General features: G+C 72.8%; 40 protein-coding genes, 1 tRNA gene and 1 pseudogene (2 of these 42 cut by a window edge). 15 read left to right on the forward strand and 27 right to left on the reverse strand.

All coding sequences use genetic code 11. The features are described 5' to 3' along the window. The 10 genes from AB0A97_RS04760 to AB0A97_RS04805 all read left to right on the forward strand — a co-directional run. A protein-coding gene (locus AB0A97_RS04760; protein ID WP_361144379.1) for a carbohydrate ABC transporter permease crosses the window boundary here: on the forward strand, window positions 1–345 show its 3' portion. Its footprint begins 564 nt before the window's first position; the window shows 345 of its 909 coding nt (coding positions 565–909); its start codon lies off the left edge, out of view; its stop codon occupies window positions 343–345. Window positions 346–352: 7 nt separating this feature from the next. Continuing rightward, window positions 353–1645 carry a 6-phospho-beta-glucosidase gene (locus AB0A97_RS04765; protein ID WP_361144382.1) on the forward strand — a complete coding sequence of 431 codons (1293 nt, stop codon included), beginning with the start codon at window positions 353–355 and terminating at the stop codon, window positions 1643–1645. Window positions 1646–1764: 119 nt separating this feature from the next. Beyond that, window positions 1765–2748, forward strand: coding sequence for a BadF/BadG/BcrA/BcrD ATPase family protein (locus AB0A97_RS04770; RefSeq protein ID WP_361145282.1), 984 nt, complete (start codon window positions 1765–1767; stop codon window positions 2746–2748). A 388-nt stretch (window positions 2749–3136) separates the two neighbouring features. Continuing rightward, on the forward strand, window positions 3137–4627 hold the full coding sequence (locus tag AB0A97_RS04775) for a hypothetical protein (protein WP_361144384.1): 1491 nt from the start codon (window positions 3137–3139) through the stop codon (window positions 4625–4627). Between the two features lie 20 nt (window positions 4628–4647). Continuing rightward, the gene (locus AB0A97_RS04780; protein ID WP_361144387.1) at window positions 4648–5637 is read left to right on the forward strand and encodes a glutamate ABC transporter substrate-binding protein; all 990 of its coding nucleotides are present in this window, start codon (window positions 4648–4650) and stop codon (window positions 5635–5637) included. A gap of 462 nt (window positions 5638–6099) precedes the next feature. Then, complete coding sequence (locus tag AB0A97_RS04785) at window positions 6100–7449, forward strand: hypothetical protein (protein ID WP_361144390.1); 1350 nt, start codon at window positions 6100–6102, stop codon at window positions 7447–7449. Then, the gene (locus tag AB0A97_RS04790; protein WP_361144393.1) at window positions 7446–10532 is read left to right on the forward strand and encodes a tetratricopeptide repeat protein; all 3087 of its coding nucleotides are present in this window, start codon (window positions 7446–7448) and stop codon (window positions 10530–10532) included. The genes AB0A97_RS04785 and AB0A97_RS04790 overlap by 4 nt, the downstream gene beginning before the upstream one ends. Window positions 10533–11169: 637 nt before the next feature. Further along, window positions 11170–12444 carry a PP2C family serine/threonine-protein phosphatase gene (locus AB0A97_RS04795; protein WP_361144396.1) on the forward strand — a complete coding sequence of 425 codons (1275 nt, stop codon included), beginning with the start codon at window positions 11170–11172 and terminating at the stop codon, window positions 12442–12444. 204 nt (window positions 12445–12648) lie between these two features. Continuing rightward, window positions 12649–14049 (forward strand): VWA domain-containing protein, encoded by a 1401-nt coding sequence (locus AB0A97_RS04800; RefSeq protein ID WP_361144399.1) that lies wholly within the window; start codon window positions 12649–12651, stop codon window positions 14047–14049. A 50-nt stretch (window positions 14050–14099) separates the two neighbouring features. After that, window positions 14100–16049: an FHA domain-containing protein gene (locus tag AB0A97_RS04805; RefSeq protein ID WP_361144402.1), complete on the forward strand. Its 1950-nt coding sequence runs from the start codon at window positions 14100–14102 to the stop codon at window positions 16047–16049. Between the two features lie 135 nt (window positions 16050–16184). On the opposite strand, the gene AB0A97_RS04810 is transcribed toward AB0A97_RS04805, so the two are convergent. Continuing rightward, complete coding sequence (locus AB0A97_RS04810; protein WP_361144405.1) at window positions 16185–17294, reverse strand: methyltransferase domain-containing protein; 1110 nt, start codon at window positions 17292–17294, stop codon at window positions 16185–16187. A gap of 74 nt (window positions 17295–17368) precedes the next feature. Here AB0A97_RS04810 and AB0A97_RS04815 point away from each other — a divergent pair, with 74 nt between their 5' ends. Next, window positions 17369–17773 (forward strand): globin, encoded by a 405-nt coding sequence (locus tag AB0A97_RS04815; protein WP_030018984.1) that lies wholly within the window; start codon window positions 17369–17371, stop codon window positions 17771–17773. 136 nt (window positions 17774–17909) lie between these two features. Here the strand turns inward: AB0A97_RS04815 and AB0A97_RS04820 are convergent, their stop codons facing one another. The 7 genes from AB0A97_RS04820 to AB0A97_RS04850 all read right to left on the reverse strand — a co-directional run bounded on the left by AB0A97_RS04820 (window position 17910) and on the right by AB0A97_RS04850 (window position 28436). Next, window positions 17910–18734 (reverse strand): hypothetical protein, encoded by an 825-nt coding sequence (locus AB0A97_RS04820; protein WP_361144409.1) that lies wholly within the window; start codon window positions 18732–18734, stop codon window positions 17910–17912. Then, window positions 18731–19192, reverse strand: a complete 462-nt coding sequence (locus AB0A97_RS04825; RefSeq protein WP_361144412.1) for a thioesterase family protein — start codon at window positions 19190–19192, stop codon at window positions 18731–18733. Before AB0A97_RS04825 ends, AB0A97_RS04820 begins: the two co-directional genes overlap by 4 nt. A gap of 5 nt (window positions 19193–19197) precedes the next feature. Next, window positions 19198–20862, reverse strand: a complete 1665-nt coding sequence (ettA, locus tag AB0A97_RS04830) for an energy-dependent translational throttle protein EttA (RefSeq protein WP_361144415.1) — start codon at window positions 20860–20862, stop codon at window positions 19198–19200. A gap of 601 nt (window positions 20863–21463) precedes the next feature. After that, complete coding sequence (locus AB0A97_RS04835) at window positions 21464–22870, reverse strand: Cys-Gln thioester bond-forming surface protein (RefSeq protein WP_361144419.1); 1407 nt, start codon at window positions 22868–22870, stop codon at window positions 21464–21466. A gap of 290 nt (window positions 22871–23160) precedes the next feature. Beyond that, on the reverse strand, window positions 23161–23814 hold the full coding sequence (locus AB0A97_RS04840; RefSeq protein WP_361145285.1) for a single-stranded DNA-binding protein: 654 nt from the start codon (window positions 23812–23814) through the stop codon (window positions 23161–23163). Window positions 23815–24057: 243 nt separating this feature from the next. After that, the gene (locus AB0A97_RS04845) at window positions 24058–26577 is read right to left on the reverse strand and encodes a YfjP family GTPase (protein ID WP_361144422.1); all 2520 of its coding nucleotides are present in this window, start codon (window positions 26575–26577) and stop codon (window positions 24058–24060) included. A gap of 128 nt (window positions 26578–26705) precedes the next feature. Further along, window positions 26706–28436 carry a dynamin family protein gene (locus tag AB0A97_RS04850; protein WP_361145287.1) on the reverse strand — a complete coding sequence of 577 codons (1731 nt, stop codon included), beginning with the start codon at window positions 28434–28436 and terminating at the stop codon, window positions 26706–26708. Between the two features lie 314 nt (window positions 28437–28750). On the opposite strand from AB0A97_RS04850, the gene AB0A97_RS04855 reads away from it, so the two are divergent. After that, window positions 28751–28826, forward strand: a tRNA-Arg gene (locus AB0A97_RS04855). A 70-nt stretch (window positions 28827–28896) separates the two neighbouring features. Here AB0A97_RS04855 and AB0A97_RS04860 read toward each other — a convergent pair. Next, window positions 28897–29499: a DUF1707 domain-containing protein gene (locus AB0A97_RS04860; protein WP_361144425.1), complete on the reverse strand. Its 603-nt coding sequence runs from the start codon at window positions 29497–29499 to the stop codon at window positions 28897–28899. Between the two features lie 392 nt (window positions 29500–29891). On the opposite strand from AB0A97_RS04860, the gene AB0A97_RS04865 reads away from it, so the two are divergent. Beyond that, window positions 29892–31130 carry an acyltransferase family protein gene (locus AB0A97_RS04865; protein WP_361144428.1) on the forward strand — a complete coding sequence of 413 codons (1239 nt, stop codon included), beginning with the start codon at window positions 29892–29894 and terminating at the stop codon, window positions 31128–31130. A 121-nt stretch (window positions 31131–31251) separates the two neighbouring features. Here the strand turns inward: AB0A97_RS04865 and AB0A97_RS04870 are convergent, their stop codons facing one another. From AB0A97_RS04870 to AB0A97_RS04915, 10 genes and pseudogenes are all read right to left on the reverse strand, one after another. Beyond that, entirely contained in the window at window positions 31252–31461 is a 210-nt protein-coding gene (locus tag AB0A97_RS04870) for an MbtH family protein (RefSeq protein WP_030018958.1), read from the reverse strand. Between the two features lie 360 nt (window positions 31462–31821). Beyond that, window positions 31822–34548 (reverse strand): FtsX-like permease family protein, encoded by a 2727-nt coding sequence (locus AB0A97_RS04875; RefSeq protein WP_361144431.1) that lies wholly within the window; start codon window positions 34546–34548, stop codon window positions 31822–31824. After that, window positions 34545–35366 carry an ABC transporter ATP-binding protein gene (locus AB0A97_RS04880; protein WP_361144434.1) on the reverse strand — a complete coding sequence of 274 codons (822 nt, stop codon included), beginning with the start codon at window positions 35364–35366 and terminating at the stop codon, window positions 34545–34547. Before AB0A97_RS04880 ends, AB0A97_RS04875 begins: the two co-directional genes overlap by 4 nt. Window positions 35367–35721: 355 nt before the next feature. After that, window positions 35722–36345, reverse strand: a complete 624-nt coding sequence (locus AB0A97_RS04885; RefSeq protein WP_361144437.1) for an ATP/GTP-binding protein — start codon at window positions 36343–36345, stop codon at window positions 35722–35724. Beyond that, window positions 36326–36688 (reverse strand): DUF742 domain-containing protein, encoded by a 363-nt coding sequence (locus AB0A97_RS04890; protein WP_031004537.1) that lies wholly within the window; start codon window positions 36686–36688, stop codon window positions 36326–36328. Before AB0A97_RS04890 ends, AB0A97_RS04885 begins: the two co-directional genes overlap by 20 nt. Window positions 36689–36761: 73 nt before the next feature. Then, on the reverse strand, window positions 36762–37169 hold the full coding sequence (locus AB0A97_RS04895; RefSeq protein WP_030018953.1) for a roadblock/LC7 domain-containing protein: 408 nt from the start codon (window positions 37167–37169) through the stop codon (window positions 36762–36764). A 431-nt stretch (window positions 37170–37600) separates the two neighbouring features. Continuing rightward, window positions 37601–39190, reverse strand: a pseudogene (locus tag AB0A97_RS04900) (ATP-binding protein); the annotation flags it as partial. 459 nt (window positions 39191–39649) lie between these two features. Continuing rightward, a complete protein-coding gene (locus AB0A97_RS04905; RefSeq protein WP_361144440.1) occupies window positions 39650–40192 on the reverse strand; it encodes a DUF4288 domain-containing protein in 543 nt (180 codons plus the stop codon). Between the two features lie 213 nt (window positions 40193–40405). Next, complete coding sequence (locus tag AB0A97_RS04910; RefSeq protein ID WP_361144443.1) at window positions 40406–41485, reverse strand: rod shape-determining protein; 1080 nt, start codon at window positions 41483–41485, stop codon at window positions 40406–40408. Window positions 41486–41781: 296 nt separating this feature from the next. Next, entirely contained in the window at window positions 41782–44010 is a 2229-nt protein-coding gene (locus AB0A97_RS04915; protein ID WP_361144446.1) for an FUSC family protein, read from the reverse strand. Window positions 44011–44494: 484 nt separating this feature from the next. On the opposite strand from AB0A97_RS04915, the gene AB0A97_RS04920 reads away from it, so the two are divergent. Further along, a complete protein-coding gene (locus tag AB0A97_RS04920; RefSeq protein ID WP_361144449.1) occupies window positions 44495–45514 on the forward strand; it encodes an alpha/beta hydrolase-fold protein in 1020 nt (339 codons plus the stop codon). A gap of 141 nt (window positions 45515–45655) precedes the next feature. Here AB0A97_RS04920 and AB0A97_RS04925 read toward each other — a convergent pair whose 3' ends face one another. The 3 genes from AB0A97_RS04925 to AB0A97_RS04935 form a co-directional block, all read right to left on the reverse strand. Then, the gene (locus tag AB0A97_RS04925; RefSeq protein ID WP_361144451.1) at window positions 45656–46093 is read right to left on the reverse strand and encodes a hypothetical protein; all 438 of its coding nucleotides are present in this window, start codon (window positions 46091–46093) and stop codon (window positions 45656–45658) included. Window positions 46094–46342: 249 nt separating this feature from the next. Next, complete coding sequence (locus AB0A97_RS04930; RefSeq protein WP_361145290.1) at window positions 46343–47128, reverse strand: ABC transporter permease; 786 nt, start codon at window positions 47126–47128, stop codon at window positions 46343–46345. A 167-nt stretch (window positions 47129–47295) separates the two neighbouring features. Continuing rightward, window positions 47296–50214, reverse strand: coding sequence for an alpha/beta fold hydrolase (locus AB0A97_RS04935; RefSeq protein ID WP_361144454.1), 2919 nt, complete (start codon window positions 50212–50214; stop codon window positions 47296–47298). 211 nt (window positions 50215–50425) lie between these two features. On the opposite strand from AB0A97_RS04935, the gene AB0A97_RS04940 reads away from it, so the two are divergent. Beyond that, window positions 50426–51667, forward strand: coding sequence for a styrene monooxygenase/indole monooxygenase family protein (locus tag AB0A97_RS04940; protein WP_361144456.1), 1242 nt, complete (start codon window positions 50426–50428; stop codon window positions 51665–51667). A 28-nt stretch (window positions 51668–51695) separates the two neighbouring features. Here AB0A97_RS04940 and AB0A97_RS04945 read toward each other — a convergent pair whose 3' ends face one another. The 5 genes from AB0A97_RS04945 to AB0A97_RS04965 form a co-directional block, all read right to left on the reverse strand. Then, window positions 51696–52175: a GNAT family N-acetyltransferase gene (locus AB0A97_RS04945; protein ID WP_361144459.1), complete on the reverse strand. Its 480-nt coding sequence runs from the start codon at window positions 52173–52175 to the stop codon at window positions 51696–51698. Between the two features lie 248 nt (window positions 52176–52423). Beyond that, window positions 52424–53917 carry a CoA-acylating methylmalonate-semialdehyde dehydrogenase gene (locus AB0A97_RS04950; RefSeq protein WP_361144462.1) on the reverse strand — a complete coding sequence of 498 codons (1494 nt, stop codon included), beginning with the start codon at window positions 53915–53917 and terminating at the stop codon, window positions 52424–52426. 130 nt (window positions 53918–54047) lie between these two features. After that, window positions 54048–55958 carry a 3D-(3,5/4)-trihydroxycyclohexane-1,2-dione acylhydrolase (decyclizing) gene (gene iolD / locus AB0A97_RS04955; RefSeq protein WP_361144464.1) on the reverse strand — a complete coding sequence of 637 codons (1911 nt, stop codon included), beginning with the start codon at window positions 55956–55958 and terminating at the stop codon, window positions 54048–54050. Beyond that, complete coding sequence (gene iolB, locus AB0A97_RS04960; protein WP_361144467.1) at window positions 55955–56944, reverse strand: 5-deoxy-glucuronate isomerase; 990 nt, start codon at window positions 56942–56944, stop codon at window positions 55955–55957. Before iolB ends, iolD begins: the two co-directional genes overlap by 4 nt. 121 nt (window positions 56945–57065) lie before the next feature. Beyond that, window positions 57066–57671, reverse strand: partial view of a deoxyribose-phosphate aldolase gene (locus tag AB0A97_RS04965; protein ID WP_361144470.1) — the 3' portion only. Its footprint extends 288 nt past the window's final position; 606 of the gene's 894 nt are visible here — the last part of the coding sequence; the start codon falls outside the window, past its right edge; it ends in the stop codon at window positions 57066–57068.

The raw sequence follows: 57671 nt of genomic DNA on the forward strand, positions 1-57671 counted from the left end.
ATTCCGCAGGAGTATCTGGAGTCGGCGAAGGTGGACGGCTGCGGCGAGGTCCGCACCCTCCTGCGCATCGTCGTGCCGATGGCGAAGCCGGGGATCGCCGCGGTCGCACTGTTCCAGTTCTTCTACTGCTGGAACGACTATTTCGGCCCGCAGATCTACGCCGCACAGAATCCCGCCGCCTGGACGTTGAGTTACGGACTCGAATCGTTCAAGAGCGCGCACAGCGTCAACTGGAACCTGACCATGGCCGCGACCCTGCTCGTCATGGCTCCCGTCATCATCGTCTTCTTCTTCGCCCAGAAGGCTTTTGTCGAAGGCGTCACGCTCACCGGAGTGAAGGGCTGATCGATTCATGCTGTCGTCCGCCGGGGGAACGCCCCCGCACCCCCATCTCAAGATCGCCGTGGTCGGTGGAGGATCGACCTACACCCCCGAACTCATCGACGGGTTCGCCCGGCTGCGGGACGCGCTGCCGCTGGCGGAACTGGTCCTGATCGACCCGGCCGCCGACCGGCTGGACCTGGTCGGCGGCCTGGCCCGGCGGATCTTCGCCCGGCAGGGGCACCCGGGCCGGATCTCGTGGACGTCCGACGTCGACGCCGGCGTGGACGGCGCCGACGCCGTCCTGCTCCAACTGCGCGTGGGCGGGCAGGCCGCCCGCAACCAGGACGAGACCTGGCCGCTGGAGTGCGGCTGTGTCGGGCAGGAGACGACCGGCGCGGGCGGGCTGGCCAAGGCGCTGCGCACCGTCCCGGTCGTCCTGGACATCGCGGAGCGCATCCGCCGCCGCAACCCCGACGCGTGGATCGTGGACTTCACCAACCCCGTCGGCATCGTCACCCGGGCCCTGCTGTCGCACGGCCACAAGGCCGTCGGCCTGTGCAACGTGGCCATCGGCTTCCAGCGGAAGTTCGCGCGGCTGCTCGGCATCGCCCCGGAGCGGGTCGAGCTGGAACACGTCGGGCTGAACCACCTGACGTGGGAACGGTCCGTGAAGGTGGACGGCGAGGACGTGCTGCCCCGGCTGATCGCCGAGCACGGCACGGCCATCGCCGAGGACCTGCACATGCCGCGATCCCTCGTGGACCGGCTCGGCGTCGTGCCGTCGTACTACCTGCGCTACTACTACCAGCACGACGAGGTCGTGGAGGAGCTGCGCAGCAAGCCGTCGCGCGCGGCGGAGGTCGCGGCCATCGAGAAGCAGTTGCTGGACATGTACGGCGACCCGACGCTGGACGAGAAGCCGGAACTCCTGGGCAAGCGCGGCGGCGCGTTCTACTCGGAGGCGGCCGTGGCACTGACCTCCGCGCTGCTCAGCGACACCGGGGACGTGCAGATCGTCAACACGTTCAACAACGGCACGCTGCCGTTCCTGCCCGACGACGCGGTGATCGAGGTACCGGCGACGGTGGACGCGTCCGGGGCGAAGCCGCTGCCCGTACGACCGCTGGAACCGCTGTACTCCGGGCTGATCGCCAACGTCACCGCGTACGAGCACCTGGCGCTGGAAGCGGCCCTCAAGGGCGGCCGGGACCGGATCTTCGAGGCGCTGCTCGCCCACCCGCTCATCGGCCGGATCGCGTACGCGGACCGGCTGACCGACGAACTGATCGCGCACAACCGGGAGCACCTCACGTGGCTCTGAGCGAAGCCGAGGGGGGCGGGGTGGTGGCCGGGGAGGGCCGGGCGGTGGCCGGGGGCGCGTGCACGTCGTCCTCCGCCGGTCCGGGCGCCGACGCTCCGGCGCGTGCCGCCGATGCTCCGGTGCGCGCCGCCGACGGCCTGGCGCTCGCCGTCGACGCGGGCAACAGCAAGACCGACGTGGCGCTGGTCGGCGCGGACGGGACGGTGCTGGCGACGGCCCGCGGCGGCGGCTTCCAGCCGCCCGTGGTCGGCGTGGCGCGGGCCGTCGGCGACCTGGCCGTACTGGTGGACGCGGTACGGGAACGGGCCGGCGTGACCGGCCCGGTGGGCCAGGTGTCGGCCTACCTGGCCAACGCCGACCTCCCCGCCGAGGAGACCGAACTGGCCGCGGAGATCACCTCGTACGGCTGGGCCCCTACGGTCACGGTCGCCAACGACACCTTCGCGCTGCTGCGCGCCGGGCTCCCGGATCGCGTCGAACCGGTCGGCGTCGCCGTGGTGTGCGGCGCCGGGATCAACTGCGCGGGGCTGGGACACGGCGGCCGTACCGCGCGGTTCCCGTCCATCGGGCGGATCTCCGGCGACTGGGGCGGCGGCGGGCACCTGGCCGAAGAGGCCCTGTGGTGGGCCGCACGGGCCGACGACGGACGCGGCGAACCGAGCGCGCTCGCCCGCGAGGTGCCCGCCTACTTCGGGCTGGCGACCATGCCGGAACTGATCGAGGCGCTGCACCTGGGCCGCATCCCGCGTGAGCGCCGTTACGGGCTGACGCCGCTGCTGTTCGCGGTGGCCGCCGCCGGCGACGCGGTCGCGCAGGCCCTGGTGACACGGCAGGCGGAGGAGATCGCGCTGCTGGCGTCGGTCGCGCTGGACCGGCTTGGCCTGCTGGACGAGCGGACGCCGGTGATCCTGGGCGGCGGTGTCCTGGCCGCACGGCACCCGCTCCTGCACGACCAGGTGACCCGGCTGCTGGCAGCGCGCGCTCCGAAGGCGGAGCCCCGTGTGGTCACGGCCCCGCCGGTCCTGGGGGCCGCCCTGCACGCGCTGGACCGGGCGGGGGCGGGGACGGAAGCGTATGCGCGGGTGCGGGAGGAGTTCGGCTGAGGGGGCGTTGCCGGGTTCGGCTGGGGGCGTTGCCGGGGCCGGAGGAGGTGCGCTGCTGCCCGGTTGTACGCGGGAGGTCGCAGGCGGGAGACCGTACGCCGGAACCTCGTACAGCGAAGGCCCGTACGCCGGAACCTCGTACGCCGAAAAGCCGTACACGCGTGCCCATTTCGGGAACCGCGCCGACGGACCGCGCGTCGTGGGGGGCGGGGACAGGGGAAAAGCCCACCGGACGGGAGGATTCGGCGGGGCCTGATCCGCACATGATCCAGGCAATAACGGTGTGGTTGTCAGTCCCTGCGGCCATACTGACTGCTGGCCGTGCATCTGTTCCCGTGTGCCCGTCGCGCGGGGCCGGGGCCGCCGTCCGCGACCAGGGGGAGGTTCCGTGTCCAACCCGCAGACCGGCACTGCGCCGCCGACGTCGCCGTCCGGCCGCGCCGCCGGCTCCCCCGCCGCCTCCGCGGGCACGGGCTCCGCTGCCGGACCGGGCCTCGGCGGTGCGTACCCGGGCGGCGCGGACCCCGCCCAGGCCGCCCGGCGGCGTACCGCCTGGGCCGACGGGGTGGACCAGCTCCGGGCCACGGCCACGACCGAGCCCGGACGGCTGCGGATCATCGGCGCCGTACTGGCCTTCCTCGTCCTGGCGTTCGGCGCCGCCACGGCCTGGCAGGTCGCCGACCGGTCCGCCGCCGCGCGCGACGTCGTGGAGCGCAGCCAGCCGCTGACCGCCGACGCCGCGGACATCTACCGTTCGCTCGCCGACGCCGACACCACCGCCGCCGCCGGTTTCCTGGCGGGCGGCAAGGAGACCCAGGCCACCCGCGAGCGGTACGAGACCGACATCGCGACGGCCGCCCGACTGCTGGCCAAGGCCTCGTCCAACACCAGCGGTTCGGACGCCGCGGCCCGCCAGATAGGAAAGCTCAACAGCCTCCTCCCCCGGTACACGGGCCTGATCGAGACGGCCCGCACCAACAACCGTCAGGGCCTCCCCCTCGGCGGCGCCTACCTGCGCTACGCCAACGCGCAGATGCGCGACGAACTCCTCCCGGCGGCGCGCGGGTTGTACACGACCGAGACGGCGCGCCTGGGCGAGGACTACGACGCCGCGAAGGCGTGGCCCTGGCTCGCGCTCACCGCCGGGGTGCTGGCGCTCGGCGCCCTCACCTGGGCCCAGCGCCGCAACTACCGTAGGACGAACCGCGTGTTCAACCGCGGTCTGCTGGCCGCCACGACCGCCTCGGCCGTCGTGCTGCTGTGGCTGGTGGCCGGGCACTCCGTGGCCCGCTCGGGCATGAACACGTCGTACGAGAGCGGGGCCAGATCACTGAAGGTCCTCAACGAGGCCCGTATCGACGCCCTCCAGGCCCGCGGCGACGAGAACCTCACCCTGGTCGCGCGCGGCGCCGTGGTGACCAAGGACCAGCAGGACTTCTACGAGGTCGGCTACCGCGCCGGCATGCGGGACCTGGCGGGCCCTGGCCGTTCCGGCGCCGCCGCGGCGGACAGCAGACTGGGCACGGCCCTGACGCTCGCGGACGACGACACGGGCCGGCGCCCCGTCCGGGAAGCGGTCGAGACCGTACGGCAGTGGCAGGCGCGGCACGCCGAGGCCCGTGCCGCGGACGACCAGGGGGACTACGACCGGGCGCTGGCCAAGGTGATCGGCGGCGAGGCGGCGACCGGCCAGTCCTTCGACCGAGTGGACAGCCGGCTGGCCCAGGCCCTGGCCCATGAGCAGCAGGAGTTCCGGCGGGCCGCGGACGACGGGCGCGGGGCGCTGGACGGGCTGGTGGCCGGTGCCGTGGTGCTGGCCGTCCTGGGGGCGACGGGCGCGGTGCTGGGCATCGGGCGCAGGCTTTCGGAGTACCGGTGATGGGGCCTGGTGATGGCGACATGACGAAGCGCGCGAGGGGTCTGCGGAACCTGCGGGCCGCGCTGGCCCCGGTGGCGGCGGGCGTGTGCGTGATGGCGGCGGCAGCCACCGTCCTCGTCCCGGTGCTCGGCCGGGACGCCCCGGCACCCCGCCCTCTGCCGCACGGGACGAGCACCACGCGCGCCGACGCCACGGCCGCGGACTGCACCCCCGGCAACGCCGCCGCGAGCCTGCGGCCCTCCCCGGACGACGGCCCCGCGGTGGACCGGATCAAGGCCCGGGGCCGGCTGATCGTCGGCGTCGACCAGAACACGTACCGCTGGGGTTACCGCAACCCCGCCACCGGCGACCTGGAGGGTTTCGACATCGACCTGGTGCGGGCGATCGCCGAGGACATCCTCGGCGCCGACCCGAAGATCACGTTCCGGGCGATCCCCACCAACCAGCGCATCCCCGCCCTCCAGGAGCGCACCGTCGACCTGGTCGTACGGACCATGACCATCAACTGCGCCCGCAAACGCCAGGTCGCCTTCTCGACCGCGTACTTCCAGGGCGGACAGCAGGTCCTCGCGCCGAAGAACTCCTCGATCACCGCCTTCGACGACTCACTGAAGGGCAAACGGGTCTGTACGGCGGCGGGTTCCACGGGCGAGGCCCGGCTCGCCGAGGAGCGGCACGGCGCCCGGGTCGTGACCGTACCGAACCAGCTCGACTGCCTGGTGCGCCTCCAGCTCGGCGAGGCCGACGCGGTGGTGACGGACAACGCGCTGGCCGCGGCGCAGGCCGCGCAGGACCCGACGGTGCAGCTCAAGGGGAAGCCGTTCACCGACGAGCCGTACGGGGTCGCGGTCAACCGTGCCGACACCGACCTGGTGCGGCGGGTCAACAAGGTGCTGGAGGACTACCGCGACGGCGGCAGCGGGAGCCGGTGGATGGCCGCCTACAAGAAGTGGCTGCAGGCGGACCTGCCCGGCATAACCAAGGCGCCCGAGCCCCAGTACAGCGACTGATCCGTGCGGGGGCGCGGGCGCCGCGGCGCATATGGGGGGGCCGGGCGGCGGGGTCGGGCGGCCCGGCCACGTCGGCCGGGCGGGAGTCGGGTGGCTCGTGGCGGGCCGGTGGCGTGCCGCGGACCGGCGTTCGCCCGCCGGTCGCGTCACCATGGAAGGAGCACCGCGGGCGCGGGGCCGGAGGGAGGGGAGGCAGCAGGGGCGTGCGGCAGGACCGCATGCAGGTGGGCGGCACACAGTTGCTCGCATGCGGCCGGGGCGATCGCGGTTGCCCGCATACGGCTGGGGCGATCGCAGTTGCCCGCATGCGGCTCGGGAAGCACGGCAGCGCCCGTCCCGTACCGCCGCACGGAAGCGCCCGCTCCGCCGTAATCGCCGCACCGGCTGCACACGCCGCAACCACCGCGACGACCGCGACCGTCACGACCGCCGCGCACAGCACGCACATTGGAGAGGTGATCGATGGGGGCCCCTGGACCCTTCCCCGGCTCTCCGGGGAAGTCCCAAGATCCGGTGCTGAGCCGGGAGGAGGTGGACCGCGCCCTGGGCCGGCTCGCTGCCGAGTACGAGGCGATCGAGACCTCGCTGCTCGCCCTCCAGGACCACGCGGGCCGCAGGCTCCTGGAGGGCGCCGAACTCACCGGCCTCACCAAGGAGCGCTGGGCCGCCACCGAACAGTCCATCACCGTGCTGTGGGCGCATTTCGACGCGTACACCAAAGCGCTCACCACCGCCCGCGAGCTGCGCGCCCGGCGTCGCTGGCCGTCCCCCGACGATCTCGCCGAACTGACCGAGCTGCTGCGCGGCACCCGCGTCACCGTCTCCGGCGCGGCCGCGGGCGGCGGCTCACCGCAGCCCGGCGGCGGCCCGGCCCGGCTGAGCGAACAGTTCAGCCTGGACGAACTGGTCGAGCGGATGAACGGCCTGTACGCGTCGGCGCTGGACGTGATCGTGTCCGCCGACGCCGTATGGTCCACGCTGCCCGCCCGGATAGACCTGCTCGCCGCCGAGCTGCGCCGGACCCTGTCCCTCGCGCGGTCGGTCGGCGTACGCCCCGGGGAGCACCCGACCGGCGACGATCTGGAGCGCATCACGTACGAACTGACCCAACTGCGCGCCCAGGTGGTGTCCGACCCGCTGGCCTACTGGGTCCCGGACGCCGACCGCAGCGCCGCGCCCGGCGGCGGCCGCCCGGACACCGCCCGCTACGACCGCGCGGCGCTCGCCCTGGAGGACGCCCGGCGGGAGATCGAAGCGGTCCTGGACGTACGGCAGGACGCCGAGCGCCGGCTGATGCAACTGCGCGACGTGCTCTCCCGCGCGGACCGGACGCTCACCGAGGCGCGGCAGGCCCGCGGCGAGGTGCTCGCGAAGATCGCCGCCTCCGAGGTACCCGCCGTCAGTGGCCCGTCCACGGCGCTGCACGAGCAGTTGGCCACCGCGGCCGAGTACCGCCGGCACGCCCAGTGGCACCGCCTCTCCCCCTTGCTCGACAGCCTCGAACAACGCGCCGATGACGAACTGCACCGCGCCCGCGAATCGTTGACGGCGGTCACCGCCCCACTGGCCGTACGGGCCGAACTCCGCGGCCGCCTGGACGCGTACAAGGCGAAGGCCGCACGGCACGGCCTGGCCGAGGACCCGCTGCTGATCGAGCGCTACGACGCCGCGCGGCGGATGCTGTGGAGCGCGCCGTGCGACCTGCGGGTGGCCGAACAGGCGGTACTGCGCTACCAGCGGACGGTGGCCGAGGCGCTCCAGCCACCGGGACCGGACCGCGGACCGGCGGACGGATCACAGGGGGGAACATGAGCGAGGAGCGGACCGGCGGCGTCCCGTGCCAGCGACGCGAGTGCCCGGGCACGTACGAGGACGTGGGCGGCGGCGAACGGTACTGCGACACGTGCGGCCTGGCGCCGGTCGTGTCGCCGGAAGGGATGGTCGGCTCGCCGCCCACGGGGGTCACGGCGGCGGGGCGGGGGGCGGCCGGAGGGGTGGGGTTCGGGGAACCCGGGGGGTATGAGAGTTCGGGGGGATTTGCTGGTTCGGAGGGATTTGCTGGTTCGGGTGGGGCGGGCGGGGCCGGTGGTCGTCTCGGTCCTGACGGTTCGGCGGGCTCCGGTGGGGCGGGCGGGGCCGGCAGGGCCAGTGGCTCCGCCGGGGCCGGGGCGGCGGAGGGGCGCGGTTCCGTCTCCGGGACGTCCGCCGGCGGGCGTACGTCCGCTTCCGCTTCCGGCTCCGCCCGTTCCTCGACCTCGCGGCGCTCCGTCTCCGGCCGCCTCTCCCGCGCCCTGCCGGGCGCCTCGACGCGCTCGATGTCCGTGTCGGTACGCAGCGCGGGCCGCGGTTCCGGTACCGGGTCCGGACCGTCCCGCGGGCGGCTGGGAGCCGGTTTGGTGGCAATACCGGAAGTACCGCGTCCCGACCCGCGTACGGCCGTCCTGGAGAACCCGGAGGTCCCCGAGCGGAAGCGGTTCTGCAGCCGCGGCGACTGCGGCGCGCCGGTGGGCCGGGCCCGCGGTGACCGCCCGGGCCGTACGGAAGGTTTCTGCACCAAGTGCGGCCATCCGTACAGCTTCGTGCCCAAGCTGCGCCCCGGCGACGTGGTGCACGGCAGCTACGAGGTCGTCGGCTGCCTGGCACACGGCGGTCTGGGCTGGATCTACCTGGCGATCGACCGCGCCGTCTCCGACCGGTGGGTGGTCCTCAAGGGTCTGCTGGACACCGGCGACGAGGAAGCCCTCGCCGTGGCCGCGTCCGAACGCCGCTTCCTCGCCGAGATCGAGCACTCCAACATCGTCCGCATCTACAACTTCGTCGAGCACCTGGACCGTACGACCGGCAGCCTGGACGGCTACATCGTCATGGAGTACGTCGGCGGGAAGTCCCTCAAGGACATCGCCAACGAGCGGCGTACGGCGCACGGCCGCCGCGATCCGCTGCCGGTCGAGCAGGCGTGCGCATACGGCATCGAGGCCCTGGAGGCGCTCGGCCACCTGCACAGCCGCAACCTCCTGTACTGCGACTTCAAGGTGGACAACGCCATCCAGCAGAACGACCAGCTCAAGCTGATCGACATGGGCGCGGTCCGCCGGATGGACGACGACGAGAGCGCGATCTACGGCACGATCGGCTACCAGGCGCCCGAGGTCGCCGCCACGGGCCCGTCCGTCGCCTCCGACCTCTACACGGTCGCCCGCACCCTCGCCGTGCTCACCTTCGACTTCCAGGGCTACACCAACGTCTTCGTGGACTCGCTGCCCGACCCGGACAACATCGAGGTCTTCCGCACGTACGAGTCCTTCTACCGGCTGCTGGTACGGGCCACCGATCCCGACCCGGCGCGGCGGTTCTCGTCGGCGGAGGAGATGGCCGAGCAGCTCACGGGGGTGCTGCGGGAGGTCATGGCGCTCCGGACGGGCGAACAGCGGCCCGCGCTCTCCACGCTGTTCGGGCCGGAGCTGCGTGTCGTGGACACGGACGTGGTGGCGCGCGCGGAGGGGGATACGTCGCTGCTCGGTGCGCGTGCGGTTCCGGTGCGGCAGAAGGGGCGGAAGGGGTGGGTGGGGCGGAAGGGGAAGTCGGTGGTCGGCCCGGCCATCGGGATCGGGGCGCCTGGGGGTGTGGGTACGGATGGGGGTACAGGTGGGAGCGGTGGTACGGCTGCGGTCGGCGTCTCCGCGCGGCAGGCCGCCGCCTCCCAGGCCGCTGTTCCCGCGCAGGTGGCCTACGAAGTCACGTCGGCCACCGGCCCGCAGACGATGAGCGGCGCCGCCGGAACGACGACCGGAACGGTGGCCGAGCCCGTCACCACGTCCGCCTCCGGAAGCACCACGGGAAGCGCTGCCGGAAGCACCGCCGGGGTGGCTGCCGTGACACCCGGCGGCGTACGCGGCGCGCCCGCTCTCCGTCCGCTCGACACCGGCCTCGCCGTACTCGCCCTGCCCGTACCGCGCGTCGATCCCGCCGACCCGAACGCGGCTTTCCTGGCCGGCTTGCTGGCCGCCGCCCCCGCCGAACTGGTCAGCGCCCTGCGCGCGGCCCCCGCCGACACCATGGAAATCCGGCTGCGCAGGCTGCGGGCCCACTTGGAGACGGGGGACGGCGCGGCGGCCCTGCGCGAACTGCGCGCCGTCGAGACCGAGCCCGGCCAGGGCTGGGACGAGGACTGGCGGGTGGTCTGGTACCGCGGCCTGGTGGCGCTGACGAACGACGACCACGAGACGGCGGCCCTGTCGTTCGACGCGATGTACGACGCCTTCCCCGGCGAGCCGGCGCCGAAGCTGGCGCTCGCCGTCTGCGCCGAGGTGCTGGGGCAACTGGACAACGCGGCGGAGTACTACCGGCTGGTGTGGGCCACCGACCACAGTTACGTCAGCGCGGCGTTCGGACTGGCCCGGGTGCGGCTGGCGGCCGGCGACCGGGCCGGGGCCGTGGCCGCCCTGGAATCCGTACCGGAGTCCTCCATTCACTACACTGCGGCGCGCATCGCGGCCATCCGGGCCCGGCTGCGGCAACGCCCCGGCCACGACGCACTGCTGGAGGACCTGCGGTCGGCGGCCGAGCAGGTCGAGCGGCTGGCGGACTCCGGGCTGGACGCGGAGCGCCGCGAACAACTGACGACCGAGGTGCTGGGCTGTGCCCTCGACTGGGTACTCTCCGGTAGCCGCGGTGCCGAGCAGCAGGGGCGTACATTGCCGTCCGGGGCCCCCGGCCCCGGCTCCGGCGGCACCGCCGCCCGGCCCGGTCTGCTCGGCAGCGCACTGGACGAACGCGGCCTGCGGTTCGGCCTGGAGCGGTCGTTCAGACTGCTCGCCCGGCTGGCGCAGCGCGGCGAGGAAAGGATCGAGCTGGTGGAACGGGCCAACCGCTTCCGCCCCAGGACGTGGGTGTGACATGGGTGTGACAGGGCCGTTCCGGTGTGCGAGCTGCAGCGAGCCGCTCGAACCGGGGGACAACTACTGCGGATTCTGCGGCGCCGACGTGGTGGCACCCGCCGGGCCGGGCGGGGCCGGTGACCGCCCCACGGTCCCGCTGGGCGACACGGCGCATCCCGCGTCCGGGGCGGGGGCCGCCCCGCCGGGACCCGTGGCGCTGCCCGCGTCGTTCTTGATGCCGGGGGCGGGAGGGGCGGTGGTGGGGCAAGAGGGCCCGGGGGCTCCGGGAGCTCCGGGGGCTCCGGGGCAGGTTCCGGCGTCGCCGTCCGTGCCGTCCTCGCCGCCCTCGTCGTCCGTACCGCCGTCGCCGTCCGTCTCGCCGCCGGCAGTCGCCCCGCCACCGGTGGCCGCGCCTGTCCCGGCTCCGTCGTACGGCGGGCCGACCCCGTCGTACGACGCGGAAGCCCGGCACGACAGCGGACCCGCGTACGCGTCGGGACCGGCCCACGCGAACGGATCGGTGCAGACCCCACACGTCCCGCACGCCCCACACACCTCACACACCCCACACCCACCGCACGCCCCCGTACCGCCGCCGGCCTCGCCGGACTACGTACAAGGAGGGCAGCGGGCCCACGCGCCGGCCGGGGTCGGCGTGCAGACTCACGCGCAGGGCGACGCACAGTCCTGGGCACCCCATGCGGAGGCAAGCGTTCCGCCATCGGCCGGCAGTCCGTACGGAGGCCATGCGCACCAGGCCGCCGCCTCCCACGGCGGAGCGCCGGACCCCCGTATCGCCGGTTACGACCTCGCCGCCGAGGCAGCGCACCGCTCAGCGGACGCGAGCGGCACCGGCCCGGAGCCCGGCCCGACCGGCCCGACCGGTCCGACCAACCCGACCGGCCCCGGCCCGCAGGCGCCCGGCGGACCGGCAGAAACACCAGCCCACCCCTCCGCCACTCCCGCCGTCTCCTCCCCCACCCCTGAACACCAGACCCCCGCCCAAGGCACCCGTATCTGCGCGCTCTGCCACGCGGGGACGGTCACCGGCGACGGTTACTGCGAGAACTGCGGCCACGCCCAGCCACGCGAACGCGACCACATGGAGCGGGAGCTCCCGGGTGTGGCCGCGGTCACCGACCGGGGCCGCCGCCACCACCGCAACGAGGACTTCTTCGCGGTCGCCGAGGGAGCGTTGCCGGACGGCTCGCCCGCCGTACTCGCCATCGTCTGCGACGGCGTCTCCTCCGCCTCTCGGCCCGACGACGCGTCCGCCGCCGCGTCCGGCGTGGCGGCGCGGACGCTGCTGGCCGCCCTGCCCGGCGGTACGCACCCGCAGCGGGCCATGCACGAGGCGATCCTCGCCGCCGCCAAGTCCGTCAATGCCCTGGCCGCCGTGCCCAACCAGGCCCAGCAGCACGACCCGTACCGCCAGCAGAACGCCCCCGCCTGCACGTTCGTCGGCGCGGTGGTCGGCGGTGGGCTGCTCGTCATCGGCTGGGTCGGCGACAGCCGCGCGTACTGGGTCCCCGACGACCGCAGCGCGCCCGCCGTCCGCCTCACCGAGGACGACTCCTGGGCGGCGCAGATGGTCGCCAACAACCTGATGTCGGAGGCGGAGGCGTACGCGGACGACCGGGCGCACGCCATCACGGGCTGGCTCGGCGCCGACGCGTACGAACTCGAACCGCACACCGCTTCCTTCAAGCCCGACGGACCGGGTGTAGTGGTGGTGTGCACGGACGGGCTGTGGAACTACGCCGAGGCCGCGGAGCAACTGGCCGCGGTGCTGCCGGAGGATGCGCACGACCGGCCGCTGCACAGCGCGCGGACCCTGGTCGCCCACGCACTCACCGGTGGGGGCCACGACAACGTAACAGTGGCGGTGATGCCGTTCCCGGCGCCACCGGGACGGGCAGGATCGGCCTGAGCGTCCGCCCGGGGCGCGCCACCCGCCCTCGTCGGCCACGGTGGCCGGGAGCCGTGCTGCTCCCGGCCCCGCCCGGCTGACCCGTATCAGGAGCAAGGCGCCAACGGGGGGATGGTCACGGGGACTTCCGCCCGCCCAGGTGTCTCTTCACCGCCGCGACGACTGCGCTGCGGAGCCTCGCGGCGGCACAAAGGAGCGGAACAGATGGCCAATTTCTCCAAGTCCGGCGTGCCGCGGTTCGCCGCCGAGGTGTACCAGAACGCGTACCTGCCCGAGGGCGGGCGCGAGGTGAACGCCATCGTCACCGTCACCGCCACCGGGGGCGGCACCAGCGGTCGGCTGCCGCTCTTCGCAGCCGGTACGGACCCAGCCGGGAGCGGGAGCGGGGCCGGAACCGGAGCCGGGGCCGGAGCCGCCCGCAGCCACGGCGGCGTACGGCACGCCGGCGTCGTGATCATGGTGGACTGCTCCGGCTCGATGGACTACCCGCCCACCAAGATGCGCAACGCGCGCGACGCGACGGCCGCCGCGATCGACACCGTACGGGACGGCGTCGCCTTCGCCGTGGTGGCCGGTACGCACCAGGCCGCCGAGGTCTACCCGGGCGGCGGGCGGCTCGCCACCGCCGGCCCGACGACCCGCGCGCAGGCCAAGGAGGCACTGCGCAAGCTGAGCGCCGGCGGCGGCACCGCCATCGGCACCTGGCTACGGCTGGCCGACCGGCTGCTGGCCGACGCGGACGTCGCCGTCCGGCACGGCATCCTGCTCACCGACGGACGCAACGAACACGAGTCGCCCCAGGAACTGCGCGCCACCCTCGACGCCTGCGCCGGCCGCTTCACCTGCGACGCCCGCGGCGTCGGTACGGACTGGGAGGTCAAGGAGGTCACCGGCGTCGCCTCGGCGCTGCTCGGCACGGCCGACATCGTCGCCGACCCGGCCGGGCTGGCCGCCGACTTCACACGGATGATGGAGGCCGCGATGGGCAAGGAGGTGGCGGACGTCACCCTGCGGCTGTGGACCCCGCAGGGCGCGCAGGTGGCCTTCGTGAAACAGGTGGCACCGGCCGTCGAGGACCTGACCGGCCGCCGTACCGAATCCGGCCCGCGGACCGGCGACTATCCGACAGGTTCCTGGGGCGACGAGTCCCGCGACTACCACGTGTGCGTACGCGTCCGGGCCGCCGAAGTGGGCCAGGAGATGCTGGCCGCGCGGATCTCGCTCGTCCTCCCCGCACCCGACGGTGGCACGCAGACCCTGGCCCAGGGGCTCGTACGCGCGATCTGGACGGACGACATGACCGCTTCGACCAGTATCAACCCCCACGTCGCCCACTACACGGGACAGGCCGAACTGGCCCAGGTCATCCAGCAGGGACTGGATGCCCGCAAGTCGGGCGATGCGGACGGCGCCACGGCGAAACTGGGCCGGGCCGTGCAACTGGCGAGCGCGTCCGGGAACGAGGACACTGCGAAACTGCTTGCGAAGGTGGTGGACGTCGTCGATGCGGCGACCGGTACTGTGCGACTGAAGGCGAAGGTCACAGAGGCGGACGAGATGACGCTCGAAACGCGCTCGACCAAGACAGTTCGCGTCAAGAAATAACAACTAGACGTACTACCGAACACAATCGGTACTGAGGGGGAAGATCCGACATGCCGACCTGCCCGAACGGCCATCAGTCGGTGGCCGAAGACTGGTGCGAGGTGTGCGGCCACCGGATGGCGGGCGCTGTTCCCCCGCCGCCCTCCCTGCCCGCGGGATTCCTCAACACCCCTCCGGCCGGCCAGCCGACTCCGCCGCCGTCCGCTCCGCAGGGCGGCCCGGGCCCCCGGAACGGCCCCGGGGCCCCCGGCGACACCGGCGCTCCCGGAACCCCCGGCGCTTCGGGCGCTTCCGGCGCTTCCGGCGCTCCCCAGGGCGGGCAGGGCTTCCCCGGCCAGACCCCGCCGCCTCAGCAGCCCCTCTCGCCACAGCAGACCCCTTCGCCGCAGCAGACCCCGCCGCCGCACCAGGCTCCGGCCCCCCAGCCCCCGCTTCAGCAGGCTCCGCCCCCTCAGGCCCCGCCCGCGCCCGCACCGCAGGGCCCGATGGGCCAGGGCCCCGGCCCGGCTCCCGCCCCCGGCCCGCACGGCAGCCAGGGCGGTCACGGCAGCCAGGGCTCCCAGGGTGGCCAGGGCGGCTACGGCTTCCCGCCCCCGGCCCCGGCTCCCGGCCCGAACACCCCGGCGCCCCCTCCGCAGCAGGGCTTCGGCCCCGGCCAGCAGTCCCAGCCGGGCGCCCAGCCGGAACTGTGTCCCCAGTGCCGTACGCCGCGCGAGGCGATGGCCCCGTTCTGCGAGGAGTGCCGCTACAACTTCCTGACGCACTCGGCCACCTCGTACGCTCCGCCGCCCCCCGCCCCGCTGGGCGGCCCGGGTTCCCAGGGCGGCCAGGGCGGTTACGGCTTCCCGCCCCCGCACCAGGGCCCGCCCACCCCGCCCCAGCAGTACGAATACCAGGGCTCCCGCCCGTCGCAGATCAACCGCCCCGCCGAACCGCTCTCCCCGGACCAGTCGGGCCAGTTCGGCTCGCCCGACCAGCCCGGTCCTTTCGGCCGGCCCGACCAGCCGGGTCAGTTCGGCGCTCCCGACCAGCCCGCCCCGTTCGGCAACCCCGCACCCAGCGGCCAGCCCGGCCAACCCGGCCCGCACGGAGCCCCCGCCAGCCGGCCCGGTCCGACGCGCCCGCCCCGGGCAGCCGACGACGACTGGCCGCTGCCTCCCCCCAACTCCCAGTCTTCTCCCCAGTCCCCGCCCCAGACTCCGCCTCCGCAGCCCGCGCAGCCGGGGCCGCAGGGCGGCCAGGACCACAGCCAAGGCGGTCACGTCAGCCAAGGCGGTCAGGGCGGCCCGGGCTCCCAGGGTGGCCAGGGCGGCTACGGCTTCCCGCCCCCGCACCAGGGCCCGCCCACCCCACCCCGGCAGCAGGGCCCGTACGAGCCCCAGCAGCCTCCCCAGCAACAGCCGCCGCAGGCCTCGTACGACCCGCAGGCCGCCCAACAGGCTCCGCCGCAGGCTCCGTTCGAGCCGCAGCAGCCCGCCCCCTTCGGCCAGCCGCCGCAGCAGCCGGACGCACACCAGCAACCGCAGCCCGACCAGCAGTGGAACCAGCCCGCACCGGGGCCCGCCGCCCCGCCCGGACCGCCGCCGGTCGTCGGTGACGGCTGGGTCGTGGCGATCGCCCCCGACCGCGAGTACTTCATGGCGATGATGGGCCGCAGCGGCCCGGAGGCGGCCGGCCTGAACCTGCCCGCCTACTCCCCGGAGCAGCAGATCCCGCTCACCGGGACCCAGATCGCCATCGGCCGCCGCCGGCACAGCACGGGCGAGTCCCCGGACATCGACCTGGGCCGTCCCCCGGAGGACCCGGGCGTCTCGCACCAGCACGCCCTCCTGGTCCAGCAGTCCGACGGCAGTTGGGCCGTGGTCGACCAGAACTCCACCAACGGCACCACCGTCAATCTCGCCGAAGACCCGATCCAGCCCTACGTCCCGACCCCTCTCCACGAGGGCGACCGCATCCACGTGGGCGCCTGGACCACCATCACCGTCCGCCGGGCCTGACGACGGCAGTCCCCCGGCAGACAGGCCAAGGCCCGGAAAACGGCAGAAGGCGTCGGCTTCAGTGCACCCGCTGCGGCCGGCGCTTCCTGCTGTCGGACACCGTTCCCGCGAGATGCGGGGCAGCATCCATCCGTCCTAGCTCCCTGGCAACACCCACCGGTGCGGGCCCTCGGGAGAATCGAGCCACGCGTACTGACCAGTGCCGTGCACGGTGACGCCGAAGCGTTCCCGCGGGGGGCGGTTCTGCTGGTGCCACAGGGTGTGGGCTTCTTGCGGGGTGAGGGTGTCGGCGGTGAGGGTGCGGAGGAAGTGGAAGCGGTCGTCGCGGAGGGCTTCGCGGGGGAGGTGGTGGCGGCTTCGGTGTCGTCCGCCGCATTCGGCGGGTGGGCCGGGCTGCTCGGGGGCATCGGGGTGGGGCGGCTGTGCGGTGGGGTCGGGGCGGGCTCGCAGGGGGACGAAGTAGGCGGGGGTGGCCAGGAAGCGGCCCTCCGCCCGTACGGCATCGGGGTCCGTCACGCGGAGCGCGATCAGGCCGGTCGCCAGAGGGGCCAGGATCAGGGCTCCGGGGGCGGACTGCGCGATCCACGCCGGCGGGACGGCGGGCAGGGCGCAGGTGGCGATGATCCGGTCGTACGGTGCGCGTTCCGGGCAGCCCCGGGCGCCGTCGCCGGTCACCACGGTGGGGTGGTGTCCTGCGGCGGCCAGCCGGTCGCGCGCCGGGCCGGTGATCTCCTCGTCCAGGTCGACGGTGGTCACGTGCTCCGCGCCCAGCCGGTGGGAGAGCAGGGCGGCGTTGTAGCCGGTGCCCGTACCGATCTCCAGGACGCGGCAGCCGGTGTCCGAGGGCTGCTTCTCGGCCTCCCCTGTCTCCCTGGCCTCCTTCGCCGCTTCGATCTCTTCGACGCGCAGTTCTTCCAGCATGATCGCCATCAGCGACGGCTGGCTGCTGGTCGACACCAGCTCGCCGTCCCGCATGTACGTCGCCAGCGCCCCGTCGGTGTAGACGCCTTCCAGCCAACGTGCCCGTCGCGCGGGGTCGGGATCGGAGCCGGAGAGCCGCTCGTAGCCGCGGGGTGTGGCCACGAAGTAGTACGGGACGAAGAGGTGCCGCGGAACCTCTTGGAAGGCGGCCCGCCAGCGCGGGTCGCCGAGGTGGCCACCCGCTCTGATCTGCCGGATCAGCTCGGCGCGGGCCGCGGCCGTCGGCTCGTGGTCCGGCTGCTGACCGGACGGTGTACCGCTCATGTCTCCACTGTCCTACGTCGCAGGTCCTCGGCCGAGCACGCCGGCACCGCCGAGTCGTCTGACACCATGGACGGGTGAACAAGATTCCGCGCGGCACGCTTCAGGAACAGACTTTTTACGAGCAGGTCGGTGGCGAGCCGACGTTCCGCCGCCTGGTGCACCGTTTCTACCAGGGGGTGGCCGAGGACCCGCTGCTGCGGCCGATGTACCCGGAGGAGGACCTGGGCCCGGCCGAGGAGCGGCTTGCGCTCTTCCTCATGCAGTACTGGGGCGGCCCCCGTACGTACAGCGACGGCCGTGGCCACCCGCGACTGCGGATGCGGCACGCGCCCTTCACCGTGGACCGCGCCGCCCACGACGCCTGGCTCAAGCACATGCGGGACGCGGTGGACTCTCTGGAGCTGTCCCCCGAGCACGAGACGCAGCTGTGGAACTACATGACGTATGCGGCGGCGTCGATGATCAATACGGCTGAGTGAGGCCGTAGCGGCTCAGGCCGACGCGGGTGGGGCGTCGGGGCGGGGCGTGAGGACCGGGCGTGTCCTGTCCGGTCGGCCTCTGCCCACCGGCCTCTGCCCGCCCACCCCGCGCTGACGTGGCCTCCTGGCGGACGTCTCAAGCGGGTGTCACCGGGAGCGCCGACGGCCCGCCCGTGCGGACCGCGACCGACCCGTACGGTGTCCGCAGCCGTAGCCAGCCGCCCGCGGCCAGCAGGGTCAGCGCTGGCGGTTCCGCCAGTGCGGCTCCTGCTCCCGCGGAGCCGGAGCGGGAACCGGAGCCGGAACCGCGGCCATCGCCCGCCAGCCCGTGAGCGCCGGCCTGCGCCTCGACCCGGACGGGACGCAGGAAGCCCAGGGACTGCGCGGCGTGCGCGGCGCGCAGCGGCAGGTGGGTGTCGCCCAAGGTGCGGGACCAGATCTCGCGGCCGATGCGGTCGCGCTCGGCGCGCGTCCGGCGTTCCGGCGGCAGCGCCTCGTCCCGGGCACGGAACTCGGCGACGGCGAGTGCGACAGTCCTGCCCAGCGCCTGCGGCGAGGGCAGTCCCGGCATCTGCTGCCAACCGCCCCGGGGCGGCAGGACGCCGGCCCACGGCGGGCCGGTGACGGCGGCGGGCAGCGTCAGGGTGTCCGCCGCCTCGTCGATGCCTTCGAGCAGGTCTCCGGCGGAGACGGTGAGGTCGAGACCGGCGGCGGGAGAGGCACCCGTACCGGCTTGCGGGCCGGTACCGGTGCCGGCCCCGCTGCCGGGGGGCCCGGTCGGCGCCAGGCGTGCCGTACGGATCGCCAGCACCTCGAACGACGGCGGGCGCCCGAAGACGGCGAGCACCCCGCCACCCGCCTGCAACCGCACCGCGGCGGCACGGTCGTAGTGAATCAGCCGGGCCAGGAAGGCGGCGAGATCCGCCGCCTCCCCGGCATCGGCCAGGCGCAACGCCGTCATGCGGCGACGGCCCCCTCCTGCTGCTGGGCGCCGTCCGCGTCGTCCGCGCCGTCCGGGTCGTCCATGTACTCCTTGAGGAAGGACTTCTCCTCGGCGGTGATACGGCGGGGCCGCTCCGCGCCGAAGTCGTACGGGACGACGACGGTCGAGGCGCGGACGTACACCGTGTCCTCGTCCTTGATCTCGTAGGCGATCGTCATCGACGCGGCGCCTATCTTCGTCACCCACGACTCGACGGTCACCGGCGCGTGCCGGTGCACCAGCGGCCGTACGTAGTCGATCTCATGGCGGGCCACGACGGACCCGCCGGAGAAGGACGTACTGCCCTCGCCCGGCGCCAGCCGCCACATGAAGTCGATCCGCGCCTCTTCCAGGTAGCGGATGAACACCGCGTTGTTGACATGGCCGAAAGCGTCCATGTCGGACCAGCGCAGCGGGCAGGAGTACAGGTGTCGCACGCGGCTCAGCCCCGGGTGAGCTTCTTGTACGTGGCGCGGTGCGGACGAGCCGCGTCCGGGCCCAGCCGCTCGACCTTGTTCTTCTCGTACGACTCGTAGTTGCCCTCGAACCAGAACCACTTGGACTCGCCCTCGTACGCCAGGATGTGCGTGGCGACGCGGTCCAGGAACCAGCGGTCGTGGGAGACGACCACGGCGCAGCCGGGGAACTCCAGCAGCGCGTTCTCCAGCGAGGACAGGGTCTCGACGTCGAGGTCGTTGGTCGGCTCGTCGAGGAGCAGCAGGTTGCCGCCCTGCTTGAGGGTGAGCGCCAGGTTCAGGCGGTTGCGCTCACCGCCGGAGAGCACACCGGCCGGCTTCTGCTGGTCCGGGCCCTTGAAGCCGAACGCCGAGACATAGGCGCGGGACGGCATCTCGACCTGGCCGACGTTGATGTAGTCCAGCTCGTCGGAGACGACGGCCCACAGCGTCTTCTTGGGGTCGATGTTGGCGCGGTTCTGGTCGACGTAGGAGATCTTGACCGTGTCGCCGACCTTGATGCTGCCGGAGTCCGGCTCCTCCAGGCCCTGGATCATCTTGAACAGCGTGGTCTTGCCGGCGCCGTTCGGGCCGATGACGCCGACGATGCCGTTGCGCGGGAGGGTGAACGACAGGTCGTCGATGAGGACCTTGTCACCGAACGCCTTGTTGAGGTTCTCGACCTCGACGACGATGTTGCCCAGCCGCGGGCCCGGCGGGATCTGGATCTCCTCGAAGTCCAGCTTCCGGGTCTTCTCCGCCTCGGCCGCCATCTCCTCGTAACGGGACAGCCGCGACTTGGACTTGGCCTGGCGGCCCTTGGCGTTGGAGCGGACCCACTCCAGCTCTTCCTTCAGACGCTTCGCGCGCTTGGCGTCCTTCTGGCCCTCGACCTTCAGGCGGGTCTGCTTCTTGTCGAGGTAGGTGGAGTAGTTGCCCTCGTACGGGTGCGCACGGCCGCGGTCGAGCTCAAGGATCCACTCGGCGACGTTGTCGAGGAAGTACCGGTCGTGGGTGACGGCGACGACGGTGCCGGCGTACTGGGCGAGGTGCTGCTCCAGCCACTGCACGGACTCGGCGTCCAGGTGGTTGGTGGGCTCGTCGAGGAGGAGCAGGTCGGGGGCCTCCAGCAGCAGCTTGCACAGCGCGACGCGGCGCTTCTCACCACCGGAGAGGTTGGTGACCGGCCAGTCACCGGGCGGGCAGCCCAGCGCGTCCATGGCCTGCTCCAGCTGGGTGTCCAGGTCCCAGGCATTGGCGTGGTCCAGGTCCTCCTGGAGCTTGCCCATCTCCTCCAGCAGCGCGTCGGAGTAGTCGGTCGCCATCAGCTCGGCGACCTCGTTGAAGCGCTTGAGCTTGTCCATGGTCTCGCGGGCGCCGTCCTGGACGTTCTCCAGGACCGTCTTGGACTCGTCCAGCGGCGGCTCCTGGAGGAGCATCCCGACGGAGTAGCCCGGGGAGAGGAACGCGTCGCCGTTGGACGGCTGCTCAAGACCGGCCATGATCTTCAGCACCGTCGACTTGCCGGCGCCGTTGGGGCCCACGACACCGATCTTCGCGCCCGGCAGGAAGTTCAGCGTCACGTCGTCAAGGATGACCTTGTCGCCGTGCGCCTTACGCGCCTTGCGCATCGTGTAGATGTACTCAGCCAAGAGAAACCGTCCGGCAGTCTGGATCTGTCATGGTCAATGCGGCTCCGCCGCGTGGGCCGATGAGCGGCTCCGCCGCGCGAGGGCAGATACACCCCATCTTGCCGTACGGCCAGCCCGCGAAGGAAACGAGTACCTCGGGGGCACGGGGATTCGGGGTGGTGGGGCGGGTGGCGGTGCGGGTGTCGGGGCGGGCGTCGCGGTGGGGTGGCGGGCCGTGGGTGCCAGGTCCTGAGCCTTGGTCCCGGCCGGGCTTGCCGCCGCGCAGAAGGACTCTGCGGGGCGTCACCCCTCCCTGACACCTTGATCCCGGGCGGGAACGCCGCCGCCCTCCGTGGCCGAGGAGCGGTTTCGCTCGGCCACGGAGGGCGGTGGGTGGTGCGCGTACGGTCATGGGCGGCCGGGGCCGAGGCCGTGGGCGCGCCTCGTCAGACCGGGGTCAGGGCTGCGGCACACTTCGTCAGACCGGGGTCAGGGCCCCGGCGCACCTTGTCATGCTGGGATCACGGCGGCCGGAGCGTGCCTTGTCACTCCGGGTTCCGGGGAGCTTCCGCGCCCCGGAACCCGGGTGACGTCCGTACCTCGGTGATCTCGGTGACCTCGGTTACGGGGTGACGCCCGCCTTCTTCTTGCGCAGGAAGAAGACCGCGCCGCCGCCGACGACGACCAGTGCGGCCGCGACGCCCGCGATCACCGGGGTGGCGTTGCTGGAGCCGGTCTCGGCGAGGTCGCCGCCCGCGCCGCCGCCGGTGCCGCCGGCGCTGGTGCCGCCGGCCGAGGCCGGGCTGGGCTGCGAGGAGGGCTTGCCGGGAGTGGTGCCGGCGGTCTTGCAGTCGAGGACGCCGGTGAAGGTCTTCTTGAAGCCGCCCTCACCCGCGATCGTGATCTCGTACGCCTGGTCCTCGCCGACCGGGACGGTGATCGTCTCGGACTTGCCCGGCGCGATCACGTGCTCCTTGCCGGAGAGCTGGAACTTGAACGGCGCGTCGCCCTTGTTGGAGGCCGTGACGTCCACGCCGCCCTTGGAGCAGTTCTTCTCCGCGGTGACGGCCGGGGCCGCGCCCTCCTTCTTCCAGGAGGCGGTGGCGGTCGCGGTGGCGGTGGACTCGCTGGAGCCGGCCAGGATCATGGTCTGGCTCTTGACGGTGCCGACGCTGCCGGTGAAGGCGCGACCGACCGAGACCTTCGTGGCGGCCTGCGCGGTCAGCGAGGCGGCGCCGTCCTTCGTGCCGGCGGGCACGTCGAAGAAGAGCTTGGTGCCGTTGACCGCCTTGGTGACGGGCTTGCCGTCGGCGCCGACCACCTTGACACCGGCGGGGGTACCGGCGGCCGGGGAGACGGTCACGCTGTTGGCGTTGGTGCGGACCGTGACCGGGCCGAGCTTGCTGCCGGACTTGCCGGAGACGGCCGGCGAGTCCAGCTTCAGCGACGCCTCGGGCTCGGCGAGGCTCTTCGCGTTCTTCTCCAGGTAGTCGGCGAGCTTCTCGGCCGCGGGATCGACGGCGTCGACCTTCACGTGGTCGGAGAAGCGCCAGATCGCGACCTGGGTACCGGCGGCAGCGGTCTTCTCGCTCAGGCTCCCGGCACCGGCCTTCTGGGCGAGCGAGGCCAGGTCGTTGACCTGCGGGTAGGAGTTCTGCAGGATCCAGCGGATCTTGCCGGCGTCCTGGTTGTCGTGCAGCGACGAGGCGCTCCAGGGCACCTCCTTGTACTTCGCCAGTTGCTGCGTCGGCGTGCCGATGTCGATGCAGTACGTCTGGAGGGTGCCGCCGTTGTCGACCTTCATCTCGAAGAGCCCGGCGCCGATCCGCTGGTCGTGGCCGTCGGCGTGCAGGACTGCCTGACCGTAGGTCTTCAGACCGTCGAGCGTCGCACTGGCGCCGCCGTGGACCGGCGCCGCGTCGTCAGCCGCGGCGGGACCCGCGGTGGCTATCGCGCCCGCCGCGACCAGGCCCGACGCCAGGACCGCGGCGGCAAGGCGGGCTGCGCCCCGCCTCTTCACTGAAAGCATGAATTTCCCCTCTGGGCGAGGCGGGATCGATTGGGGAGTTGCCTCGCCGGAATGAACCCAAAGAACTCAACAGCCGAATAAGTCAGGCCCCCGTGAGTACTCGTGAGTACCCGACGGATCCTAGAGAGCGGGCGCAACACGATCCCCCGCAATACCGTCCTATAAGCGATCCGAATCGCAATCGTTACCAACCACACCCCACTTGACCTGGCAATATCGACAAATCACCGGGACTTTCCGGGCACTGATCGCTTCTCCGGCGTACTGCGCATCGGGGATGCGGCAGAGGGTCAGGCCGAGGCAATACCGCCCTTCTCGCGAGTGGGTGTCGGGGGCGGCGACGACCAGTCAGGTTCGGTACCGGACACGGAGTCTGGGGGCGTTGCGAAGTCTGCGGGGATCGGGGAGGCAGAGGGCGATGGGGAAGCGGCGGGCGTCGGGGAAGCGGCGGGCGCTGGAGAGGCTGAGGGCTCTTGTGGGGACGGAAGGGATGGAGAGGGCGCCGGGAGCGGAGGGGCCGCGGCGTCGGTGGCCCCTCCCCCGCCACCCGGTCGGCCGTTCGGCGGCGTGGGATCCGTACCCGTCCGGTTGATCCGCCGGAAGGCGGAGGTGCCACGCGACAGGTCGTGCCCGACGGCCACGGCGTCCACCTCGACCGACACCCGCCGCTGTCCGCCCTTCTCCTCGGGCAGGTCCCGCTCCCACACCCGCATGCGGCCGTGCACGACGAGGGGTTCGCCGCGCGAGACCGAAGCGGCCAGGTGGTCCGCCAGCGACCGCCACGCGCGGACGGTGTAGAAGCTCGGGTCCCCGTCGACCCAGCACCGGCGCTCCTTGTCCCAACGCCGCGCGGACGTCGCCAGACGGAACCGCGCCGCCGAATCACCGGTCGTCGTCAGCCGGTGCTCCACCGCCGTCGCGGCGTTCCCCACCAGCGTCACCATCGTTTCGTACACAGCCGTCGCCTCCCCCGTCGTGGGCCCCGGCGGGCCCTGCGGCCCGGTCCCGGGCCTGCGTGGAACCCATGCTGCACGGAATCGCCGGAGCCCGCCGGGCCCTGTGTGCTACCGCGGGGTTGTGGACAACTTCGTCACCCCGGCGGGGGCTTCATCGAGTCGAAGCGTCCTCACAACGCCCCGGCGGGGCAGCGCCCGGAACCCGGCGCCCCGGCCCTCCGCCCCGCCGCCTCACAACCCGGCCGCCACCGCGTACTGCTCCCGCACCTCCCGGTAGCGCAGCAGTTCGGCGGCGACCGGTTCCAGCACCGCGGCGCGGCCGCAGCCCGCTGCCGCCGTACGCAGCCGGCGTTCCGCTTCCTGGCCGTACCGGCGGGCCGCACCGCGCCCCGACACCCCGCACACCCACGACACGACCGGGCCGCCCGTCGCCCCGATGGCCGTCACCAGCAACGCGGACAGCCACTCCCCCGCCTCCGCCGCGCCCACCACCACGGCCAGCAGCCACAGCACCCCGGTCACCAGCAGCATCGTCAACAGCCCCTGCGCCACGGCGGCCACCGACCACCACCGCGGCCGCACCAGCGGCCCGGCGCGCAAGTCCCCTTCCGAGACCGCCGCCGCCCGGTCCAGCGCCTCCGGCAGCCCCTCGGCACCCCGGAACGCCGCCTCGCGCACGGCCTGCGCCCAGGGCGCCGGAAGCCCTTCCGACGCCTCCCCCGCCACGGCCCGTACGGCCTGCTCGACCAGCGGCCGCGCCGTCGCCCGCCCGTCCACCGGTACCCAGCCGCTCACGGTGCCGTACTCGTCCTCACCGCCCGCTTCGTCCGCTGCGTCCGCCTCCGTGTACGCGTCCGGGTACGCGTCCCGGTGCCACAGCTTGGATCGTCCCGTACGCCCCGGGCTCGTCCGCCCGGACCGCCCGCGCACCGCCCCCGGCCGCCGTCTGCGCAGCCTCAGGCGCAGCCACGGCGTGCCGCAGGCCCGTTCCCCGTGGCGCAGCCAGTCGCGTTCCGCCGCACTGCCCATCGCCCCGGCACCGACCGCCTCGGCGAGCCAGTCCTCGAACTCCTCCCGAGCCGCCTCCGTCAGCCCGTACCGCCCGTCGGCCACGTACACCGGCCACAGCCGCCCCGCCGCCGCGTCCACGTCCGCGGTCAGCCGCCGGTCCGCCGCGCCGCGCTCCGCGACGAACTGGCGGAGCGCCTCCCTCAGGTCCCCGACGCCCTCCCCGGTGGCCGCCGACAGTGCCAGTACGGCGGCGCCCGGTTCGCCGTGCTCACCGAGCGCCAGACCGTCCTCGTCGAGCAGCCGCCGCAGATCGTCGACCACCTGTACGGCGGCGTCCCCCGGCAGCCGGTCCACCTGGTTCAGGACGACGAACATGACCTCGGCGTGGCCCGCCAGCGGCCGCAGATACCTTTCGTGCAGCACCGCGTCCGCGTACTTCTCCGGGTCGACCACCCAGATCACCGCGTCCACCAGCTCCAGCATCCGGTCGACCTGCTCACGGTGCCCGGCCGCGGCCGAGTCGTGGTCGGGCAGGTCCAGGAGAACGAGACCGGGCAGCGTGGCCGAGCCGGCGGCCGGCGCGTGCCTGCGGCGTACCGGTACTCCGAGCCGGTCCAGCAGGCCGTGCGCGCCCGGCTGCCCACCCGACCACACGCAGGCCACCGGCTCCGAGGTCGTCGGCCGGCGCGCCCCCACGTCCGAGTGGTCCGCCCCCACCAGCGCGTTGAACAGGGACGATTTTCCACTGCCGGTGGCTCCCGCGACGGCGATGACAGTCTGTTCCCCGGACAGCCGGTAGCGCTCGTCGGCCGCTCCGAGCACCCGTCCCGCCTCGGCGAGCGTCGCCCCGTCCAGGCGCGTCCGGGACAGTCCGACGAGTTCCCGGAGAGCGTCCAGGCGGGGGCGCAGCCGCTGCGCGGGGGTGGGCCGGGCTCCGGGGCCTCCAGGGGATCGGGAGGACCTGGTCCCGCCTGGGGCCACAGAGTCTTCGTGGTCTTGGGGGTTACCGCGTTCTCTGGTGCTTCTGGTGCTCTTGGTGCTTCTGGTATCCCTGGTGCCTCTGGTGTATCTGCTGTCTCTGACACCTCTGAGCCCCTTGGCGGTCCGAGGGTCAGGGGCGCACTCCTTCGCCTCCTGTGCACGGCCGCGCCGGCCCCGTGGCTCCTGTACGGGCTCCGCGGGGTCCTGGAGTACGGCGAGTACGGCTTCGAGTTCGCTGTCGCCCTCGTCCTCCCACTCCTGCCAGTCGCGCTGCTGGTGCCACTCGTCCCCGTCGTCCAGCCATCCGTCCCCGCCCTCGTCCCCGCCCGGGTGGGATCTCCGATCCCGGTCCTCCCACTCCAGCCACTCGGGCCACTCACGCCAATCGGGCTGTCTGCCTTCGCGCGGCTCCGCCGCCGCTTCCCGCGCACGGGCGTGGCGCCGCTCGGCTGCGGGCCTCGCGTCGGCACCGTCCTTCGCGCGGCGTGCGATCAGCCCGTCGTTCCAGGAGGAGAGCGCCTCGACCGGCTCCGAGGCCGGCCGGGCCGCTGCCGCCTCCGGGGCCGCCGGGTCTGCCGGGGCCACCTGGCCTGTCAGGGCCGCCGGGGTTGCCGAATCTCCCGAGGCACTCGAAACCTCTGAGGCTGCCGTCGAGGCCGTCGCGGAGACCGCGTCTGCGGCCTCCGCCGAGTCGACGGCGGCCCTCACCGGCTCGGTGGCCAAGACCGTGTCGGCAGCCATCGGCAAGTCGGCAGCCATCACCGGCTCCCCCGCCACCACCGACCGCGCTCCATCACCCCCTCCCGCACCCCGGCTCGCACCCACACCCACATCCCCGCCCGCGCCCACATCCCCACCCACATCATCCGTACGCCCCACACCAGCAGTCACCGCGTCACCTTCTCCTTCTGCAGTAGAGACAGCGCGGCGATCAGCGCGGCCTGGTGGTCCGGCCGTACGCCCAGCGACTCCAGCGGCGTCAGGCGCCGCTCCCGTTCGCCGTCCAGCGCGCGCTGGAGGTACGTGTCGAGCAGTCGGCCGCCCCGGTCGCGCAGCCGTACCGCGGCCTGTGCGCCCAGCAGGTCGGCGAGGGCCTCGCCCGCTGTACGGGCCCGGCGTCCACCCAGCAGGGTGGTGGCCAGCAGCGCCGCGGCCTCCTCCGGGTCGGCGGCGGACTTCGCGCGCTCCCCGGCCCGCGCCCCGCGCGCCGCGCGTCCGCCGCGTGGCGCGCGCGCTTCCCGTACGCCTTCCTCCGCCAGTTCCTCCAGGCAGCGCCGCCACCGCCGTACGACCACGCCCAGGCGGGCGGCCGAGGCCGCGGCGTCCGCCACCTCCGTCAGGGCCGCGTCCGCCGCCGCGGGGTCCCGGCGCCACGCCTCGGCTGCCCGCTCGTCGGCTTCTTCCACCGCGCAGCGCAGCAGGGAGGCCAGCCCGTGGGTCAGGGCGTCCAGCAGTTCGTCGGGGCGCCCGCCGAGTTCGTGGTCCCGCCAGTGGGCGCGGGCGTCGCCGGACAGCACCTCGCCCTGTTCGACCTCGCGGCGTACCCGGATCGCGGCCTCCTCGTACGCCTGCTCCACCTGGTCGGCCAGCCGCAGGGTGGCGGCGTGCTGGGAGGCGGAGGCCCCGGCGAGGGCCGGCATCCGGGAGCGCAGCGAGGCCAGGACGCCGGCGGTGGTACGGGCGGCCGCCGCGTTCCGGACCTCGGGGTCCTGCGCGTGCCGTTCCAGCCAGCGCCGCAGCGCCGCCACCGCCGTGGCGGGCAGCAGCCCGCTGCCGCCGCCGGCCGATTCGGGCAGTTCGGGAATGGTGAAGCGGGGTACGTCGCCGAGCCCGGCTCGGGTCAGCAGGGCGGCGTACCGCGCCGAGATGTCGGTGGCGATCTGGTGCGGCACCCGGTCCAGCACGGTGACGAGGGTGACGTCGTACTCCTTGGCCGTACGGAGCAGGTGCCACGGCACCGCGTCCGCGTACCGGGCGGCGGTGGTGACCAGTACCCATACGTCGGCCGCGCAGATCAGCTCGGCGGCCAGCTCCCGGTTGCGGGCGACGAGCGAGTCGATGTCGGGGGCGTCCAGGAGGGCCAGCCCGCTGGGGAGGGCCGGGTCCGTCTCGATGCGCAGGGGCGCCATGCCCACCGCGCTCCGCGCCGCGCCGCCGCCGTCCTCCTCGTCCGCACCTTCGTAGGTGTACTCGCACTCGCGTTCACACGCGTCGTCGTACGCGTCGAGTTCCTCGGGGCCGTCCTGCTCGGGCACCCAGACCCGGGTGAACTGCGGCAGTACCCGCCGCCCCGCGAACCAGTGGTGGTCGTCGGGGTGGCACACGAGTACCGGCGTACGTGTCGTGGGCCGCAGTACACCGGCCTCGCTGACGCGCCGGCCCACCAGAGAATTGACGAGCGTGGACTTGCCGGCCCCGGTGGATCCGCCGACGACCGCGAGCAGCGGAGCCTGAGGAGCGCGCAGCCGGGGCATCACATAGTCGTCGAGCTGGTCCAGCAACTCGGACCGGGTACGCCGGGCGCGGGCGGCGCCGGGCAGTGGCAGCGGGAAGCGCGCGGCGTCGACGCGGTCGCGCAGCGCGGACAGGACGTCAAGGAGCCGGGGTTGTACATCCAAGGTTGCCACTCGTGCAGAATGCCCAATTTTGGCAGGTTTTTGAAGCGTATAGCCCTCTGTGCGTGCCGCGTAAACCCGTACAGATCGGGATCAGCGACGCATGAGGCAGCCGCGATCAAAGGGGCTCAGGCATAACGAGTGCACAACACCCGACGCGTGAGGCCCCAAAAACGGTGCAGAATTCGTACCTGCCTGCGATTATCGGGACCGCTTCACCGAACCTCCACAACGTGCCACGGAGGTGAAGCAACCGGGACGAGGCACACGGAGCCCTATCCTTGTCGGCGGCCCGTGTGATCCACGCCCACCACCTGGCCCCCGTAGCTCAGTGGATAGAGCAGGTGCCTTCTAAGCACTTGGCCGCAGGTTCGAGTCCTGCCGGGGGCGCCACTTCTTCGGCCGTCGAGACTGCCCGGGTGGCGCGGTCGCCGCGCGGAAGCGGCAGCCGCCGTACGCCCGGCTACTTCGCCTGTTCGCGCTTCAGCAGGCGGCGCTCGCGGACGTTGGGATGGCGGACGATCACGCCGGCCATGCCGGCGGACCCGGTGAGCCGGATGAGCGGCGTGTCCGGGAGCCGCTCGGGGGTGGTCTTGTTCCTGAGGGCGCCGAGGCCCGTCGCGACACCGTCGCAGTTCGCGGCCCACCCCTCCGGGATGACGACCGTGACGCCCGCCATCTCCCCGTGCACCTCCACCTCGACTTCCGGGAGTCGGCACTCGGTACGGGTGAAGTCGAGCCGGACGCCGCCCATGCCGCCGTGCGCGGTGATGTGCGCGGGCACCTCCCAGCGCCCCGTACGGGACGCGCCGTGGATGCCGCCCTTGAGGACCAGCGCCTCGCCCGGGTCCGCCGCGGAGACGGCCTGCGGCAGGTCGGCGGTGAGCGGCGCGAGGTCGGCGAACGTCTTGGCGGTCAGCGCCCGTTCCAGCCGGTCGTCCAGCTCCGCGAGGTCGATCCGGCCCTCGGCCGCCGCCTCCCTCAGCCGTTCCACCACGGCCTCCCGGTCGGCGTGGGAGGCGCGCAGTTCGCCCCAGGAGGCGGATTCCGGAGTCTTGGCGGTCATGAGCCGATGATACGAACGATCCGGACAACAGCGGGCCCTGTACGGAGAGTACGAGGGGTGGACCAGCCACCGGATCCGCCCGCAGGGTGCTGTCCCCCTGGGCCGCGGTGAGGTTTGCCCCACCCTGATACGGGTTCTGGCCCGACTGCTTCCGCCGGCTTCTCGCACCAGCATGGAAGGCGATCACCCCATCACCTTCATGACGGACCCCCGGCAGGCCCGTGGCACGCCCATGCGCCGACCGTGTGCGAGAAGAGGAAAGCTGCCATGCGGAACGCCTTCATACGGGACGCCTCCCTACGGGAAGCCGCGATGCGGAATGCCTCCGTACGGGAAGCCGCGATGCGGAAAACTGCCGTGCCGCGTGCCACGGACAGGGCGGGTTCCGGAGCATGAGCCTGGACGAGCGGTCCCGTCCGCACATACCGCTGCCCGGCACGACCGGCCGCCTCCCGGTGATCCAGCGCGACCGGGCCGTCGACGGACTGCGGGCGCTGGCCCTGCTGGCCGTGCCGACCGGCCACTGGCTCGTCGGCGGCTTCGTCCGCGACCCCGACAGCTCGCTGCACAACGCCAGTCCGCTCTCCGCGTTCGCGCCGCTCGCACCGATCACCTGGGTGCTCCAGATGCTGGGCATCTTCTTCCTCGTCGGCGGCTACGCCTCCGTGCTGTCCTACCGGCGCGCCATCGGGCGGGGCACGTCACCGGGCGACTGGCTGCGCGGCCGGCTGGCCCGGCTGTTGCGGCCCGCCGTCGGCGTCACCGCCGTATGGGCCGTGCCGGCCGCTGTCCTGTACGCGGCCGGGGTTCCCCTCACGACGCTGCACACGGCCGCCACACTGGTCGTCCAGCCCCTGTGGTTCGTGGGCGTGTACGCGGTGGTGACGGCGCTGACGCCGTACTGCATGGCAGCCTCGCGGTGGCTCGGGGGCTGGGCGGCGGCCCCTCTGGCGGCGGTCGTCGCTGTCGTGGACTTCCTGCGTTACGGCCCGTACGCCGACTCGGTCCCGTACTGGGCCACACTGATCAGCGTCATCCCGGGCTGGCTGTTCGGCTACCAACTGGGCGTCTCCTGGGGCGAGAAACGGCTCGGCAGGCGCGGCGCCCGGCTGCTGCTCGTCGGCGGCGCCGCCCTCTTCGCGGTACTGCTCCTCGTCTTCCACTACCCGGCGAGCATGGTCGGCGTCCCCGGCCAGGACCGTACGAACTCCCACCCACCGTCCCTGCTGGTGATCGCCCTGGCCGCGGCGCAGTCGGGCGCGGCGATCCTGCTCCGCGACCGGATCACGGCCCTCCTGCGGCGGCCCGCGCTGTGGACGCCGGTGACGGCCGTCAACCGGTCCGCGATGACGATCCTGTGCTGGCACCAGACCGCCATGCTGGCCGTCGCCGTACCGGCCTCGTTCGTCGGTACGACGGTGGAGGGCCTGACCACCGCGCCGGACTTCGCCGCCTGGATGGCGACCCGGCTGCCGTGGCTGCCGCTCTTCGCCGTCGTCCTCGTCCTCGTCGCCCGGGTGGCGCGGCGGCTGGAGATGCCGTGGACGGGGATCTCCCGGGGGCAGCGGGTGTGGGCAGGGGTGCTGGCGGTGGGATTCGCGGCGTTCGCACTGCGGCTGACGGTGGTGTGACGGTGATGACGGCGATGTGACAGTGAGGCAGGGGCGCCCCGAGCGCCGTCGGAAAGCGAAGAGCACCCGTTCCGGGACCGGAGCGGGTGCTTTCGCGTGGGGCAGGCGGCAGGCGGGAGGCTCAGTCGGCCATGGCCTCCGCCAGGCTGCGCGGCCGCATGTCGGTCCAGTGCTCCTCGACGTAGTCCAGGCACGCCTGCCGGCCCTCCGGGCCGAACACGCTCTGCCAGCCGGCCGGGATCTCCGCGAACGAGGGCCACAGCGAGTGCTGGTTCTCGTCGTTCGTCAGGACGTGGTACTGCGCCTCCGGGTCTTCGAAGGGGTTCGTCATGCGAGTGGCCTCTCGGTGAGGGAGTTACCAGTGGAGAATTGGATTATGCGTGAGGTTGCGCCGGCGTCGAAGTGCGGGGGGAGGAAATGGCGGGATTTGTGGCTGTTCCGTGCGGTTCGGCGGGATGCGTCAGGGAGGGGCGAGGTACGTCCGCGGGCGAGGTACGTCCGGAGGGGTGACCTGCGTCCGTAGGCGTGATCTACGCGAGATCACGCCTACGGAAGTCTGGGCGTACGTCCGAGGGCACCCCGGTAGCGGGCACGGAAAGGCGCGAGGGCTGCGGTGCCAGTGAGGCCCCGCAGCCCTCGCGCCCGTTTCTCGATAATCGATTTTCCATCCCCCGCCCGCTCCCCGCGGCCCTCAGCGTCTCCCGGGGCCCGCCGCATGACGTCGGCGGAGCGTGGGCCACACCGGCAGCAGGGTGCCCGCCGCGACCGTCACCGCCACCACCGCCACGATCACCCCGGCCTGCGCGGGCGGCAGGTACGGCAGCGTCCCGGCCAGCGGCAGGCTGAGCGCGATCAGCGGCACCAGCGCGACCACCGCGCCGACCACCAGGCCCGACAGCCCCACGACGGCCGCCTCGATACGCAGCATCCGCCGGATCTGGCGCCGTCCCGCGCCCACGAGGCGCAACAGTTGGATCTCCTGCCGACGGCCGATCATGATGAGGGTGAGGGTGCTGAGTACGGCGATGACGGTGAAGCCGCCGATCACGCTCACCGCGACCACGGTGATCACTTCTCCGACGCCCCGGTCCTCGGCTTCCCGCTGCTCCCCGGCCGGGTCCGGCACGAGACGCGCGCCCGGCGCGGAGTCCGCCAGTACCCGCTGCACGGCGGCCTGCACCCGACCCGCCGGGGAGTCGAGGCCGAGCAGGACGCGGGAGTGCAGGGGCGCGGCCATATGGGGCGCCAGCTCCTCGGTGGCGAAGAGGAAGTCGCCCAGGGCCAGCGAACGTTCGTAGATGGCCGCCACGCGCAGCGAAACGTTTGCCCCGTCGCCGTACCGCAGCGTGACGGCGGACCCGATACCGAGCCCCAGCGACCGCGCCCGGTCCTTGCCCACCGCGACCGTGCCACGGCCCAGCTTCGCCGTATCGCCCTCGACCACGCCCGGGTCCAGTACGCGTGGCAGCGCCGCGGGGCTGACCGCCAGCACCGGCAGCCGGTCCAGTCGCGGGTCGCCGAGGTCGTCCCGCGCCAGGACGACCGTGCTGTGCAACACTCCCGAAGCGGCTGCCACGCCCGGTACCCGCCGGACACGGTTGGCCGTCTCCTCCGTGATACCCGGGCCGTCCGCGACGACCGCCAGGTCGGCGCGTACCGCGTCCTCACCCTGCCGGCCGCCCTGCCGGTCCAGCGTCGCGCCGCCCGAGAGCTGCACCGTGACGAAGGCCACCATCAGCACGATCGGCGTGATCGCGGCGCCCAGCCGACGTGAGTTGGCCTGTGCGGCGGCGGCAGCCAGATAGCCGCCCGCTCCGCCGAGCCGCCGTGCGGGCGCGCCGAGCACCCGCAGGGCGCCGCGGGCGATCCAGGGGCCGAGCAACGCGCACCCGATCACCAGCGTCACCGCCGCGGTGCTCGCGGCCATCGCGGCCACCTCGCCGAACTGGAGCACCGCCGTACCGGCCGACGCCACACCGAGAAACAGCGTCACGAGACCGGTCACGGTACGGCCGCGGCCCGGCCGCTCCGGCTCGCCCTGCGCCTCGCCCATCGCCTGCGCGGGGCGCACCCTGGCGATCCGCCGGCAGGACAGGGTGCCGGCGATCCACGCCACGAGGACGGTCAGTCCGGCGGTCAGCAGGGGCACCGCGTACAGCCACCAGGGCGTGGGCAGTTCGAGGCCCGCGGGTACGGCGTCGCGGCTGCGCAGCAGGCGGAGCAGGAGCCCGAAGACCGGTACCGCGCCGACCGCGCCGGTCACGGCGGCGACGACGGCGACCGTACGGACCTCCCGGCTCACCGTCGCGCGCAGTTGCCCCGGCGTGGCGCCGACCGCGCGCAGCAACGCCATCTCACGGGCACGCTGGTGCACGGCCTGCGCGACCGTGCCGGCCACCACGAGTACGGCGATCATCACGATGAGAGCGCAGACCGACCCCAGCAGTTGCAGCAGACTCCAGCGGCTGGGAGCCGCGTCGAGGAACTCCGGTTCCCCGCGGCTGTCGCCGGTCAGCACTCGCAGCGCGGTGCTGTCCTCTTTGTAACGCTGGCCGGCGGTGACGCTGCGGGCCGGATCGGCGCCGTCCAGTGCCGCACGTACCCCGGCGTGGATCTTCTCGTCACTCACCCCGGGTTCGGCGAGTACACCGATGGCGTCGGTGCTCCCGGGGTGCCCGGCCAGTTGCCGCGCGCGCTGGTCGGTGAAGAAGACGGCGCCCTGGTGTCCCAGTCCGGTGCGGTCGCCCTGCCCCTTGGGGGCGGCGATACCGCGGACCTCGTATGTCGCGGGGGCGCCGAGCGACTGCACCGTGATCTCGTCACCCACGCGTACGCCCGCGCGGTCGGCCAGGTGGCCGTCGAGGACCACCTGCCGGGGGCCGGTGGGGGCGCTTCCTTCGCGCAGCGTGAAGGGAGCGAGGGCGGCGGCTTGCCAGGAATGTCCGTAGATGGGGGCGGAGGTGGTCTCGGGGTCGGGGGTGGCCTTGGGGTCGGAGGAGGGGGCGGCGGATGAGGTGGAGGTGGGCTTCGCGGATATGGCGACCGGGAAGGCATCGTCCGCGACGGCGGCCCGTACGCCCGGCACGGCCGCGATCCTGGGCAGCACCGAGCGCGGCACCCGCACCCGTTCTGTCAGCTCCGTCGACGTCGAGTGGGTCTCGCCCAGGGCCTTCACCGTGTAGCGGGTGCTCTGGTCGCCGGTGACGACCGCGGCGGCGCCCGCGTAGCGCTCCACCCGCGCGTGACCGGCCACCGCGGACAGCGTGGCCAGTGCGAAGCCGCCGAGTACCAGAGAGGTGAGCACCAGTACCGCGAACACCGCGGCCCATGCCTTGCGGTGCAGCTTCAGCGAGCGGGCAGCGAGAAAGCGGGCGGTACGACCGGTGCGTACGGAGCTGTCGTGGGGCGCGTACGTCATGGCCTCGCGCCTCCGCCCAGCCGCTTCATCGCCTGCGCGACGCCGTCGGGCTGCGGCTGGTCCAGTACGCCGACGACGCGCCCGGCGTCGATGAAGAGCGCCCGGTCCGTCCAGGAGGCGGCGACCGGGTCGTGGGTGACCATCACCACCGTGTGCCCCGCGCGGTCCACCGCGCCGCGCAGCAGGGTCAGTACGTCGATGGCGGTGACCGGGTCGAGGGCGCCGGTCGGCTCGTCCGCGAAGATCACTGCGGGGTCGGTGACCAGTGCCCTGGCGATGGCCACCCGCTGCTGCTGCCCGCCGGAGAGCAGCAGCGGGGAATCGTCGGCCCGGTCCGCCAGCCCCACCGACTCCAGGACGCGCAGCGCCCGCGCCCGTACGTCCGCGCTGTCCGGTGCCTCGCCGCCCAGCAGCAGCGGCAGCGCGGCATTCTCGACGACCGAGAGCGAAGGCACCAGGTTGAGCGACTGGAAGACGAAGCCGACGCGTTCACGGCGGAGCCGGGTGAGGGCGGCTTCGCCGATCCGGGACAGGTCGGTGCCGTCGATGCGTACGGTCCCCGAGGTCGGCCGGTCCAGGCCGGCGGCGCACTGGAGGAACGTCGTCTTGCCGGAGCCGGAACGTCCCATCACGGCCACGAAACTGCCCCGGGGAACCGTGACGCTGACGTCGTCCAGGGCGGCTACGGTCCCGACGCCGCGTCGGTAGCTGCGGGTCACGGACTCCAGCGTCAATGCGGCGCCGTCGTCACCGGGTGCGCGGAGCGGCTCCGCGTCCCTCGTCGCTCTGCCGCTTTCCCGCGGGCGAAGCCTGATCATTCCGTAACCCCTCCGGCCTTGCGCTTGCTCGCCGATGTTTCGGCTGCTCAGACGCTATGAGCGGAGCGTGGCGGTGACGAGGGCGTCCGCACCCCACTTGAGGGGGCACTCAGCAACACCATGGGGGTGGGGGCGACGGCACCGGGCGGCGGGGGACGGGAGGCGGGAGACGGGAGGCGGGAGACGGGAGGCGGGAGACGTGGGGCGGGACCTCGCAGGCAGGAGCCCTGTACGGCCGGGGAAGGCCGACGAACGGCCGGCGGACGCCCACATGCGAACGCTGACCGTCCAGGAATCAACCCCGAACGGCCAGCGCACGATCATCGGCAATCAATCAGCCGACGGCTTCGGTCGATCAGCTACCGGCGAGCGAGTGCAGATACCGCATCAGCGTCATCAGTACGTCCCGGCTGGAGGTGCGCAGCCGGGCGTCGCAGTCGATGATCGGCACCTCGGCGGGCAGGTCGAGGGCGCCCCGGATCTCCTCGATGGCGTGGACGGGGGCGTCCGGGAAGGAGTTGATGGCGACCACGAAGGGGACGCCGCGCTCCTCCAGGCGGCCGATGACGTCGAAGCTGACCTCCAGTCGACGGGTGTCGATGAGGACCACCGCCCCCAGCGCACCGTCGAACAGTCCGTTCCACAGGAACCAGAAGCGCTGCTGGCCCGGCGTACCGAACAGGTACAGCACCAGTTCGTCGTTGAGGCTGATGCGGCCGAAGTCCATCGCCACGGTCGTCGAGGTCTTGCGCTCGACACCGACGATGTCGTCCACGCCGACACCGGCCTGAGTCATCGTTTCTTCAGTGGTCAGTGGGCGGATCTCGCTCACCGATCCCACCAGGGTCGTCTTGCCGACCCCGAAGCCGCCCACGATCACGACCTTGACCGCGGCGGCGGCCGTCTCGGGCAGTTCGTCCTCGCTCCGCGGCCCCTGAGCGGGGCGCTCGACGAGCGTTTCAGAGCTTTTGAAGTCCATGGATCACCGCCTCAATAAGGGCACGGTCGGGAAGTTGGGCGGGAGGTACGGGCGCGCGTGCCACCACCCGCCCGTCGGCCAGCAGGTCACCGAGCAGGACGGTGACCACGCTGACCGGCAACTGCAGGTAGGCGGAGAGCTCCGCCACGGACAGCGGGGAATGGCACAGCCGCATGATCGACGCCTGCTCCGGCTGCATCCCCGGCTTCGGCCCGGCCTTCGACACGATCAGCGTGACCAGGTCGAGGGAGGTGGTGTGGCCGGAGGCGCCGCTGCGCCCGCCGGTGATCACATAGAGCCGCTCGGGGCTCTGTTCCTCCCAGTCCTGGTCCGCTCCGCTCATGCCGTGTCCCCGCTTCGCCCCGCCGTACCCGCGCGCGGCCCACGCCGCCGGCCGATCCGCTCGCTGCGCCCGCTCATGCGTCCTGTCCGTCGTGGCGCGGTGGGCTGCTGAGGTGCTCGCCGATACGGGCCACCAGGTCCCGCATCCGCTGTCCTATCAGCCCGGCGTCCACACCCTCATCGGCCAGGACGGCGAGGTACGCGCCGGCGCCCGCCGCCATCAAGTAGAAGAAGCCACCGTCCAGTTCGATCACGACCATGCGCATCCGGCCGTCGCTGTGCGGGAACTCCGCGGACACCGCGCCCGCCAGACTCTGGAGTCCGGCGCAGGCCGCCGCCAGTCGGTCGGCGGTATCGGTTTCCGTACCGTACTGGGCCATGCGCAGGCCGTCCGAGGACAGCACGACCACGTGACGGGTCTGCGGAACGCTCTCCGCGAGATCCTTGAGCATCCAGTCCATGTTGGGCCGGTGCTGAATCATGGCTACTCACTCTTTTCCGACGACTCGTCACTCTTCTCACTGGCTGCACTTGCGGCACTGACTGAAGTCCCCGTACCGGCGGCCGGGCCCGGGTGGCCGGCCCAGCCGGCATCCGGGCCGGGACGCTCGGCGGCTCCGCCCCACCGGCCCTGCTGGTCCTGCTGGCGCTGCCGGCCCTGCCGGTCGTTGGCCGACTGGCCGTACTGGTCGTACTGGCCGTGGTCCTGCTGCCCTTGGCCCGGCTGACCGTACTGGTCGTACCGGCCGTGGTCCTGCTGGCCGTACTGGTCGTGGTTCGGCTGAGGTTGGGGCTGGGCCTGGGCGTGAGGCTGGGCCTGGGCCTGGGCCTGGGCGGGAGCCGGGGTCGGCGGCTGGGCCTGCTGTCCTCGGGGCGGCTGCGGCTGCGACTGGCCCGAGGCACCCGACCCGCTCTCGCCGGACAGGCCGCTCTGGAACGCGGCGAGCCACATACCGGGCTGCACCGGCGCGGCCTCCTCCGTCCCGGCGGCGGGAGACGTGGGAGCGGGTGCCGCGTGGGCGCCGGGGGCCGCCGGGGGCACGGGCGCGGTGACGCGGGACTTGCGGCGCCGCTGCGGCAGTCCGTTGGCGGTCCGCTCGGTCACGAGAGGAAGGTCATCCTGGGTCTCCTCCCGGACGTCGTCCCGGAACTGCGGGGGCGCTGCCGCGGCGGCAGGCGCGGGCGCCGCGGGTACGGACAGCGCGGCCGGAGCTGGGGCAGACTGCGCGGGCGGGGTCGCCGCGGCGTGCCGGGGACCGGCGGCCTGCGGGGCCGCGTTCACCTCGCGGCGCTCCGTACGGACCGTACGCGGGCCCGAGGACGCGCCGATGCCGTGCGCCCGTCCGGTCGCCGCGGCGGTGGTGATCAGGTCCTGCGGAACGATCAGTACCGCGCGGACACCGCCGTACGCGGAAGGCCGCAGCGACACATGGAAGTTGTACGCCTGCGCCAGCCGGCCGACCACGGCGAGACCCAGCCGCGGCGTCTCCCCCAGGTCGTTGACGTCGATGCCCTGCTGTGCCTGCTGGAGCATCCGCTCGGCCCGCGCGCGGGCCTCCTCGCTCATGCTGACGCCGCCGTCCTCGATCTCGACGGCGATACCGGACTGCACCTCCACGGCGGTCAGGTGCACCCGGGTCTGCGGCGGGGAGTAGCGGGTGGCGTTGTCGAGCAGCTCGGCCAGCGCGTGGATCAGCGGTTCGACGGCGGTGCCGACGACCGCGACCTCCGAAACGGAGTGCAACTCGACGCGCTGGTAGTCGATTATTCGCGACATCGCGCCGCGCAACACGCTGAACAGCGGGACCGCGCGGCTCCACTGGCGGCCCGGGCGCGCGCCACCGAGAACGGCGATGGAGTCGGCGAGACGGCCGATCAGCGCCGTACCGTGGTCCAGGCGCAGGAGGTCGCCGAAGACCTCCGGGGACTGACCGTGCCGGTCCTCCATGTCCCGGAGTTCCTGCGCCTGTTGGTGGACGATCGCCTGCACGCGGCGGGCGATGTTCACGAAGGCGCGCTGCGCGGACTCGCGCAGGTCCTCCTCGGCGACGACGGCGTCGAGGACGGAGCGCAGCACCGCCTGGTGCGCCGCGGTGAACTCGGGCGTCAGTCCCGACTCCCGCCCCTGCCGCGTCACCTCCTCGGTGATCGCCGCGTGCACGTCCTCGGGAAACTCGCCGCGGCCGAGCCGGGCCACCACGTCGGGGAGCAATTCCTCGGCCAGCCGTACGGTCTCGGCCTCCTGCCGGCCCAGCGCCGCCTGCTGCGCCGCGGCCTGCGCACGGAGCGCGGCGAGCGCCCGGCCCCGGCGGGTGACCTCGCCGGTGACCAGCGCGACCGCCACAGTGGCGACCGCGCCGATCCAAACCACCGGCGTAGTCGCCTGCGGGGGGACCGTCACCGCGGCGACGGCCGCGGCCACGGCGGTCGCCGCGGCGGGCAGTATCCACGCGAGAACCGAGGCAGGACGCGGCCCCTCGGGCGACGATCCTTCTCGAACCATCTGCACCCTAAAACCCTCAAAACATCGACAGATCACAGGACGTCTAGCGGGTCCCAGCTCCCCGTTCGGCGCCGCCACAGAGGTACCTGCGGTAACTGCCTTCATACACTGGGCCGGTAGTAGCATAACCGCCTTTGATCAAGGACTGACGCCAGTTCACTCCTCGGTCTCCGCAGGCGGATCCGCGCCCTCCGCCGGGGTGGCCTGTGGCGGAGCGCGGGCCGGGACAAGTGGATGAAGAAACGGTTACCTGGAGCTGGATCGCCCGTGGATTCAAGGCGCATGGGCGCCGGCGGTTACCGTTACCGGTCACCCGTTGGCCGTGCGACGTCGGTGCCATCCGCCAGGCGTCCACGCCCCGCTCGTCAGGCGTCCACACCCGGTTCGTCAGACATCCACGTCTACGTCCGTGTCCACGTACACATCCGTGTCCACGTCCACTTTCACGTTCGCGTCCGATCAGAGCTCTTCGCCCGACAGCAGCGGTTCGAAGCGTTCGTAGGCCGCGTAGTCGCGGAAGTGCCGTGCGTACAGGTCGGCATCCTGTGTCAGGTCCTCGTCCAGCGCCGCACTCACGTCCACCACGCACTTGAAGCACCAGGACACCGTCTCGCCCCGGTCGTTGAGGTAGCTCGTCTCCCGGGAGCGGGCTCGCCGCTCGGCCCGGCGCCGCGCGTCCGCCTCGTCCGTCGCGTACACGAGCAGCACACTCTCCTCGTACAGCGGATCACCGCCGCCTCCGCCCCGCGATCCGCCACCGCTCTCACCCGGCGTTCCGCCACCCTCGCCCGGCGTTCCGCCACCCTCGCCCGGCGACTCCATGAGGACCACCGCGATGTACGGTCTGGGCCCGCTGTCCCGGACCTCTTGCTGTCCGCCGGTTGCCACGGCGCGCTCACCGTCCTCGACGACCGACCGGGCGTGTGCCACGGCCCAGCGGCGTTGCGGGACCGAGCCCGTCCGCACCCGTTCAGCCGGCTGGAAGACCTTCGCGTTCAGCATAGGAGCCCGCTTCCCGCAACCGGCCCCGTGTCGATCATGAACGCCAACCGGTTCAGCATGATCGTTCCTCCAGGGTGAACGCTGACTCACCACGACCGGCCTCGCAGCCGGCGCAATCATCTTCACCCGTTTCAGGGGTTCCCGCACGTCGACGGCTTCCGGCGGGGGACGGACGGGAAGCGGGCCCGCCGGCTCGGCACGGCGCCGCGCGCCTCAGAGCCGTACGGCCTTCCGCGGCTGCTCCATGGCTCCGGCCAGCAGCCCCTGCAGCGTGGCGAATTCGTCGACGCACCGGCCCGTACCGTTGACCACACAGTCCAGCGGGTCGTCGGCGACCACCACCGGTACGCCCATCTCCTGACGCAGCCGCTGGCTGAGGCCCCGCAGCAGCGCGCCGCCACCGGTCAGCGCTATACCGCGCTCGATGATGTCCCCGGAGAGCTCGGGCGGGCACTCGTCGAGGGTGCGGTGCACGGCCCGTACGATCGCGTCGACCGGTTCGGCGAGCGCCGAACGGATCTCCTCCTCGGTGATCTCCTGGATCCGCGGCAGCCCGCTGACGTGGTCCCGGCCGCGCACGGTGTAGGACGTACGGCGCTCGGGCTCGCCCTCCTCGTCCACGTCGACCGGGGTCCAGGCCGCCGAGCCGATCGCGATCTTGATGTCTTCGGCGGTGCGCTCGCCGATCGCCAGCGAGTGCTTCTTCTTCACGTACGAGATGATCGCCGCGTCCAGCGCGTCGCCCGCGACCCGTACCGACTGGGCGGTGACGATGCCGCCCATCGAGACGACGGCCACCTCGGTCGTACCGCCACCGATGTCCACCACCATGCAGCCGACCGGCTCGGCCACCGGCAGACCGGCGCCGATCGCCGCCGCCATCGGTTCCTCGATCAGGTGCACCTCACGGGCGCCGGCGCTGCGCGCCGAGTCGATGACGGCCCGCCGCTCGACGCCGGTGATGCCGGAAGGCACGCAGATCACGACCCGCGGCTTGGAGAAGCGGCGGGTGGGCAGCGCCTTCTTCATCAGGGCGCGCAGCATCTGTTCGGCCGCGTCGAAGTCGGCGATCACCCCCTCCTGGAGCGGGCGCATCGCGGTGATGCCGGACGGGGTGCGGCCGATGGTGCGCTTGGCCTCCGACCCGACGGCGATCACCTCGCCGGACGCGTTCACGGCGACGACGGACGGCTCGTTCAGGACGACGCCCTTGCCGCGTGAGTAGACCAGGGTGTTGGCGGTGCCGAGGTCGATGCCTATGTCGTACGTACCGGACGAAGTGCTGGACGCCATGGGAGGTTCGCTTGCTCTCTCTCGACTGGACGACAGGGCCCCGCGCGCAGGGCCCTCGAACATCGCGCCCCGGGCGGCACGGATGGCTCGCTGAGCCGCTCGGGCAGTGAAGTCCACCGAGCTCGTCAAGCTCGCCAATGGCGCCATTTGCGGGCAATTATCAAGACTACAGGCGGCGCCGAATGGTTCCGGGTGGCGCCGGGCGGTTCGGCGACACCGGACGGTTCCGCTCCGACACAGCCGGCCCGACGTGTCCGGCCCGACGCCTTCAGCCCGACGCGTCCAGACCGACGCCTTCAGCCCGAGGCGGACGTCCGCGGGATTCCCGGTCCGCCGTTCTCCCGCGCCACCCTGGTGCCTCCCGTGTCCCCCACTTTCCGTGTCTCTCCGGTATCCCCCACTCTCCGCAGCCCTCCCGTGTCCTTGGCCCCCCGCGTCGCCCGGTTCTTGCCGCCGGGGCCCCGTGACAGGGCCTCGGCCAGGTCGTCCAGCGCGTCCAGGAGCAGGTCGGCGCCGCGCAGCGCGACGCCGCGGGTCTCCGACTGCGCGACCCACTCCTCCCATACGGCGCGCAGCGCGCTCCAGTCCAGGTCGCGCCGCTCCCGTACGGCATCGACCGCGCGCGGCAGGGACTCGCGCAGCTCTTCCGTGAACGTCTGGGCACCCGGTGAAGGTTCCGCGTCCTTGTCCGGAAGATGCGCTTCCAGAATCATCACCACCCGGCCCATCGTGGACAGGGCGGACTGTGCCGACGCTGCCGCGCTCAGCGACAGCCCACGGTGGCGCACCGGTTCCTTCTCGGCGCGTGCCTCGCTCTCCTCCCAGGCGGCTCGGGCCGCGCGGGCGTCCAGGAGGGCTTCGCGGACCTGGCGGGGGCGGCGTTCGGCGGGCCGCGCGTAGATGTCGAAGACGGCGACGGCGTACCGGCCGTTGGCCTCCAGCCACTGGGCCAGCCGTTCGCGCAGCCGCGGCGTCTCCCAGGCGGGGAAGAGCGCGTAGGACAGCATGGCCAGCAGTCCGCCGAGGAGGGTGAGGACGACACGTTCCTGCACGGTCTGTTCCCAGCCGGCGCCCGCGATGCCGAGCAGGAAGACGACGTACGCGGCGACGCACGCCGAGGTCACCGACACCCCCGTACGCATCAGCAGGTACATCGCCAGGACGCACACGACCGCCAGCGCCGCGCTGACGTACAGGTTCGGATGGGTGAGGCCCATGATCGCGCCGCCCACCGCGACCCCGACCAGGGTGCCGATGAACCGTGCGACACCGCGCGAGTACGTCTGCCCGAAGTCGGGCCGCATCACCATCACCGAGGCCAGCGGCGCCCAGTACCCGTGGCCGAAGGGCAGCGCCTGGCCGATGAGGTACCCCGTGGCGGCCACCGCGCTGACCCGCAGCGCGTGCCGGAAGATGTGCGAGGACCAGCGGATCTCCCGGCGTACGGCACGCAGTGCCACCGGCACCAGCTTCGGCACACTCGGGCGCAGCAGGTGCCCGCGCTCCGCCTCGGTGGTGGGCCGGGTGGCCTGGACGGGCTCGTCGGTGAACTCCACGGCGTCGGCGAGCAGCGAGATCAGCCGCAGCGCGGAGCGGCGGGCGGCGCCGGTCAGCCGCGGCCCGTCACCGTCCTGCGGCATTTCGAGAGTGGCCATCGCCTCGGGCGGCAGGCGTACGGGTTTGCCGCGCCGGATGGCGGTCGCGACGGCGTCCAGTACGGTGGCGGCCGCGCCGAGCAGTTCGCGCGCCCGGTCGCGTTCGGGCCCTTCCACCGGCGCGCCGACGACCGGGTCGGCGAGCGACGCCAGGACCGGTCTGACCTGCTCGGCCAGCGCCCGGGGCCCGTGCAGCTGGACGGGGCGGCGCTTGGCCTGACGCGGGGTCACGGCGGAGGCGAGGCGCGCGTTCATCAGGGGCTGCGGGTCGAAAGGGGCGACCGGGTCGTGCCGCAGCCGGCGTGCGTAGTCCGCTTCGGCGGCCAGCGCGTCGGCGAGCGCGTCGCGCTGCACACCCCAGGGCCGTACGGGAAAGAGCACGATGAGCGCGGCCTGGACGAAGCCGCCGAACGCGATGATGGCCGCGTGCTCCAGGGCACCGAGGATCGAGGTCGGCAGCGTGACGGTGACGAGCATGACCGAGACGGTCTGGGTGCCGACCAGCCCGGACACCGGCCCGACCGACCACGCCAGGCCGGCCAGGAAGGTCCACAGGGAGAGCAGGACCAGGAAGCCGACGATGTGCGCGGCGGCCAGGTAGCCGAGGAAGGTGGAGACGGAGAGGCCGCCCGCGACCGCGAGGGCCAGCACGGGCCGGGGCCGCCAGCTGCGCTGGAAGGTGGCGATGCCGGCGGCGAACGCGCCGAAGGCCGACGAGACGGCGAGGGCCGGGTTGCCGAGATAGAGGCACAGGCCGATGACGATGGCGACCCCGACCGAGCCGCGGATCGCGATCAGCGGGGTGAGCTTGGCCTTCTCGATGGTCAGCCCGGAGCGGGCGGTCTTCTTCAGCGCTCGCGACCAGGTCATGCCCCCGAGAATACGTACTCGCAAGCGCCGAAACGGAATGATCTGCGCCGGTTTGCGGACGGGTCGCGACGGGCACTCGGACGGGTTCACGCAGGGGGTGCGGAGGGGCGTGCGGAGGGGTGCCCGGGTGGGCGCGCGGGCGGGCTGCCGACGGCGGTGCGGGCGCGGGCGGGCGTGCGGGCGGGCGGGCGCGGTCGCGCAGACGGGGTAGCCGCTCGGACGGGACGGCCCGGACACCGCCGAGGCGGACCAGCCGTAGAGCCCGCCCGCCGCGCAAGCTCCCCCCTCCCGGCGATTCGCCGAGAAAATCACCGTAAAGGCGGTTTCTGCGACAGGTAAACCGCGCAGGTCACAGACGTGTCTCGCCGACGACGCCGATCCGCGTGGGCAACCCGACCGCCGGGAAGGGAAACCCCTGCACCGGCCGCACCCTCTTGTTCGGCAGCCGGACGCCCTCCGGCCCGCTCAGCAAGGAGAAGGTCCCGTGCGCAAGACCCTGCTCACCCCGGTGGTCGTACTGACCACCCTGGCCGCCCTCGCCGCCACCGCCGGCTGTGGCTCGGGCGGATCCGACGACACGCCGGTGCGCTTCGGTGACGCCCCCGGGTCCGGCTCGCACGGCGCCCAGCGGCCGGGCCAGGCATCGCTCGCCCGGATGCCGACCAACCCGATCAGCTTCAAGGAGCAGCGCAAGGTCGGCGGCGCCGGGGACGGCACGCCGATCGGTGTGGCCACGTACCACGGCCCCAAGTCCGGGTTCACCGGGAAGGTGTGGGTATGGGCGCCGCCGGAGTACTACGAGAAGAAGAACGCGGACAAGGGATTCCCGGTCCTGATGGCGCTGCCCGGCGCCGAGGGCTACCCGGTCAACTACTGGATCGGCGGCGACCTGAAGCTGGAGGAGAATCTGGCGCAGTGGTCGAAGGAGGGCAAGAGCCTGCCGTTCATCGTCGTGATGCCGGTGCTCAACCCCGACGCCAAGCAGTACTACGACGCCAGCGACATACCCGGCCGGCCGAAGATGGGCACCTGGCTGAACGAGGACGTCCCCGACTTCGTCCGGCAGAACTTCCGTACGCTCAAGGGGCGGGACGGCTGGGCGATCATGGGGTCCTCGTCCGGCGGTTTCGCCGCGCTGAAGAACGTCCTGCAGCACCCGGAGACCTTCAAGGCCGCGATACCGAGCGGCCCGGACATCGTGCCGGACTCACCACTCTGGCGCGGGCACGCGAAGGAGCAGCGGGAGAACAACCCCGAGGTCCTGGCCCAGCGGCTGATCGCCAAGGGCGGGCCCGATGTCTATCTGGGCTTCCAGGACGGTTCCAAGGAAGCCACGGTCGTGCCGAAGGTCAAGAAGTTCATCGCGCGCTACGGACGCGGCCCGGTCAAGACGCGGCTTCAGACGGTGGCCGGCGGAATGCACGGCGCCGACACCTACGTGAAGGGGATGGGCGAAGGCACGATGCAGTGGATCAGCGCCCACATGCAGGGGCCGGCGGAGTAACTTCCGCCCCTTCCCGCGCACAGGGCCCGTCCGGCCCACCGCATCGTGTCCCCTCCTTCTCGCCCCTCCCTCGGACCCCCGGGAGCGCGCCTCACTCCGCGGACTTCGCCCGCGCGCGCCCCGCGTCTCGCGCCCCTGGCCTCACACCGAGCAGGCCACGTCCAACAAGGCGATGGGCCGCGTCGCGTCCAGGTCCACGTACGCGGTGAAGTGTTCCTCGCGGTTCCCGCTCCAGTACGTGGTGACGGTCGCCCAGCCGACGCGGGCGGACTGGGCGGTGGTGACCTTGCCCACGGAGATGTTGCGCGGCGTGTTCTGGGCGCACAGCAGCAGGTCGTAGTCGGGCGTCTCGGCTGCCTTCTTCTTGAGCTCGGCGGAGACCTGGTGCTCGCGCTTCCAGGCGCTGGGTCCGTGCTTTCCGTAGAAGGAGACCAGGAAGCGGCGGATCTCCTCGGCGGTGTAACGGCCGTTCGGGTCGGTACGCAGGTCGGCCCGGGACTGCTGCTGTACGGAAGCGTCCGGGGCGGCAGCGGCCGGAGCGGCGGAGGCGGCGGGTGCGACAGCCAAGGTGAGGGCCATGGCGGTCGCTATGGCGATGACAGTGGCAGTGCCGGTAATTGTGGAAGTGGCGGTGCCGGTACCAGCGGCAGTACCGGTCGCGGTGGTGCGCGAAGCGTGACGGAGCATGAGATGTCCTCGACTTCCGACTTCTGTCCTATGTGCGCATTGCCGGTCTTCACCCACTGAGACAACCGGGAGTCCGAGTTGGTTGCGGGCTTTCGCACCCACCACCCGACTGGAGCAACGAGCCCGCCGGGCCCCACTCCGCTACGACACGATGTCCTTCTTCCCGAACCCCCGGAACGCCAGCGCGAACAGCACCAGCGCGTACGCCACGGAGACCGCCGCCCCCTGGAGCATGCCCGTACCGTCGAGCTGCGGCTGGAGCGCGTCGGCCCAGGCGAACTGCCAGTGCGCCGGCAGGAAGTCGCGCCACTGCTCCAGGGCGGTGACCTGGTCCAGCACATTGCCGACGATGGTCAGGCCGACCGCGCCGCCGACCGCGCCCAGCGGCGCGTCCGTCACTGTGGAGAGCCAGAAGGCGAGGGCCGCCGTGACGAGCTGGCTGACGAAGATGTACGCGACGGCGAGCGCGAGGCGGGGCAGTGCGTCACCGGCGGCGAGCGCGCCCCCGGTGGGCAGTTGCAGCGGCCCCCATCCGTACGCGGCGGTTCCGACGCCGAGGGCGACCAGCGGCAGCAGCACCATCGCCGCCGCGCTGAACAGCAGGGCCACGGTGAGTTTGCTCAGCAGCAGCCGGGTGCGCGGGACGGGCGCCGCGAGCAGATAGCGCAGTGAGGACCAGCTCGCTTCGGAGGCGACCGTGTCCCCGCAGAACAGCGCCACGGGAACGACCAGCAGGAAGCCCGCCGAGACGAACAGGACGGTCGCGGTGAAGTTGGCACCGGAGGCGGTCGCGGTGTCCATCAGGGTGACCCGGTTGTTGCGGCCGCCCGGGTCGCCGCCGATCGCGAAGGCCGCGACCAGGACGAACGGCAGGGCCGCCAGAATCGCCCCGATGACCAGCGTGCGGCGCCGTTTGAGCTGCCGCATCGCCTCGACGCGCAGCGGCAGGGTCCGACGCGGGCGGTAACCGGGAGCGTGCGGCGCGCCGGACACGGACGAGCCCGCGGGCCCGCCGGAGAGCGTGGAGCCACTGGCGCGCGCGGGCCCGTCGGAAGGCGCGGGCTGCCCGTCGTGGCCGGGCTCGGTGACAGGGGTCACCGGTCACCTCCGATCATGGTGAGGAAGGCGTCTTCCAGGCGACGGTGGGGGCCGATACGGGCCACCGGGATCTCCAGCCGGAGCAGTTCGGGCAGCAGGCGCGAGGTGCTCGTCGTGCCGTCGAGCGTGACGAGCAGCCCCTCGTCGGCCCGGACGGCCGCCGCGATCCCGGGCAGTGCGGCCACCTTCTCCAGGAGGACGTCGGACAGCGGTTCGCCGCCCTCCACACCGACGAGCAGGGTGTCTCCGGTGCCGACGATGTCGGCGACGGGCCCCGCCTGGACGAGTTGGCCACGGTCCATGACGACCAGATGCGTACAGGTCTGCTCGACCTCGGCCAGCAAGTGACTGGAGACGATCACCGTACGGCCGCCGGCCGCGTACCGGATCATCACATCCCGCATCTCACGGATCTGCGGCGGGTCGAGTCCGTTGGTCGGTTCGTCCAGGATGAGCAGGTCCGGAAGGCCCAGCATGGCCTGGGCGATGGCCAGGCGCTGTCGCATCCCCTGCGAGTACGTACGCACCGCGCGCTGCAACGCGTCGCCCAGCCCGGCGATCTCCAGCGCCTCGTCGATGTGCGCGTCCTCGGCCGGGCGGCCGGTGGCCTGCCAGTACAGGTCCAGGTTGGCGCGCCCCGACAGGTGCGGCAGGAAACCCGCGCCCTCGACGAACGCACCGACCCGCGACAGCACCGGCGCGCCGGGCCGGATCGCGTGCCCGAAGACGCGGATCTCACCGGCGTCCGGCCCGATCAGGCCCATGAGCATGCGCAAGGTGGTGGTCTTGCCCGCGCCGTTCGGCCCGAGCAGCCCGAGCACCTGGCCCTTCTCGACGCGGAAGGAGAGGTCCCGTACGGCGTAGCGGTCGGCGGACTTGGCGTACCGCTTGCTCAGACCGGTGATCTGCAGCGGTACGTCCGCCAGGTCCGGGTCGGGCGCGCCGGCCGCGGCCCGTCGCCGCCCGACGAGCAGGAGCAGTACGGCCACGACCGCGCCCGCGGCGGGCAGCGCCCAGGTCCACACGGGCAGCGGGGCCGCCGCGCTCTTGACCGCGGGCGCGGTCGGCACGCTCAGGACGCCGCCGCTCTCCCCGTCGCCACCGCCTTCCAGGGAGGCGGTGTACGTGGCGGGCTCGGCGGGCGAGGCGTACGCGAGGTCCGTCGAGGAGAGCACCAGGCGCAGCCGGTGTCCGGCCGCGAACTCGTGGTCGATGGCCGGCATCCGCAGTTCGACGCTCTTGCCGGCCTTGGCGCCGGTGATGCGGTACGGCTCGGCGAGCCCGGCGGGCAGCACCGGCCGGCTGCTGCCGTTCGGCCCGATGTCGTACACCTTGGCGAAGAGCACCGCGTCGTCGCTGGTGGAGCCGATGCGTACGCGGGCGGTCGGCGCGCCGGTGACGCGCAGCGGATCGCGGAGCGGCTGCGACTCGAACCGGGCGTACTGGCCCGGGGAGTCGAGGGAGAGCCCCGCGCCGACACTGGAGAGGCTGTTGAGCGCGCCGACGCCGGGCACGGTGGAGATGGACGGCGGGCTCGCCCCGGCCGGATTGGCGAACCGCTGTTCGCGGCCGGTCAGGCGGACCGGCCGCGGATCGTTGTCCAGGCCGGGGTAGTGGTCGCCGCTCGCGCCGCGCAGCCGGGCGGCGCCGTTGGTGGAGTCCACGGCCCCGCCACGGCTGACGCGGAACGCCGGCCCGGTGTCCGCGCTCTTCTCGTCCTTCAGGTAGCGGTCGAACCAGGCCTTCGTACGGTCGGCGAGGCGGCCGGTCTCGCGGTCGCCGCCGTCGTGTCCGCCGGCGAGCCAGTCGACGGATACGGGGGCGCCGTTCGCGCGGAGTGCCTGGTACATCGCGTCGGCCTGGCCGAGCGGGAACAGCGAATCGGTTCTGCCCTGCATGAGGAGCGTCGGAACCTTGATCCGGTCCGCGACGGCGGAGGGGCTGCGGGCTTCGAGGAGTTCGCGGGCGGCGGCGTCGGGCTTGCCGGAGACGGCGATCCGCTCGTACATCTCGCACAACTGCCGCTCGAACCGGCCGCAGCCGTCGGTGCTGTCCTGGGGCCGGGGCGCGGTCTCCGCGGCGGACTTCCCGCTGCCACCGGCGCCCGATCCGCCGGTACCGGTACCGGCGTCGCTACCGGTGCCGGAATCGCTGCCGGCGCCACCGCCGTTGCCGGCTCCCGAGCCCCCCGTCGTCCCAGCCGTCGCAGCCCCCTCGCCCCCCTCAGCCGCACCGACCGACCCCGTCGAGAAGAACATTCCGGCCCACAGCTTCTTGAAGACGCCGTTGGGAAAGAGCGCGTCGGCCAAGTTCCAGTACGTGATCTGCGGGGCGATCGCGTCGACGCGCTTGTCGTGACCGGCCGCCAGCAGCGCGATCGCTCCCCCGTACGAGCCTCCGGCCACGCCGACCCGCGGGTCGCCCGCGCCGTCGAGCCGTACCTCGGGACGCTCCGCCAGCCAGTCGATCAGCCGGCGGACGTCGGCCACCTCCCGGTCCGGGTCGTTGAGCCCGATCTTTCCGGTGGACTTGCCGAAACCGCGCGCCGACCAGGTCAGCACGGCGTACCCGTCCCGCGCGAGCTGTTCGGCCTGCCCGCGTACCGACTCCTTGCTGCCGCCGAAGCCGTGCCCGAGGAGGACGGCGGGACGGCGGCCGGTGCCGCCCGCGGTGAAGTAGGACGCGTCGATCCGGACCTCGCCCTCCCCGGGGCCGCCCGTCTCGCCCCCGCCGGCCCCTGCGCCACTGCCTTCGTCGGCGCCCCCGGCGCTCTCAGGCATGGCGAACGTCCGGTCCTCCCGGTGTACGGCGGGCGGGTCGTCCGCGGCCACGGCCGCCCACGTGCCTGACCCGGCGAGTACGGCCAGCACGGCCGCCGTCGCGTACAGCCGTCGTCCGCGGAGTCGGAAAGTCATACGGTGAATCCTAAGGACGTTCCGCTGCGGGCCACCGAGCCGCCGGGGCGAACCCGTACACCTCCTCCGGCAGTACGGCCGCCGCCACGCGTACCGCGCCCGTAGTACGGACAACGCGTCCGTGCGCCCCGTGGCCCTCTGTACACCGCACAACCCCGCCGCTACAAAAGACGATGTGGGGGCGGGCCGGGTCGGCCCAGGGGAGGCGGCAATGCGCAGGATCGCCATCGTCGGCGCTGGGCAGGCGGGGCTGCATCTCGCCCTGGCTCTCCTCGCCGCGGACTACGACGTCACGCTGGTCACCGACCGTACGGCGCAGGAAGTGCGCGCCGGGCGGGTGATGTCGACGCAGCTCATGTTCGGCCCGGCGCGGCGTCTGGAGCGCGCCGCCGGGCTCAATCTCTGGGACGCGACCGCGCCCGGCTCGGGTTCGCTGCGGGTGACGGTGTGGGATCCGCCCGGGAAATCCGCGCTGACCTTCACCGGGCAGTTCGACGAGCCGCCGCACTCCGTCGACCAGCGGGTGAAGACGGCCGGCTGGCTCGGTCTGTACGAGGCCAGGGGCGGCCGGGTCCGGTACGGCTCCGTCACACCCGCCCTGCTCCCCGCGCTCGCCGCCGAACACGATCTGACGATCGTCGCCTCCGGGCGCGGCGACCTCACCCGGATCTTCGCGCGCAATCCGCTGTACTGCCCCTTCGACCGGCCGCAGCGCACGCTGGCCTGCGTGTATGTGCACGGCATCGCGGCGCCGGCCGGTGAACCGGAGCCGCAGACGCGGATCAACGCGGTGGCCGGGGCCGGCGAGGTCTTCGTGCTGCCGGCGCTCACGACCGGCGGGCCCTGCGGCATCGTGCTGTTCGAGGCCCTGCCGGGCGGGCCGTTCGACTGCTGGCACGACCAGCCGTCGCCGGACGGCTGTGTGTCCCGCGCGCTGGGGCTGCTGCGTACGTATACGCCCGGGGAGTACGAGCTGTGCAAGGACGCCGTGCCCACGGACGCGGGTGCGACGCTGTACGGCGCGGTCACCCCCGTCGTCCGGCATCCGGTGGCCGAGGTCGCGCCGGACACGTACGTCCTGGGCCTGGCGGACGCGGTCGTGACCAACGACCCGATCACCGGCCAGGGCTCGAACACCGCCGCCCGCGGCGCGGCCGTCTACCTGGACACGATTCTGGAGCGCGGCGACGCGCCCTTCGATCCGGAGTGGATGCGGTCGGCCTTCGCCGCGTTCTGGCGGCACGCCCAGCAGGTCACGGAGTTCACGAACCTGATGCTGGAACCGCTGCCGCAGCATGTGCAGCGTCTGCTGGTGGCCGCCGCCGAACACCCCGCCGTGGCGCACCGTTTCGTCAACGGTTACGCCGACCCGGCGGACTACCACGACTGGCTGATGACGCCGGCGCTCGCCGAGGCCTACCTGGCCACCGCCACGGCGGGCACCAAGAGGTGAGAGCCGGCAGCCCGCCGGCCCTCCGCTCTCAGCCTCTGCCGCCGGTCTCCAGCGCCAGCGTGAAACGTTTCTTGTCCTTGCGGGTCGCGCCGAACCGGTCGTAGAAGCGGATCGCTCCGGCGTTCCAGTCGGGCGTGTTCCACTGCATCTCCGCGACGCCCAGCGCCTTGCCCTCGCCGATGACCGCCTCGACCAGCAGGGCGCCCAGCCCGAGTCCGCGGTGCTCGGCGCGCAGGTAGAGGCAGTCCAGGCTCAGGTATTCGCGGCCCTGCCAGGTGTCGAAGGCCGTCGAGCAGGTGGCGTACCCGGCCAGTTCGCCGCCGGACAGTTCGGCGACCAGGCAGCGCAGCCACTGCGGCCGCGGCCCGAAGAGTGCGTCCGCGAGCCGTTCCTCCAGGTCGGCGGCGGGCGGTGCGGACCGTTCGTACGCGGCGTGCTCCGCGGCCAACGCGACCACGTCCGCCAGATCCGTACGGACCGCGTGGCGGATCACCGGGGCCCTCGTCATGGAGCACCTGCCGCGGCACGCTGCATCTCCACGGCTCGTGTGGGCTGTTGTTCGTCATTCATACGCAGCATCATGCGCCATCCGGCCAGAACGGTCCCCCGGTATCACGGCGGGATTTCCGCGACGGCGGTGACCGGCGGGACGCCACGGGCCCGTCCGGCCCCCGGCGCCCCGGCCGCCCGCGCCGACCGCCCACGCCTGCCGTGCCCGTGGACCCGTCACGCGCCGCCCGCGGATGTCCGCCGATGTCAGTGGTTGCTGGGGAAGCCCAGGTTGATGCCACCGTCGGACGGGTCGGGCCAGCGGGTGGTGACGACCTTGCCGCGGGTGTAGAAGTGCACGCCGTCGTTGCCGTAGATGTGGTGGTCGCCGAAGAGGGAGTCCTTCCAGCCGCCGAAGGAGTGGTAGCCGACCGGCACCGGGATCGGCACGTTCACGCCGACCATGCCGGCCTCCACCTCCAGTTGGAAGCGGCGGGCCGCGCCGCCGTCCCGGGTGAAGATGGCGGTGCCGTTGCCCCACGGCGAGGAGTTCATGAGCGAGATCGCCGCGTCGTAGGTGTCCACCCGGACGACGGACAGCACCGGGCCGAAGATCTCGTCGCGGTACGCGTCCATCTCGGGCGTGACGTTGTCGAGCAGCGAGACGCCGATCCAGTGGCCGTTCTCGTGGCCGGCGACCGTGAAGTCCGTACCGTCGACGACGACGTCCGCGCCCTGGGCCGCGGCACCGGACACGTACGAGGCGACCTTGTCACGGTGCGCCTTGGTGATGAGCGGCCCCATCTCGGAGGCCGGGTCGTCACCGGGACCGATGGTCAGCGCGGCGGCCCGCTCCTTGATCTTTTCGATCAGCGGGTCGGCGGTGTCGCCGACGGCCACCACGACGGAGACCGCCATGCAGCGCTCACCGGCCGAACCGTACGCGGCGTTGATCGCGGAGTCCGCGGCGAGGTCCAGGTCGGCGTCGGGCAGGACCAGCATGTGGTTCTTGGCGCCGCCGAGGGCCTGGACGCGCTTGCCGTTGGCCGTACCCGTGGCGTGGATGTAGCGGGCGACGGGGGTGGAGCCGACGAAGGAGACGGCGGCGATGTCCGGGTGCTCCAGGATGCGGTCGACCGCAACCTTGTCGCCGTTGACGATGTTCAGCACGCCGTCCGGCAGGCCCGCCTCGGCGGCCAGCTCGGCCAGCTTGAGGGCCGCGGACGGCACCTTCTCGCTGGGCTTGAGGACGAAGGTGTTGCCGCAGGCGATGGCGAGCGGGAACATCCACATCGGCACCATCGCCGGGAAGTTGAACGGCGTGATGCCGGCGACGACACCGAGGGACTGACGGATCGCGGCCACGTCCACGCGGGTGGAGACCTGGGTGGACAGCTCGCCCTTGAGCTGCTGCGGAATGCCGCAGGCCAGCTCGACGATCTCCAGACCGCGGGCGACCTCGCCCAGCGCGTCGCTGTGCACCTTGCCGTGCTCGGCGGTGATCAGCGCGGCCAGCTCCTCGCGGTGCGCGTCGATCAGCTCGCGGTAGGCGAACAGCACGGCCGTGCGCTTGGCCAGCGAGCTGGTGCCCCAGGTGCGGAACGCCTCCTTGGCGGCGGCGACGGCCGCGTCCACCTCGTCCACCGAGGCGAAGGCGACCTGCTTCTCCTGGGCGCCGGTCGCGGGGTTGTAGACCGGGCCGAACGAGCCGGACACGCCCTCGGCGGGCTTGCCGCCGATCCAGTGGTTGACGGTCTTCATGCGGGGGCCTTTCTGGGTGACGGCGGTGAGCGGGTGCCGTGACGGGGGCGGTCGGTGGGCGGTGGGCGGTGGGGGGGGGAGGTGGCGGTTCGGGGGGGGGGAGGCTGGCCGGGTCTGCGGGGAGCGTGGTTCAGAGATGGCGGCGGCGCGCGGTGGCGTGCCGGTCGTAGTCCTTACGGGCCTCGACCGCCGCCGGACGCGTCGCGATCTCGGCCACAGGGACATCCCACCAGGCTTGGGCCGCGGGCGCGCCCGGCACAGTGTCGGCCGTTGCGGTCTCGACATAGACACATGTGGGGCGCTCGTCGGCGCGGGCCGCGGCGAGCGCGGCGCGCAGGTCGCCGACGGTCGCGGCACGGATGACGTGCATCCCCAGGGACGCGGCGTTGGCGGCGAGGTCCACGGGCAGCGGGTCGCCCGTGTAGGAGGCGTCGGCGGCGCGGTAGCGGTAGGCCGTGCCGAAGCGCTCGCCGCCGGTCTGCTCGGACAGGCCGCCGATGGAGGCGTACCCGTGGTTCTGGACGAGCACGATGTTGATGTTGATGCCTTCCTGGACCGCGGTGACGATCTCGGTGGGCATCATCAGATACGTACCGTCGCCGACCAGCGCCCACACGGGCCGGTCGGGCGCGGCCAGCCGCACCCCGATGGCGGCGGGGATCTCGTAGCCCATGCAGGAGTAGCCGTATTCGAGGTGGTACTGGCGGCGGGAGCGGGCCCGCCACAGTTTGTGCAGGTCACCGGGGAGCGACCCGGCCGCGTTGACGATCACGTCCTGGTCGCCGACGGTGGCGTCCAGCGCGCCGAGCACCTGCGTCTGGGAGGGGCGTACGGAGTCGTCGGGCGCGGCGTAAGCGGCGTCGACGAGGGACTCCCAGCGGGCTTTGGCGGCGCCGTACTCCGCTTCGTACGCCGGCGGGACGCGGTGTCCGGCCAGGGCCTCGGTGAGCGCTTCGAGGCCGGTACGGGCGTCGGCGACCAGCGGGGTCGCGGCGAGCTTGTGGGCGTCGAAGGACGCGATGTTCAGGTTGACGAAGCGGACGCCAGGGGCGGCGAAGAGGGTGGCGGAGGCGGTGGTGAAGTCCGTGTAGCGGGTGCCGACACCGAGGACGAGATCGGCGCGGGCGGCCAGCACGTCGGCCGTGGCGGTGCCGGTGTGGCCGATGCCGCCCACGTCGGCCGGGTGGTCGTGGCGCAGGGAACCCTTGCCGGCCTGGGTGGAGGCGACGGGGATGCCGGTGGCGTCGGCGAGGGCGCGCAGGGCGTCCTCGGCCTCGCTGTGGTGGACACCGCCGCCTGCGATGATCAGCGGCCGTTCGGCGGCGCGTACCGCCCGTACGGCGTCGGCCAGCGCGGCGACGTCGGGCGCGGGCCGGGGCACCCACCACACCCGGTCGGCGAAGAACTCCTCGGGCCAGTCGTACGCCTCGGCCTGCACGTCCTGCGGCAGCGCGAGGGTGACGGCGCCGGTCTCCACGGGGTCGGCCAGCACCCGCATCGCCTGGAGGGCGGCCGGGATCAGCGCTTCGGGACGGGTGACGCGGTCGAAGTGGCGGGAGACCGGGCGCAGGGCGTCGTTGACGGACACGTCACCCGCGTACGGGACTTCGAGCTGCTGGAGCACCGGGTCGGCGGGACGGGTGGCGAAAATGTCGCCGGGCAGCAGGAGCACCGGGAGGCGGTTGACCGTGGCGAGGGCCGCGCCGGTGACGAGGTTGGTGGCGCCGGGGCCGATGGAGGTCGTGACGGCGTGAGCGGAGAGGCGGTCGCGCTGGCGGGCGTAGCCGACCGCGGCGTGCACCATGGCCTGCTCGTTGCGGCCCTGGAGGTAGGGCATGGTCTCCGGGCCGGCCTCCAGGAGGGCCTGGCCCACACCGGCCACGTTGCCGTGTCCGAAGATGCCCCAGCAGGCACTGATCAGGCGGTGCCTGGTGGGCGCGCCGTCCTGGCCACCGGGGGCCGCGGGAGCGTCCCGTTCCGTGTACTGGTGGGCCAGGAAGGTGACCAGGGCCTGCGCCACCGTCAGGCGTCGAGTGGTCATCGTGCGTCTCCCTCGGGGTGGGCTTCCGGGTCGGCTTCCGGGGCGTCGTTCAAGGGCGGGCGGGGGCCGGCTTCCGGAGCGTCGTACAGCGGCAGGCGGGGGTCGACGGGCTGGTCGGGCCAAGTGTCGCGGATCCAGCCGTGGTCCGGGTGGTCGCAGATCAGCCACGCACGCTCCTCCCCCGGGCCGGCCATGACGTTGAGGTAGTACATGGTGTGGCCTGGTGCGGCGATGGACGGGCCGTGCCAGCCGTCGGGGATCAGCACGGCGTCGCCGCTGCGGACCTCGGTGAGCACGTCCGTCCCGCGTCCGTTGCCGGAAGGGGTGACGCGCTGGTAGCCGAGTCCTTCGGAGCCGTGGGCTGGGGCGATCTCGAAGTAGTAGATCTCCTCCAGCTCGCTCTCCTCCCCCGGCCGGCACTCGTCGTGCTTGTGCGGCGGGTACGAGGACCAGTTGCCGCCGGGCGTGAGCACCTCCACGGCGATGAGCCGGTCGCACGCGAAGACGTCGGCCGCGCCGAAATTGTTGACCTGACGTGAGCAGTTGCCCGTACCGCGCAGTTCCACGGGCACGCCGCTCGCGGGGCCGTACCGCGCGGGCAGGCGGCGCGAGCAGCGGGCGCCGGTCAGCGCGAACCGGCCGCCGGCGGCGCTGCTGATCCGTGCCTCGGCGTCACGCGGTACGTACGCGAAGTCGGTGACCCCGCTGAACACGTCCTCGCGTCCGGTCAGTTCGAACGGAGCGCCGCCGTCGACCGCGACCGTACAGCCACCGTTCAGCGGCAGCACGATCCACTCACTGTCGCCGGCGGCGAACGTGTGGCTCCCGCCGGGCGGCAGCCGGAGGACGCGCAGGGACGTGTACCGCAGGGCCGCAACCCCGTCAGCCGTCCGGCCCGGGTCGGTGTCCAGCTCGTACGGCCCGTGCTCGTCGGCCCCGTCACGAGCCCTGATGTGAAACTCGGTGTTGCGCAGCTCGGTCGTCATGGCTGCAAGTCTCCTCCTCACCACTGACAGTTACCGCGGTCGCTGCCGGGACGCGGTCGTCGCCGGGTCGCGGTCATCCGGAACGCGGTCGTCGCCGGATCACGGTCGTCGCCGGACGCAGTCATCGCCGGAGCAGGGAAACGGCGGTGTCCACGGCCGCCGCCACGTCCCCGTCCGCCGGGTAGAGCAGCGAACGGCCCGCCACCAGCCCCTGCACGCTCGGCAGGCGCAGCGCCTTGCGCCACTTCTCGTACGCCGCTTCCTGGCCCCCGGCGCTGTCCTTGATGTCGCCGCCGAGCAGCACCGTCGGCAGCGTCGAGGTCTCGCAGACCTGCGCCATGTCGTCCGGGTCGTCGGTGACCGGCAGCTTCAGCCACGTGTACGCGGAGGTGCCGCCCAGGCCGGAGGCGATGGCGACGGCCTTCGTCACGGCCTCCGCGCTCAGGTCGTTGCGGACGTTTCCGTCCGCCCGCCGGGAGAGAAACGGTTCGACGAAGATGGGCAGCTCCCGCTCGGCCATCGCGTCTATGGCGCGGGCCGAGGACTCCAGAGTGGCCAGCGAGCCGGGGTCGCCGTAGTCGATACGCAGCAACAGCTTGCCGGCGTCGAACCGGAGCCGGGCGATGTCCTGCGGGCGGTGCCCGGTGAACCGGTCGTCCATCTCGAAGGAGGCCCCGGCGATGCCGCCGCGGTTCATGGACCCCATCACGACCTTGCCTTCGAGCGC

Source organism: Streptomyces sp. NPDC045470, assembly GCF_040646595.1.
In the GTDB taxonomy this organism is placed as follows: Bacteria; Actinomycetota; Actinomycetes; order Streptomycetales; family Streptomycetaceae; genus Streptomyces.

What these genes read in the sequence shown, in the direction of transcription:
- AB0A97_RS04765 (WP_361144382.1), top strand. Translation starts at nt 353, where the DNA reads ATGCTGTCGTCCGCCGGGGGAACGCCCCCGCACCCCCATCTCAAGATC.
- AB0A97_RS04780 (WP_361144387.1), top strand. Translation starts at nt 4,648, where the DNA reads ATGACGAAGCGCGCGAGGGGTCTGCGGAACCTGCGGGCCGCGCTGGCC.
- AB0A97_RS04785 (WP_361144390.1), top strand. Translation starts at nt 6,100, where the DNA reads ATGGGGGCCCCTGGACCCTTCCCCGGCTCTCCGGGGAAGTCCCAAGAT.
- AB0A97_RS04790 (WP_361144393.1), top strand. Translation starts at nt 7,446, where the DNA reads ATGAGCGAGGAGCGGACCGGCGGCGTCCCGTGCCAGCGACGCGAGTGC.
- AB0A97_RS04800 (WP_361144399.1), top strand. Translation starts at nt 12,649, where the DNA reads ATGGCCAATTTCTCCAAGTCCGGCGTGCCGCGGTTCGCCGCCGAGGTG.
- AB0A97_RS04805 (WP_361144402.1), top strand. Translation starts at nt 14,100, where the DNA reads ATGCCGACCTGCCCGAACGGCCATCAGTCGGTGGCCGAAGACTGGTGC.
- AB0A97_RS04810 (WP_361144405.1), bottom strand. Translation starts at nt 17,294, where the DNA reads ATGAGCGGTACACCGTCCGGTCAGCAGCCGGACCACGAGCCGACGGCC.
- AB0A97_RS04820 (WP_361144409.1), bottom strand. Translation starts at nt 18,734, where the DNA reads ATGACGGCGTTGCGCCTGGCCGATGCCGGGGAGGCGGCGGATCTCGCC.
- AB0A97_RS04835 (WP_361144419.1), bottom strand. Translation starts at nt 22,870, where the DNA reads ATGCTTTCAGTGAAGAGGCGGGGCGCAGCCCGCCTTGCCGCCGCGGTC.
- AB0A97_RS04840 (WP_361145285.1), bottom strand. Translation starts at nt 23,814, where the DNA reads ATGGTGACGCTGGTGGGGAACGCCGCGACGGCGGTGGAGCACCGGCTG.
- AB0A97_RS04845 (WP_361144422.1), bottom strand. Translation starts at nt 26,577, where the DNA reads ATGGCTGCCGACTTGCCGATGGCTGCCGACACGGTCTTGGCCACCGAG.
- AB0A97_RS04860 (WP_361144425.1), bottom strand. Translation starts at nt 29,499, where the DNA reads ATGACCGCCAAGACTCCGGAATCCGCCTCCTGGGGCGAACTGCGCGCC.
- AB0A97_RS04865 (WP_361144428.1), top strand. Translation starts at nt 29,892, where the DNA reads ATGAGCCTGGACGAGCGGTCCCGTCCGCACATACCGCTGCCCGGCACG.
- AB0A97_RS04870 (WP_030018958.1), bottom strand. Translation starts at nt 31,461, where the DNA reads ATGACGAACCCCTTCGAAGACCCGGAGGCGCAGTACCACGTCCTGACG.
- AB0A97_RS04875 (WP_361144431.1), bottom strand. Translation starts at nt 34,548, where the DNA reads ATGACGTACGCGCCCCACGACAGCTCCGTACGCACCGGTCGTACCGCC.
- AB0A97_RS04880 (WP_361144434.1), bottom strand. Translation starts at nt 35,366, where the DNA reads ATGATCAGGCTTCGCCCGCGGGAAAGCGGCAGAGCGACGAGGGACGCG.
- AB0A97_RS04885 (WP_361144437.1), bottom strand. Translation starts at nt 36,345, where the DNA reads ATGGACTTCAAAAGCTCTGAAACGCTCGTCGAGCGCCCCGCTCAGGGG.
- AB0A97_RS04890 (WP_031004537.1), bottom strand. Translation starts at nt 36,688, where the DNA reads ATGAGCGGAGCGGACCAGGACTGGGAGGAACAGAGCCCCGAGCGGCTC.
- AB0A97_RS04895 (WP_030018953.1), bottom strand. Translation starts at nt 37,169, where the DNA reads ATGATTCAGCACCGGCCCAACATGGACTGGATGCTCAAGGATCTCGCG.
- AB0A97_RS04905 (WP_361144440.1), bottom strand. Translation starts at nt 40,192, where the DNA reads ATGCTGAACGCGAAGGTCTTCCAGCCGGCTGAACGGGTGCGGACGGGC.
- AB0A97_RS04910 (WP_361144443.1), bottom strand. Translation starts at nt 41,485, where the DNA reads ATGGCGTCCAGCACTTCGTCCGGTACGTACGACATAGGCATCGACCTC.
- AB0A97_RS04915 (WP_361144446.1), bottom strand. Translation starts at nt 44,010, where the DNA reads ATGACCTGGTCGCGAGCGCTGAAGAAGACCGCCCGCTCCGGGCTGACC.
- AB0A97_RS04925 (WP_361144451.1), bottom strand. Translation starts at nt 46,093, where the DNA reads ATGGCCCTCACCTTGGCTGTCGCACCCGCCGCCTCCGCCGCTCCGGCC.
- AB0A97_RS04930 (WP_361145290.1), bottom strand. Translation starts at nt 47,128, where the DNA reads ATGCGGCAGCTCAAACGGCGCCGCACGCTGGTCATCGGGGCGATTCTG.
- AB0A97_RS04935 (WP_361144454.1), bottom strand. Translation starts at nt 50,214, where the DNA reads ATGACTTTCCGACTCCGCGGACGACGGCTGTACGCGACGGCGGCCGTG.
- AB0A97_RS04940 (WP_361144456.1), top strand. Translation starts at nt 50,426, where the DNA reads ATGCGCAGGATCGCCATCGTCGGCGCTGGGCAGGCGGGGCTGCATCTC.
- AB0A97_RS04945 (WP_361144459.1), bottom strand. Translation starts at nt 52,175, where the DNA reads ATGACGAGGGCCCCGGTGATCCGCCACGCGGTCCGTACGGATCTGGCG.
- AB0A97_RS04950 (WP_361144462.1), bottom strand. Translation starts at nt 53,917, where the DNA reads ATGAAGACCGTCAACCACTGGATCGGCGGCAAGCCCGCCGAGGGCGTG.
- iolD (WP_361144464.1), bottom strand. Translation starts at nt 55,958, where the DNA reads ATGACCACTCGACGCCTGACGGTGGCGCAGGCCCTGGTCACCTTCCTG.
- iolB (WP_361144467.1), bottom strand. Translation starts at nt 56,944, where the DNA reads ATGACGACCGAGCTGCGCAACACCGAGTTTCACATCAGGGCTCGTGAC.